55 protein-coding genes, 1 rRNA gene and 1 riboswitch (1 of these 57 only partly in view) are annotated in these 55,737 nt (G+C 60.8%); of the genes, 23 read left to right on the top strand and 33 right to left on the bottom strand.

The genetic code is table 11. From position 1 onward, the window contains the following. The 4 genes in view from cbiB to cobO are tightly spaced (each overlapping or abutting the next) and all read right to left on the bottom strand, a layout consistent with a single transcriptional unit that may run on beyond the window. Positions 1-177: the beginning of an adenosylcobinamide-phosphate synthase CbiB gene (cbiB, locus tag C6382_RS19225; RefSeq protein WP_107025935.1), read on the bottom strand. The gene continues 732 nt to the left of window position 1, outside the view; 177 of the gene's 909 nt are visible here — the first part of the coding sequence; it begins with the start codon at positions 175-177; its stop codon lies off the left edge, out of view. After that, entirely contained in the window at positions 177-824 is a 648-nt protein-coding gene (gene bluB / locus C6382_RS19220; protein WP_107025934.1) for a 5,6-dimethylbenzimidazole synthase, read from the bottom strand. The genes cbiB and bluB overlap by 1 nt, the downstream gene beginning before the upstream one ends. Continuing rightward, complete coding sequence (locus C6382_RS19215) at positions 821-2,116, bottom strand: cobyrinate a,c-diamide synthase (protein WP_107025933.1); 1,296 nt, start codon at positions 2,114-2,116, stop codon at positions 821-823. Before C6382_RS19215 ends, bluB begins: the two co-directional genes overlap by 4 nt. Beyond that, positions 2,113-2,724: a cob(I)yrinic acid a,c-diamide adenosyltransferase gene (cobO, locus tag C6382_RS19210; RefSeq protein WP_107025932.1), complete on the bottom strand. Its 612-nt coding sequence runs from the start codon at positions 2,722-2,724 to the stop codon at positions 2,113-2,115. Before cobO ends, C6382_RS19215 begins: the two co-directional genes overlap by 4 nt. A 164-nt stretch (positions 2,725-2,888) precedes the next feature. Next, positions 2,889-3,114: riboswitch (cobalamin riboswitch) on the bottom strand. Positions 3,115-3,262: 148 nt separating this feature from the next. Between cobO and C6382_RS19205 the strand changes: the two genes are divergently transcribed. Continuing rightward, positions 3,263-3,841, top strand: a complete 579-nt coding sequence (locus C6382_RS19205) for a hypothetical protein (protein WP_107025931.1) — start codon at positions 3,263-3,265, stop codon at positions 3,839-3,841. 56 nt (positions 3,842-3,897) lie between these two features. Here C6382_RS19205 and C6382_RS19200 read toward each other — a convergent pair whose 3' ends face one another. From C6382_RS19200 to C6382_RS19175, 6 genes are all read right to left on the bottom strand, one after another. Next, positions 3,898-4,545: an O-methyltransferase gene (locus tag C6382_RS19200; RefSeq protein ID WP_107025930.1), complete on the bottom strand. Its 648-nt coding sequence runs from the start codon at positions 4,543-4,545 to the stop codon at positions 3,898-3,900. 16 nt (positions 4,546-4,561) lie between these two features. Then, complete coding sequence (locus C6382_RS19195; protein ID WP_107025929.1) at positions 4,562-5,095, bottom strand: C40 family peptidase; 534 nt, start codon at positions 5,093-5,095, stop codon at positions 4,562-4,564. A 134-nt stretch (positions 5,096-5,229) separates the two neighbouring features. After that, positions 5,230-5,862: a C40 family peptidase gene (locus tag C6382_RS19190; protein WP_107025928.1), complete on the bottom strand. Its 633-nt coding sequence runs from the start codon at positions 5,860-5,862 to the stop codon at positions 5,230-5,232. A 115-nt stretch (positions 5,863-5,977) separates the two neighbouring features. Then, the gene (hda, locus tag C6382_RS19185) at positions 5,978-6,682 is read right to left on the bottom strand and encodes a DnaA regulatory inactivator Hda (RefSeq protein WP_038608127.1); all 705 of its coding nucleotides are present in this window, start codon (positions 6,680-6,682) and stop codon (positions 5,978-5,980) included. A gap of 157 nt (positions 6,683-6,839) precedes the next feature. Beyond that, positions 6,840-7,913, bottom strand: coding sequence for an AI-2E family transporter (locus C6382_RS19180; RefSeq protein ID WP_107025927.1), 1,074 nt, complete (start codon positions 7,911-7,913; stop codon positions 6,840-6,842). Between the two features lie 27 nt (positions 7,914-7,940). Beyond that, positions 7,941-8,990 carry a DUF2066 domain-containing protein gene (locus tag C6382_RS19175; protein WP_107025926.1) on the bottom strand — a complete coding sequence of 350 codons (1,050 nt, stop codon included), beginning with the start codon at positions 8,988-8,990 and terminating at the stop codon, positions 7,941-7,943. A gap of 345 nt (positions 8,991-9,335) precedes the next feature. Here C6382_RS19175 and purM point away from each other — a divergent pair, with 345 nt between their 5' ends. The 3 genes from purM to C6382_RS19160 are packed head-to-tail and all read left to right on the top strand — an operon-like array spanning position 9,336 to position 11,766. Beyond that, a complete protein-coding gene (gene purM, locus C6382_RS19170; protein ID WP_107025925.1) occupies positions 9,336-10,394 on the top strand; it encodes a phosphoribosylformylglycinamidine cyclo-ligase in 1,059 nt (352 codons plus the stop codon). Continuing rightward, complete coding sequence (purN, locus tag C6382_RS19165; protein WP_107025924.1) at positions 10,394-11,047, top strand: phosphoribosylglycinamide formyltransferase; 654 nt, start codon at positions 10,394-10,396, stop codon at positions 11,045-11,047. The genes purM and purN overlap by 1 nt, the downstream gene beginning before the upstream one ends. An 8-nt stretch (positions 11,048-11,055) precedes the next feature. Then, positions 11,056-11,766: a DUF3108 domain-containing protein gene (locus tag C6382_RS19160; RefSeq protein WP_107025923.1), complete on the top strand. Its 711-nt coding sequence runs from the start codon at positions 11,056-11,058 to the stop codon at positions 11,764-11,766. Positions 11,767-11,953: 187 nt separating this feature from the next. Here the strand turns inward: C6382_RS19160 and C6382_RS19155 are convergent, their stop codons facing one another. The 7 genes from C6382_RS19155 to C6382_RS19125 all read right to left on the bottom strand — a co-directional run bounded on the left by C6382_RS19155 (position 11,954) and on the right by C6382_RS19125 (position 20,135). Continuing rightward, positions 11,954-12,493 carry a DUF2058 domain-containing protein gene (locus tag C6382_RS19155; protein WP_107025922.1) on the bottom strand — a complete coding sequence of 180 codons (540 nt, stop codon included), beginning with the start codon at positions 12,491-12,493 and terminating at the stop codon, positions 11,954-11,956. Between the two features lie 25 nt (positions 12,494-12,518). Beyond that, a complete protein-coding gene (gene mazG / locus C6382_RS19150) occupies positions 12,519-13,349 on the bottom strand; it encodes a nucleoside triphosphate pyrophosphohydrolase (RefSeq protein ID WP_107025921.1) in 831 nt (276 codons plus the stop codon). Between the two features lie 23 nt (positions 13,350-13,372). After that, complete coding sequence (gene relA, locus C6382_RS19145) at positions 13,373-15,613, bottom strand: GTP diphosphokinase (protein WP_038608100.1); 2,241 nt, start codon at positions 15,611-15,613, stop codon at positions 13,373-13,375. Positions 15,614-15,712: 99 nt separating this feature from the next. Then, positions 15,713-17,071 (bottom strand): 23S rRNA (uracil(1939)-C(5))-methyltransferase RlmD, encoded by a 1,359-nt coding sequence (gene rlmD / locus C6382_RS19140; RefSeq protein WP_107025920.1) that lies wholly within the window; start codon positions 17,069-17,071, stop codon positions 15,713-15,715. Further along, positions 17,071-17,973 (bottom strand): cysteine synthase CysM, encoded by a 903-nt coding sequence (gene cysM, locus C6382_RS19135; RefSeq protein WP_038608094.1) that lies wholly within the window; start codon positions 17,971-17,973, stop codon positions 17,071-17,073. Before cysM ends, rlmD begins: the two co-directional genes overlap by 1 nt. A 94-nt stretch (positions 17,974-18,067) precedes the next feature. Further along, positions 18,068-19,447 (bottom strand): sensor histidine kinase, encoded by a 1,380-nt coding sequence (locus C6382_RS19130; protein WP_256589146.1) that lies wholly within the window; start codon positions 19,445-19,447, stop codon positions 18,068-18,070. Further along, positions 19,419-20,135 (bottom strand): response regulator transcription factor, encoded by a 717-nt coding sequence (locus C6382_RS19125; RefSeq protein ID WP_107025919.1) that lies wholly within the window; start codon positions 20,133-20,135, stop codon positions 19,419-19,421. Before C6382_RS19125 ends, C6382_RS19130 begins: the two co-directional genes overlap by 29 nt. Positions 20,136-20,352: 217 nt before the next feature. On the opposite strand from C6382_RS19125, the gene C6382_RS19120 reads away from it, so the two are divergent. The 4 genes from C6382_RS19120 to C6382_RS19105 all read left to right on the top strand — a co-directional run bounded on the left by C6382_RS19120 (position 20,353) and on the right by C6382_RS19105 (position 25,027). Beyond that, positions 20,353-23,103: a response regulator gene (locus tag C6382_RS19120; RefSeq protein ID WP_107025918.1), complete on the top strand. Its 2,751-nt coding sequence runs from the start codon at positions 20,353-20,355 to the stop codon at positions 23,101-23,103. A 64-nt stretch (positions 23,104-23,167) separates the two neighbouring features. Further along, positions 23,168-24,157, top strand: coding sequence for a 2-hydroxyacid dehydrogenase (locus tag C6382_RS19115; RefSeq protein ID WP_107025917.1), 990 nt, complete (start codon positions 23,168-23,170; stop codon positions 24,155-24,157). A gap of 31 nt (positions 24,158-24,188) precedes the next feature. Next, positions 24,189-24,626 carry a hypothetical protein gene (locus C6382_RS19110; protein ID WP_107025916.1) on the top strand — a complete coding sequence of 146 codons (438 nt, stop codon included), beginning with the start codon at positions 24,189-24,191 and terminating at the stop codon, positions 24,624-24,626. Then, positions 24,623-25,027 (top strand): META domain-containing protein, encoded by a 405-nt coding sequence (locus C6382_RS19105; RefSeq protein ID WP_371919634.1) that lies wholly within the window; start codon positions 24,623-24,625, stop codon positions 25,025-25,027. Before C6382_RS19110 ends, C6382_RS19105 begins: the two co-directional genes overlap by 4 nt. 52 nt (positions 25,028-25,079) lie before the next feature. Here C6382_RS19105 and C6382_RS19100 read toward each other — a convergent pair whose 3' ends face one another. After that, the gene (locus C6382_RS19100) at positions 25,080-25,544 is read right to left on the bottom strand and encodes a TlpA disulfide reductase family protein (protein WP_107025914.1); all 465 of its coding nucleotides are present in this window, start codon (positions 25,542-25,544) and stop codon (positions 25,080-25,082) included. Between the two features lie 86 nt (positions 25,545-25,630). Here C6382_RS19100 and arsC point away from each other — a divergent pair, with 86 nt between their 5' ends. The 3 genes from arsC to C6382_RS19085 are packed head-to-tail and all read left to right on the top strand — an operon-like array spanning position 25,631 to position 26,989. Next, positions 25,631-25,984, top strand: coding sequence for an arsenate reductase (glutaredoxin) (gene arsC, locus C6382_RS19095; protein WP_107025913.1), 354 nt, complete (start codon positions 25,631-25,633; stop codon positions 25,982-25,984). Continuing rightward, positions 25,981-26,586, top strand: a complete 606-nt coding sequence (gene wrbA, locus C6382_RS19090; RefSeq protein ID WP_038608072.1) for an NAD(P)H:quinone oxidoreductase — start codon at positions 25,981-25,983, stop codon at positions 26,584-26,586. Before arsC ends, wrbA begins: the two co-directional genes overlap by 4 nt. Further along, positions 26,579-26,989, top strand: coding sequence for a DUF2069 domain-containing protein (locus C6382_RS19085; RefSeq protein ID WP_038608069.1), 411 nt, complete (start codon positions 26,579-26,581; stop codon positions 26,987-26,989). Before wrbA ends, C6382_RS19085 begins: the two co-directional genes overlap by 8 nt. A 77-nt stretch (positions 26,990-27,066) precedes the next feature. Here the strand turns inward: C6382_RS19085 and C6382_RS19080 are convergent, their stop codons facing one another. Continuing rightward, positions 27,067-27,738 (bottom strand): DNA-3-methyladenine glycosylase I, encoded by a 672-nt coding sequence (locus tag C6382_RS19080; RefSeq protein WP_107025912.1) that lies wholly within the window; start codon positions 27,736-27,738, stop codon positions 27,067-27,069. Between the two features lie 5 nt (positions 27,739-27,743). Then, positions 27,744-28,568: a tRNA 2-thiocytidine(32) synthetase TtcA gene (ttcA, locus tag C6382_RS19075; protein WP_107025911.1), complete on the bottom strand. Its 825-nt coding sequence runs from the start codon at positions 28,566-28,568 to the stop codon at positions 27,744-27,746. A 271-nt stretch (positions 28,569-28,839) separates the two neighbouring features. Between ttcA and C6382_RS19070 the strand changes: the two genes are divergently transcribed. Together C6382_RS19070 and C6382_RS19065 are read left to right on the top strand one after the other, a co-directional pair. After that, the gene (locus C6382_RS19070) at positions 28,840-29,439 is read left to right on the top strand and encodes a Yip1 family protein (protein WP_045187434.1); all 600 of its coding nucleotides are present in this window, start codon (positions 28,840-28,842) and stop codon (positions 29,437-29,439) included. 138 nt (positions 29,440-29,577) lie between these two features. After that, complete coding sequence (locus tag C6382_RS19065) at positions 29,578-30,072, top strand: SprT family zinc-dependent metalloprotease (protein WP_107025910.1); 495 nt, start codon at positions 29,578-29,580, stop codon at positions 30,070-30,072. Between the two features lie 117 nt (positions 30,073-30,189). Here C6382_RS19065 and C6382_RS19060 read toward each other — a convergent pair whose 3' ends face one another. The 4 genes from C6382_RS19060 to C6382_RS19045 form a co-directional block, all read right to left on the bottom strand. Then, positions 30,190-31,512 carry a dicarboxylate/amino acid:cation symporter gene (locus C6382_RS19060; RefSeq protein WP_107025909.1) on the bottom strand — a complete coding sequence of 441 codons (1,323 nt, stop codon included), beginning with the start codon at positions 31,510-31,512 and terminating at the stop codon, positions 30,190-30,192. Positions 31,513-31,801: 289 nt separating this feature from the next. After that, the gene (locus C6382_RS19055; RefSeq protein ID WP_107025908.1) at positions 31,802-33,148 is read right to left on the bottom strand and encodes an ATP-binding protein; all 1,347 of its coding nucleotides are present in this window, start codon (positions 33,146-33,148) and stop codon (positions 31,802-31,804) included. Next, the gene (locus tag C6382_RS19050) at positions 33,145-33,822 is read right to left on the bottom strand and encodes a response regulator (RefSeq protein ID WP_038608052.1); all 678 of its coding nucleotides are present in this window, start codon (positions 33,820-33,822) and stop codon (positions 33,145-33,147) included. The genes C6382_RS19055 and C6382_RS19050 overlap by 4 nt, the downstream gene beginning before the upstream one ends. Before the next feature lie 116 nt (positions 33,823-33,938). Then, positions 33,939-34,541 carry an outer membrane beta-barrel protein gene (locus C6382_RS19045; protein WP_107025907.1) on the bottom strand — a complete coding sequence of 201 codons (603 nt, stop codon included), beginning with the start codon at positions 34,539-34,541 and terminating at the stop codon, positions 33,939-33,941. A 157-nt stretch (positions 34,542-34,698) separates the two neighbouring features. Here C6382_RS19045 and C6382_RS19040 point away from each other — a divergent pair, with 157 nt between their 5' ends. Continuing rightward, positions 34,699-35,400 (top strand): 4'-phosphopantetheinyl transferase, encoded by a 702-nt coding sequence (locus C6382_RS19040; RefSeq protein ID WP_107025906.1) that lies wholly within the window; start codon positions 34,699-34,701, stop codon positions 35,398-35,400. A gap of 3 nt (positions 35,401-35,403) precedes the next feature. On the opposite strand, the gene fhuF is transcribed toward C6382_RS19040, so the two are convergent. From fhuF to C6382_RS19025, 3 genes are read right to left on the bottom strand one after another with little or no spacing between them, the layout of a single operon-like run. Then, positions 35,404-35,952, bottom strand: a complete 549-nt coding sequence (gene fhuF, locus C6382_RS19035) for a siderophore-iron reductase FhuF (protein WP_107025905.1) — start codon at positions 35,950-35,952, stop codon at positions 35,404-35,406. Then, entirely contained in the window at positions 35,949-37,565 is a 1,617-nt protein-coding gene (locus C6382_RS19030; protein WP_107025904.1) for an ATP-binding protein, read from the bottom strand. Before C6382_RS19030 ends, fhuF begins: the two co-directional genes overlap by 4 nt. Then, positions 37,562-38,287, bottom strand: a complete 726-nt coding sequence (locus C6382_RS19025) for a response regulator transcription factor (protein ID WP_107025903.1) — start codon at positions 38,285-38,287, stop codon at positions 37,562-37,564. Before C6382_RS19025 ends, C6382_RS19030 begins: the two co-directional genes overlap by 4 nt. Positions 38,288-39,067: 780 nt before the next feature. Between C6382_RS19025 and C6382_RS19020 the strand changes: the two genes are divergently transcribed. The 3 genes from C6382_RS19020 to C6382_RS19010 all read left to right on the top strand — a co-directional run bounded on the left by C6382_RS19020 (position 39,068) and on the right by C6382_RS19010 (position 44,314). After that, positions 39,068-41,950 carry a ribonucleoside-diphosphate reductase subunit alpha gene (locus C6382_RS19020; RefSeq protein ID WP_107025902.1) on the top strand — a complete coding sequence of 961 codons (2,883 nt, stop codon included), beginning with the start codon at positions 39,068-39,070 and terminating at the stop codon, positions 41,948-41,950. Positions 41,951-42,173: 223 nt separating this feature from the next. Then, entirely contained in the window at positions 42,174-43,421 is a 1,248-nt protein-coding gene (locus C6382_RS19015) for a ribonucleotide-diphosphate reductase subunit beta (RefSeq protein WP_107025901.1), read from the top strand. A 431-nt stretch (positions 43,422-43,852) separates the two neighbouring features. Continuing rightward, positions 43,853-44,314 carry a hypothetical protein gene (locus C6382_RS19010; RefSeq protein ID WP_107025900.1) on the top strand — a complete coding sequence of 154 codons (462 nt, stop codon included), beginning with the start codon at positions 43,853-43,855 and terminating at the stop codon, positions 44,312-44,314. A gap of 184 nt (positions 44,315-44,498) precedes the next feature. Here C6382_RS19010 and C6382_RS19005 read toward each other — a convergent pair whose 3' ends face one another. Further along, a complete protein-coding gene (locus C6382_RS19005; RefSeq protein ID WP_107025899.1) occupies positions 44,499-45,056 on the bottom strand; it encodes a TetR/AcrR family transcriptional regulator in 558 nt (185 codons plus the stop codon). Positions 45,057-45,162: 106 nt separating this feature from the next. Between C6382_RS19005 and C6382_RS19000 the strand changes: the two genes are divergently transcribed. From C6382_RS19000 to C6382_RS18975, 6 genes are all read left to right on the top strand, one after another. Continuing rightward, on the top strand, positions 45,163-45,663 hold the full coding sequence (locus C6382_RS19000) for an HPP family protein (RefSeq protein WP_107025898.1): 501 nt from the start codon (positions 45,163-45,165) through the stop codon (positions 45,661-45,663). Between the two features lie 476 nt (positions 45,664-46,139). Beyond that, positions 46,140-46,679 (top strand): Bro-N domain-containing protein, encoded by a 540-nt coding sequence (locus tag C6382_RS18995; RefSeq protein WP_107025897.1) that lies wholly within the window; start codon positions 46,140-46,142, stop codon positions 46,677-46,679. Between the two features lie 109 nt (positions 46,680-46,788). After that, positions 46,789-47,391, top strand: a complete 603-nt coding sequence (locus tag C6382_RS18990) for an antitoxin Xre/MbcA/ParS toxin-binding domain-containing protein (RefSeq protein ID WP_256589144.1) — start codon at positions 46,789-46,791, stop codon at positions 47,389-47,391. Then, positions 47,391-47,888 carry an RES family NAD+ phosphorylase gene (locus C6382_RS18985; protein ID WP_107025896.1) on the top strand — a complete coding sequence of 166 codons (498 nt, stop codon included), beginning with the start codon at positions 47,391-47,393 and terminating at the stop codon, positions 47,886-47,888. Before C6382_RS18990 ends, C6382_RS18985 begins: the two co-directional genes overlap by 1 nt. A gap of 166 nt (positions 47,889-48,054) precedes the next feature. Further along, complete coding sequence (locus C6382_RS18980; RefSeq protein ID WP_107025895.1) at positions 48,055-49,809, top strand: SulP family inorganic anion transporter; 1,755 nt, start codon at positions 48,055-48,057, stop codon at positions 49,807-49,809. A 97-nt stretch (positions 49,810-49,906) separates the two neighbouring features. Then, positions 49,907-50,221, top strand: a complete 315-nt coding sequence (locus tag C6382_RS18975) for a hypothetical protein (protein WP_107025993.1) — start codon at positions 49,907-49,909, stop codon at positions 50,219-50,221. Between the two features lie 37 nt (positions 50,222-50,258). Here the strand turns inward: C6382_RS18975 and C6382_RS18970 are convergent, their stop codons facing one another. The 5 genes from C6382_RS18970 to rrf all read right to left on the bottom strand — a co-directional run. Next, the gene (locus tag C6382_RS18970) at positions 50,259-51,275 is read right to left on the bottom strand and encodes an asparaginase (protein ID WP_107025894.1); all 1,017 of its coding nucleotides are present in this window, start codon (positions 51,273-51,275) and stop codon (positions 50,259-50,261) included. Further along, on the bottom strand, positions 51,272-52,468 hold the full coding sequence (locus C6382_RS18965; RefSeq protein WP_107025893.1) for a hypothetical protein: 1,197 nt from the start codon (positions 52,466-52,468) through the stop codon (positions 51,272-51,274). The genes C6382_RS18970 and C6382_RS18965 overlap by 4 nt, the downstream gene beginning before the upstream one ends. A 9-nt stretch (positions 52,469-52,477) precedes the next feature. Then, complete coding sequence (locus C6382_RS18960; protein WP_107025892.1) at positions 52,478-53,374, bottom strand: nitrilase family protein; 897 nt, start codon at positions 53,372-53,374, stop codon at positions 52,478-52,480. Positions 53,375-53,522: 148 nt separating this feature from the next. Further along, positions 53,523-55,454 (bottom strand): FAD-dependent oxidoreductase, encoded by a 1,932-nt coding sequence (locus C6382_RS18955; RefSeq protein WP_107025891.1) that lies wholly within the window; start codon positions 55,452-55,454, stop codon positions 53,523-53,525. Between the two features lie 180 nt (positions 55,455-55,634). After that, positions 55,635-55,737: ribosomal RNA gene (gene rrf, locus C6382_RS18950) — 5S ribosomal RNA — on the bottom strand; the annotation flags it as partial.

Raw genomic sequence — 55,737 nt, 5'->3', positions numbered from 1 at the left:
CACCGCCAGAAACCAGGCCGTCACACCATGGCTGCGCCAGCCACGGCCAGCGGCGTTGAAACGCTGCTCCAGGCGCCCGGCCAAGCGGCCAAAGGCGACCAGTGGATGGCGACGCTGGGGCTCACCCAACAGCGCATCCAGCGCCACCCCGGCAACGGTCAGTAACGCCACGCTCATCAAGACTCTCCCCACTGGTTTTCGAACAGCATGTCACTCAAGGGTCGCGCCGTGGTCCAGCCTTCGAGGACCAGCATCGGCGCCGGATAGAACGCCTGGACCGGGCCCAGGCAGAGAATCGCCAGCGGCTTGGCACCGGCCGGCATCCCCAGCAACTGCGCCAGCGCCAGGGGCTCGAACAATGATACCCACCCCATTCCCAGGCCTTCGGCACGTGCGGCCAGCCAGAGGTTCTGGATCGCGCATGACAATGAGGCGAGGTCCATCTCCGGCAAGGTGCGACGGCCAAAAATGTGCTTGTCGCGGTCATCCATCAACGCCGCCACCAAGACTTCAGCGCAATCGCTGATGCCTTCAACCTTGAGCTTCATGAAGTCGTCGGAGCGCTCACCCAGTGCCTCAGCGGTACGCACGCGTTCAGCTTCCACCAAGCTCTGGATGCGCTGGCGCAGGTCGCGGTCAGTGATGCGGATAAAACGCCACGGCTGCATCAGGCCGACGCTGGGCGCCTGGTGCGCCGCTTCGAGCAGACGTGCTAGCAGCTGCGGCGCTACCTCGCCCTTGATGAAGTGACGCATGTCGCGGCGCTCGCCGATGACTCGGTAAACCGCGGCGCGCTCGGCGTCCGTGAAAGCCTGGTCGCTCATGGTGCCAACAGCGCCGCCGCCGCGTGCGGGTTGGAGGCAAAGTAGAAATGCACATAGGACGCCGTCAGCCGCCCACAACGATAGACCGCTTCGGCGCCACGGCCACCATTGGGGCTGTGCCCGCGGGCAATCGGCTCAAGCGAGGTGGTGGTCAGCGAATGGTGATAGGTATGGCCGTGCAAGGTGCCTTCCGGCAGTTCCACTGCCTGCAGGGCCAGGGCTGCCAGGCGCTTTTGCATCACTGCTTCGCCTTCCAGCAAACCCAGCAACTCGGCACGCTCACCCGCGACATCGGTCAGGGCCTCAAGCAGATAGAGCATGCCGCCGCATTCGGCGAGCAGAGGCTTGCCGGCCTGGTGATGGCTGCGGATCGCGGTGAGCATCTCGGTGTTGGCAGCCAACGCCAGGTGGTGCAGTTCCGGGTAGCCGCCCGGCAGGTAGAGACTGTCCGCCTGTGGCAGCGCTCGCTCATGCAGCGGCGAAAAGAATCTCAGCTCGGCGCCCATGGCCTGCAGCAGGTCAAGGTTGGCGCCGTAGGTGAAGGCGAAGGCTTCATCCCGAGCCACAGCGATGGTCACGCCGTCGAGCAAGGGCTCGATGACTTGCGGAGTCGGCGCTGCGAACGCCACTGCAGGCGGCAAGGACGACTCACAACTGGCCCCGAGGGCTGCGGCTGCAGCGTCCAGGCGAACATCCAGATCATTGAGTTCACTAGCCTGGACCAACCCCAGGTGGCGGCTCGGCAATTCAATCCCGGTCTCCCGCGACAGGCCGCCGTACCAGCGCAGCCCTTCGGTTAGACTGCCTTCAAGCAACTGGGCGTGGCGCAGGGTACCGACACGGTTGGCCAGCACCCCGGCAAACGGCAAGTCGGGCTGATAACGCGCCAGGCCCAGGGCCAGGGCGCCGAAAGTCTGGGCCATGGCGGTGCCGTCGATCACCGCCAGCACCGGCACATTGAAATGGCGGGCAAGGTCGGCGCTCGACGGTGTACCGTCGAACAGGCCCATGACCCCTTCGATCAGGATAAGATCGGCGTCCCCTGCCGCTTCCCAGAGCAATCGCCGACTTTCCTGCTCGCCGACCATCCACAGGTCCAGCTGGTACACCGGTGCACCGCTGGCCCGTTCGAGAATCATCGGGTCCAGGAAGTCCGGGCCGCACTTGAACACCCGCACCTTACGCCCGAGATTGCGGTGCAGCCGTGCCAGGGCGGCGGTCACCGTAGTCTTGCCCTGGCCCGAGGCCGGGGCGGCAATCAGTACCGCCGGGCAGTGGCGCGTGTCACTCATAGCTCAACGCCCTTCTGGGCGCGGATACCGGCCTGGAAAGCGTGCTTGATCATGCCCATCTCGGTGACGGTGTCGGCCAGTTCGATCATTTCATCCTTGGCGCCACGACCGGTGACGATCACGTGCTGCATCGGCGGACGCGCCTGCAGGTCGCTGAGCACCTGTTCCAGGTCAAGGTAACCATGTTTGAGGGCGATATTCAGCTCGTCGAGCACCACGAAGGTGATCGCCGGGTCCTGCAGCAACTGGCGCGAAACCGCCCAGGCCGCTTCGGCTGCGGCGATGTCACGCTGGCGGTCCTGGGTTTCCCAGGTGAAGCCCTCGCCCATCACGTGATAGTGCACCTGCTCGGGGAAACGCCGGAAGAACAGCTCTTCGCCCGTGCTGTTGCGGCCCTTGATGAACTGCACCACGCCGCATTGCATACCATGGCCCATGGCTCGGGCGAGCATGCCGAAGGCCGAGCTGCTCTTGCCCTTGCCGTTACCACTGAGTACCAGCAGCAGGCCGCATTCGTTAGGGGCGTTGGCAATACGCTCGTCGATCACCGCCTTCTTGCGCTGCATACGGGCCAGGTGGCGTTCGTCACGCTCGGTGGATTCAGTCATCGAAGTCTCCGCAAACCACTGTCAGCCACTCTGCAACGCGCCTGGCAGCACAGAGCTGCACAGGGTTCGCGGCAAAGAGATGGCAACAGATCAATGGATAAGGCAGACGGAAAAACGCGCAGGGCTGCGGCACAGGCCGAAGAAACCGCGCATCACCCTCCGTGATGCCGTTGGCTGTTGCAGGCCGGTCTCCGGGCTTGTGAGCGGGGCCATGAACACCCAGGGTCGCGCGCCTTCCCGGGTGCGATCACCCAGTGGCCATGCGCGGCCTTGACTCACCTACCGTTGCGGGGGCAGCGCCGGACTCGCACGCCGTTGCGTGCCCACCGGCTTCCCTGTTTCACCCTGCCAGGCCACAGCCCACAGAGCACCTGAAACAAGTCGCGAAGGTTAGAGGGTTGCACCCGGAGCGTCAATGAAAGGCGCAGCACTGGCCTGGATCAATGGCGTCTTTGTCATCTTGTGTAACCCTGACATCAGTGATATCAAATAGCCATAATTTGGCTGTCTCGATTACAACGATAAAGGAGAGAGCGGCATGCAAGGCCTGATCATCAATAACCCGCGCCTGGAATTCCTGCGCCCGGCACTGGAGCGCTGGGTCGACTGTATCGACCGCCTCAACCAGACCCTGGGCGACAGCGAAGCCGCGTACTGGCATGGCGCCCAAGCCAACCTGAGCCTGCTCTCGGCCGCCGCCTGGCAAGCGGAACTGGTGACCCTGCAACATCACCAGAGCCAGAAGCAGCGCGACGAAGGTGAGCGTGAAGGCCGCTGCGACCTGTACATCGCCAATCGTGAAGAAGCCGCGTACCTGCAAGCCAGCCAGCGCTGGCCACACATCGCCCGCCTGGACCTGAACAACGCCCTGCAGGAAACCGTGCTTGCTGCCCGCCAGGTTGCCGCCCCCAGCCAGCTAAAAGTCGCCGCGCTGTTCGCCAGCCCCTGGAAAGCCGGGCAACATGCCAGCCCGGAAGAACTCCAGGACCTGGTTGACGACCTGCAAAAGCATACCGTCTGTGCGATTGCCTGGTATTTCCCCTATGCCTACCGCAAGCTGCACAACGAGGCCGGTCAGTATCATCCTGGGGTCGCACTGCTGCTCAAGCAGGCATGATCAATCGCCGGGCAAGCCTGCGAGAGCGGGCTTGCCCCGCGATCAGACCGGTAACCTCAACGCTTACGACAGAGCGTCAAACCATCCCCTATGGGCAACATCGACAGGTCCACCCGCGGATCATCCTTGAGCCCCAGGTTCAGCGCCTGTATCGCCCGCGTATCCACACTGTCAGGCTGCTCCTGCAACACCCGACCGCTCCACAGGGTGTTGTCGAACAGCACCAGCCCACCCGGGCGGAGCAAGCGCAGGGCCTCTTCCAGATAACGGGGGTAGTTGGCCTTGTCGGCATCGATGAAGATCAAGTCGTAACACGCTGATGGCAAAGTCGCCAGCGTCTGCAAAGCGGGCGCCAGGCGCAGCTCGATACGCTCCGCTATCCCGGCCTCCTGCCAGTAACGCCAGGCGATGGCGTTGTAGCTACCCGGCAGATCGCAGCACAACAACTGCCCCTGCTCCATGGCCTGGGCCATGCACAGTGCGCTGTATCCGGTGAAAGTACCGACCTCGATCACCCGCTGCGCGCCGATCAAGCGCACCAGCAGCGCGAGCAACTGCCCTTGTTCCGGCGCCACCTGCCAACGCGCCTCGGGCAGGGCCTGGGTTTCGCAGCGCAAACGAGCCAGCAACGGCGTCTCGCGAAGAGAAACCGCTTGCAGGTAGTGGTAGAGGGCATCGTCGAGGTAGAGCGTTTGCGCAGTCATCGCCTACCTCGCAAGGTCAGGGGTTACGCGCCAGATGGGTCGGTACCAGGACCCGCTTGGCATTGAGGTAGGTTTTGTTCCAATAGCTGTTGGACAGGTAGTCCAGACGCACGGTTCCACCCGCAGACGGGGCGTGCACGAAGCGGCCCTCACCAACATAGATACCGGCGTGGCTGACCTGCGAGCCGCCATTGGTGGCAAAGAACACCAGATCCCCGGATTGCAAGGCCCCACGGTCGATACTGGGGGCGCGCACGCCGATCATTTCACGGGTGGTGCGCGGCAGGGCAATACCGGCGGCATCGCGATAGACGTAACCGATCAAGCCACTGCAATCAAAACCCGCGTCCGGCGTGTTGCCGCCCCAACGATACGGTGTACCGACCAGGCCCAAAGCACGGAACAACACATCTTCGGCGACTGGCGAAAAATACACTTGCGGCGCCATGACAACTGGCTCGACCACCTTGGCTGGGGTCGGGGCATGGCTGGAGCAGGCACCAAGCAGTGCCAGCAGGGAAAGTAGAGCGAAACGCGCCTTCATCGCCATGGTCAGAACATCCTGTCTGAAGCCGTCCGGCGGTGGGCCGGAAAATAGTTGAGAATTTAGATTAGACGCTTTCTGTAAACACGCACGGCGACGCGCTTTTCAGCTACGTCGCCGTGATACCGCAAGGCCGATGATCAGTTGCGCGAGAGGGTGGTCGCGGTCGGAGCCATGGCCAATGCGCGCTTGGCTTCGATAAAGGTCTTGCTCCAGTAGCGATCACCGAGCTTGTCGATGCGTACGCCACCGCTGCGGCGGCTGCTGGAGTGAATGAACTGATCGTCGCCCAGGTAGATCCCGGCGTGACTGACACGGCCGCGACCATTGGTGCTGAAGAACAGCAGGTCACCCGGCTTGAGGTTGTTACGGGCAACCAGCGGGGCTTTTACGTTGATCATTTCGCGGGTGGAGCGCGGCAGGTTGAGGCCGGCCTCTTCGCGGAACAGGTAACCAATGAAACCGCTGCAGTCAAAGCCGGTGTTCTCCGAGGTACCGCCGAAACGGTAACGGGTACCGATCAGCGCCATACCGCGTTCGAGAATGTTGTCGGCCAGGGCTGGCAACTGGTACGGCTTGCTGCTGGCGAAATCCCGAAGTTCTTCTTCGCTGGTCAGCTCTTCCTCGAACACCGATGAGGCGGAGGACTTGCTCGAAACCTGAGCGGAAAGCGGTTGTTGAGCCTGCTGCTGCGAAACAGGGCTATGCGCCGCGCAGCCAAAAAGCAGGGTCACAAGTGCGAGGGGCACGAGGGGTGCGAAGCGATTCAGCATGGGCACGACCGTGTCTTGGATTTAAAGAAGCCGAGACTATGCCTTCTATCGCATCGATTTGCAAATTCAATCGAAAAAAATGTGACTTTTACGTGCCGAGGCTCTAGCCCCTGCCTTACCAGCCTAAAGTTTCTTTCAAAAACGGGATGGTAAGCTTGCGCTGAGCCTGCAACGAAGCTTGATCGAGGCGCTCGAGGAGGTCGAACAAGGCACTCATGCTACGCGTGCCACGGGTCAGGATGAAGTGCCCGACCTCGTCGGACAGTTGCAGGCCGCGACGCGAGGCACGCAGTTGCAAGGCGCGCAGCTTGTCTTCGTCAGACAGGGCACGCATCTGGAAGATCAGCGCCAGGGTCAGGCGCGACTTGAGGTCTGCCAGCTTGATCGGCAGTTCCCGCGGCGAACTGGATGCTGCCAGCAACAAGCGTCGACCGCTGTCACGCAGGCGGTTGAACAGGTGGAACATGGCCTCTTCCCACTCCGGCTTGCCGGCAATTACATGCAAGTCGTCGAGGCAGACCAGTTCGTACTGCTCCAGGTTGTCCAGGAGTTCGACACCGCGGTCGAGCAGTTGCGCCAGCGGCAGGTAAACGGCGGGTTCACCCAATTGCTCGAATCGCAGGCAGGCGGCTTGCAGCAGGTGGGTACGCCCAACGCCCTGCTTGCCCCAGAGATAGATCAGGCTTTCGGTCCAGCCGGCGTCGGCTTCGCAGAGTCGCTCGACGTAGCCCAATGCGGCGGCGTTGGCACCCGGGTAGTAGTTGATGAAGGTGGCGTCATCACGCAGACGCACACCCAAGGGCAACTGGATCGGTTTCATGCTGGCTGGGCAGTCCCGAAGAACCACAAGGGGCCTTTTGTGAAAAGTGTGCAAAGTCTATACCCGTGGCGTCAGTCGCACAATCAGTGCGGACCACAAGTAAAATCAAAGGCTTGCATCAACGCCTGGCAAGCGGTGCAAGCCTTTGGCCATCAAGCTAGAGATCCGGGTCGATCTCACCGCCATAAATACCCGACTCTTTATACAGGTCATGGACGTGACGCAGCAGCACCATGATCACCGCCGCCACCGGCAGGGCCAGCAGAACGCCGGTGAATCCGAACAGCTCACCGCCGGCGAGAATGGCGAAAATCACCGCCACCGGGTGCAGACCAATGCGGTCGCCTACCAGCAGTGGCGTCAGGACCATGCCCTCCAGTGCCTGGCCGACCATGAACACTGCGGCGATCGCAAGCAACGGATAAGGATCACCACCAAACTGGAACAACCCGGCAATCATCGCTGCGCCGATACCAATAATGAAGCCCATGTACGGCACGATGGCCGCCAGACCTGCCAGCAAACCAATCAACAAGCCGAGCTCAAGGCCGACCAGCATCAGGCCAGAGGCATAGATCACCCCCAGCGACAGCATCACCAGCAACTGGCCACGGACAAAAGCGCCGAGCACTTCATGGCACTCGCCGGCCAGCGCCAGCACCCGCTCCTCGCGCTGGCGCGGCAGCAGGTTGCGGATCTTGGCCATCATCAGGTCCCAGTCGCGCAGCAGGTAGAAGCTCACTACCGGGATCAGTACCAGGTTGGCCAACCAGCCCAGCAGGGCCAGCCCTGAAGCGGTGGCCTGGGACAGGATGACCCCGACAATGTCGGTGGTCTGGCCCATATGACTGCTGATGGCAGCCTTGATCTTGTCGAACTTCCAGAAGCCATCGGCCAGGCCAAGGCGTGTCTGTACCAAGGACAAGGCGTCATGCTGCAACCAGTCAAGCATCTGCGGCGCCAGTTCGTAGAGGCGCACCAGCTGCTTGGCCAACATCGGTACCAGCACCAGGAGCAGCAGGGTCAGCAACAGGGTAAACAAGGTGAACACCAGCACCACGCCCCAGGTGCGGGACAACCCGGCACGCTCCAGACGATCAACCAGCGGGTCGGCCAGGTAGGCCAGCAGGATGCCCACCAGAAACGGCGACAGAATCGGCTGCAGCCAGTACAGCAAAGCGGCGCACAGCAAGGTTACGCCGAGCCATACCCAGCGACGCATATCAATCATGAACGGCTCCAGGCCAGAGGTCAGAGATTACCAACGAAAACGCAGACCATTGAACGGTTTTGCAGCAACGGCCTGAGTCGCACCCGGGTTGGCCGGATCAATTGCCGGTTGCGGTACCGGTGTTTCGGCTGGCAGCTCCTGCAGCTTGGCCAGGCCCAGTTGGGCACGTAGCTGATCGCTGTTGCCAGTGACCTGATAGATAAGGGTATCGCCTTCAACCTGTTTCAGGCGCGCGCCATAGGGCTCCAGCACCCGGCCCAGCTCGGCATAACGTGCCAGGTTCATGCCCTGGACCTGCACCTGCATTTCACTGCTGGCACCGGGGCGAGTCACGAAGCGCGGCGCCAGGCGGTTGCTGACTGCCAGCATCACGGCGTCGGCCAGCGCTGCCTGGTCGCCAGCTTCAACCTTGCCCTGCTCGCGCTGCTCACCCAACCACAGGCGCCAGGTGCCCTGCCACTTGCCATCGGCTTCGCTGGCATGCACCGCCAGCAGGGCGTCGGCGCCATAACGTTCGGAAGCCTCGCGCAGCGGCGCAGGGTCTGCGCCCTCAAGATTTTTCGTGGTGGCCACCAACTGCTCATTGAGGTCGGCCAGCGGCAGGCGCAATGGCAGGCCACGGTGCCGGGCGGCACGGCGCAATGGCGCGGCACTGTTCTGGCCGTCGCCGACCAGGTTTGAGCCTTCGGTACTGTCATTCAACCACCAGCCGAGGATCGAAGGCCGGTTGTTGCCCCACAGCGCCAGCCCCGCCTGAAGCAAGGTGCGCTCTGTGCTGCCCGGATCGAAGTCGATCAGCACGGTTTCCGGTGGTCCGGCCTCGAAGCCGAACTGACTGATGATCTGTTGCGGGTCCTTGCGCAGTCCGGCCAGGGCCGGGCTCTGCGCCGCCTTGGGGTCGCCGGTCAGGCGCTGCACGAGGGTTTCAAGGGCTTTGCCGGTGGCCTGGGTGCGGGCTTCGGCGCCCTGGCCGTTGACCGGTTCGCGAACCTGATAGAGGCCGGAAAGGGTTTCGGCCTGAGCCGACAGCCCCAGCAAGGCAAGACAGCCAACGGCCAGGTAATTACGCAAACGCATGGAGGATTCCTGTCCTGGTAATAAAGAGGCGATGCTTATAGATAGATGTCGGTATGACCGCAGCACCCGGCAAAACATTCAGCCAGCGCGGTCAATTTCATATCAAAGCCTTTGCTATACCTTATACAGCCTGCGCTCTGGCAACCAGTGAGACACGGTTAAAGGCTATTTTTTTAGCCGATCTGGGCTCTACCCGTCGGCCTGAGGATGGCCGCTACCGGGCAACCCTGATAAAATCGCGCGCCTTCGCAGACCGGTGACGGTCAGGCAGCCGGATTACCCTCCGCTTTGCCTGGCAGGTCACGGTCGATTCCCCTGAATCCCTCCCCCCTAAAGGCCTGGATCATGAGCAAGCAACCCTCCCTGAGCTACAAGGACGCCGGTGTAGACATCGACGCCGGCGAAGCATTGGTCGAACGCATCAAAGGCGTTGCCAAGCGCACGGCGCGCCCGGAAGTCATGGGCGGCCTGGGCGGTTTTGGCGCCCTCTGTGAAATCCCGGCCGGCTACAAACAACCGGTTCTGGTCTCCGGCACCGACGGCGTCGGCACCAAGCTGCGCCTGGCGCTGAACCTGAACAAGCATGACAGCATCGGCCAGGACCTGGTCGCCATGTGCGTCAACGACCTGGTGGTGTGCGGCGCCGAGCCGCTGTTCTTCCTCGACTACTACGCCACCGGCAAGCTCAACGTTGACGTTGCCGCCACCGTAGTTACCGGTATCGGTGCTGGCTGCGAACTGGCTGGCTGCTCCCTGGTCGGCGGTGAAACCGCTGAAATGCCTGGCATGTATGAAGGTGAAGACTACGACCTGGCCGGCTTCTGCGTTGGCGTCGTGGAAAAAGCCGAGATCATTGACGGCTCCAAGGTTGCCACTGGCGACGCGCTGATCGCCCTGCCGTCTTCCGGTCCGCACTCCAACGGCTACTCGCTGATCCGCAAGATCATCGAAGTGTCCGGTGCCGACATCGAAAGCACCCAGCTCGACGGCAAGCCGCTGACCGAACTGCTGATGGCGCCGACCCGCATCTACGTCAAACCGCTACTCAAGCTGATCAAGGACACCGGCGCGGTCAAGGCCATGGCCCACATCACCGGTGGCGGCCTGCTCGACAACATCCCGCGCGTCCTGCCAAAAGGCGCCCAGGCGGTGGTTGATGTCGCCAGCTGGAACCGTCCGGCAGTCTTCGACTGGCTGCAACAGCAAGGCAACGTTGACGAACACGAAATGCACCGCGTGCTGAACTGCGGCGTCGGCATGGTCATCTGCGTGGCCCAGGACCAGGTCGAGATCGCCCTGAACAACCTGCGTGACTCCGGCGAGCAACCATGGGTCATCGGCCAGATCGGCGTTGCCGCCGAAGGCGCTGCCCAGGTCGAGCTGAAGAACGTCAAGGCGCACTGATGCCAAGCACGTCTTGTGATGTCGTGGTGCTGCTGTCCGGCACCGGCAGTAATCTGCAAGCCTTGATCGACAGCGTCCGCACCGGCGATAGCCCGGTGCGGATCCGCGCGGTCATCTCCAACCGCGCCGATGCCTATGGCCTGCAGCGCGCCCGTGATGCCGGCATCGACACCGCTGTGCTCGACCACAAAGCCTTCGAAGGCCGCGAGGCGTTCGACGCGGCACTGGTCGAGCTGATCGATGGATACCAGCCACAGCTGGTGGTACTGGCCGGTTTCATGCGCATCCTCAGTGCCGGCTTCGTCCGTCACTATCAAGGTCGCCTGCTCAACATCCACCCGTCGCTGCTGCCCAAATACAAGGGCCTGCATACCCATCAACGCGCTCTCGAAGCGGGTGACAAGGAGCATGGCTGCAGCGTGCACTTCGTGACCGAGGAACTCGACGGCGGACCACTGGTCGTACAGGCTGTAATACCGGTAGAGTTGGATGACACGCCAGAGGTTCTGGCGCAACGGGTTCACAGCCAGGAACACCGGATTTACCCGCTGGCGGTGCGCTGGTTCGCCGAAGGTCGTTTGCGCCTCGGTGAGCACGGTGCTCTACTGGATGGCCAGCCCCTGGCGGCCAGCGGCCACTTGATTCGACCCTAGGAGATACTATGCGTCGCGCCCTGCTCTTCGCTCTTGCCGTGCTCGCACTGCCGCTTCAGGCAGCGGATCTGAAACCTTTCTCGGCAAGCTACACCGCCGACTGGAAGCAGCTGCCCATGAGCGGCACCGCCGAGCGCAGCCTGGAAAAGAATGCCAACGGCACCTGGAGCCTGAACTTCAAGGCATCGATGATGATCGCCAGCCTGACCGAGCAAAGCACCCTGCGCCTGGACAAGGACACCCTGCTGCCACAGACCTACCACTTCGAACGTGGCGGCCTGGGCAAGGCCAAGAAAGTCGACCTGGACTTCGACTGGAGCAGCAAGAAGATCACCGGCAGTGACCGTGGCGACCCGGTCAACCTGCCCCTCAACCGTGGCGTGCTGGACAAATCCACCTATCAACTGGCCTTGCAGCACGATGTCGCGGCCGGCAAGAAGAGCGTGAGCTACCAGGTGGTTGATGGCGACGAGATCGATACCTATGACTTCCGCGTCCTGGGCACCGAAAAAGTCACCACCAAGACCGGCCAGGTCGATGCCATCAAGGTCGAGCGTGTACGCGACCCGAGCCAGAGCAAGCGCATCACCGAGCTGTGGTTCGCCAAGGACTGGGATTACCTGCTGGTACAACTGCGCCAGGTCGAGACTGACGGCAAGGAGTACGTGATCGTACTGCAGGGTGGTTCGGTCGACGGCAAGGCGGTCAAGGGCAACTGATTGCCTGACTGCTGGTTACACCCGAAACCCCGCCAAGTGCGTAATGCTGTTCACTTAGGTGGGAGCGAGCTTGCCTCGCGATGCGATTTGCCTGACAAAACGCAATCGCGGGGCAAGCCCGCTCCCACCGGGCTTGTCCCGCGTCCCTTAAGTGAACAGCATTACGCCGAAGCGGGGTTTGTCGTTATTACCACATCAAATCGTCAGGGATCACGTAGGCGGCGTACGGATCATCGGCATCCGGCGCTTCAACCTGGGTATTGAGCAAGACGATGCGCTTGGGATCGCGCTCCTGGATCTTCAGCGCCGCTTCACGCGGGATCACTTCATAACCGCCGCCATGGGCGACGATCGCCAGCGAACCGCTACTCAGCTTGCTGCGCATCAGGGCGTTGACCGACAGGCGCTTGACCTTCTTGTCGTCGACGAAGTTGTAGTAGTCCTCAGTGGTCAGCTTGGGCAGGCGCGAGACCTCGATCAATTGCTTGACCTGGGCGGCACGAGCCTTCTGCTCGGCTTTCTCCTGCTGCTGGCGGTTGAGCTCCTGGTCGCGCTTGGCTTTTTCCGCCATGGCTTCCTTGGCCAGCCGCTGCTGACTATCGTCGACTTCGACCTGACCTTTGTGTTCCAGGCGCTTTTGTTTCTTCTGTTCTTTACTGACCTGCTTGACCTGCTTCTGGTTGACCAGACCGGCTTTGAGCAATTGGTCGCGAAGGGAAAGGCTCATTGTTCACTCACTTATGTGCTTCAGCTCAGCCGCAGCTGGGCAGGTTCTTTTCCTGACGTTTGGCTTCGCCCCACAGCGCATCCATGTCTTCCAGGGTGCAATCTTCAATCGGACGCCCACTCTCGCGCAATGCCTGCTCGATAAAACGGAAACGTCGTTCAAACTTCTGGTTGGCGCCGCGCAAGGCGTTTTCCGGGTCGACCTTCAGATGCCGGGCCAGGTTGACTGCGGCAAACAGCAGATCGCCCACTTCCTCAGCCAGCGCAGCACTGTCATTGTCGGCCATGGCCTGGAGCACTTCGTCGAGCTCCTCGCGCACCTTGTCCAGTACCGGCAAGGCATCCGGCCAATCGAATCCGACCTTGGCCGTGCGCTTTTGCAGCTTGGCGGCCCGCGACAAGGCGGGCAAGGCAGCTGGCACGTCATCGAGCAACGACAGCTGTTCGGGCACGCCCTTCTCAGCCCGCTCCTGGGCTTTGATTTCTTCCCAGCGCTGCTTGACCTGGGCCTCGTCGAGCTTTGGCGTATCCAGCGGTGCGTACAGCTCCCCGGTGGGGAACACGTGCGGGTGGCGGCGGATCAGCTTGCGGGTAATGCTGTCGACCACCCCGGCAAACTCGAAACGGCCTTCTTCGCGAGCCAGCTGGCTGTAATAGACGACCTGAAACAACAAGTCGCCCAATTCGCCTTGCAAGTGCTCAAAGTCGCTGCGCTCGATGGCGTCAGCCACTTCGTAGGCCTCTTCGAGGGTGTAGGGGATGATCGTCGCGTAGGTCTGCTTGAGGTCCCACGGGCAGCCGTACTGCGGGTCGCGCAGGCGGGCCATGAGGTGGAGCAGGTCGTCCAGGGTATACATCTCAGGTCTCTGCAATGGCTATCTCAAGGGGTACGGTTACGCCGCGTCTCGATGATGTTCGGCAGCTGCGAAATCCGCCCGAGCAGGCGCCCAAGGGCGTCCAGGCCAGGAATCTCGATAGTCAGCGACATCAGCGCGGTGTTGTCTTCCTTGTTCGAGCGGGTGTTGACCGCCAGCACGTTGATCCGTTCGTTGAGCAGCACCTGGGAGACGTCACGCAGCAAGCCCGGACGGTCGTAGGCACGAATGATGATATCCACCGGATAGGTCTGTACCGGCACCGGCCCCCAGCTGACCTGGATGATCCGCTCCGGCTCGCGCCCGGCCAGCTGCAGCACCGAGGCGCAATCCTGACGGTGAATGGTCACCCCACGCCCCACGGTGATGTAGCCGACAATCGCATCGCCCGGCAACGGCTGGCAGCAGCCGGCCATTTGCGTAAGCAGGTTGCCGACGCCCTGGATCTGGATATCGCCACGCTTGCCCGGCTTGTAACCGGTCGCTTTGCGCGGTACCAGCTCGACGTGTTCGCTGCGCTCAGGCTCGACCAGTTGTTGTGCAGCGTTGACCAGATGCGCCAGACGCAAGTCGCCCGCCCCCAGGGAGGCGAACATGTCCTCGGCGGCCCTGAGATTGGCTTTTTCAGCCAGCCGTTCAAAGTCCACCTGGGGCAGCCCCAGCCGGTTGAGCTCGCGCTCCAGCAGGGTCTTGCCAGCCGCGACGTTCTGATCGCGTGCCTGCAGCTTGAACCAGTGAACAATCTTGGCCCGCGCCCGCGAAGTGGTGACATAGCCCAGGTTCGAGTTCAGCCAGTCACGACTCGGGTTACCGTGCTTGCTGGTGATGATCTCGACCTGTTCACCGGTCTGCAGGCTGTAGTTGAGCGGCACGATCCGCCCGTTGATCTTCGCACCGCGGCAGTTGTGACCGATTTCGGTATGCACGCGGTAGGCGAAATCCAGCGGTGTGGCGCCTTTGGGCAGGTCAATGGCATGGCCGTCGGGGGTGAAGACATACACCCGGTCGGGCTCGATATCGACACGCAGCTGTTCGGCCAGGCCACCGATATCACCCAGCTCTTCGTGCCATTCCAGCACCTGGCGCAACCAGGAGATCTTCTCCTCGTAATGGTTGGAGCTGGACTTGACGTCGGTGCCCTTGTAGCGCCAGTGCGCGCAGACGCCGAGTTCGGCCTCCTCATGCATGGCGTGGGTGCGGATCTGCACCTCAAGGACCTTGCCTTCAGGGCCGATCACCGCCGTGTGCAAGGAGCGATAGCCGTTTTCCTTGGGGTTGGCGATGTAGTCGTCGAATTCTTTCGGGATGTGCCGCCACAAAGTGTGGACGATCCCCAGCGCGGTATAGCAATCGCGCATCTCCGGAACCAGCACGCGCACCGCGCGCACGTCATAGATCTGGCTGAATTCCAGGCCTTTGCGCTGCATTTTGCGCCAGATCGAATAGATGTGCTTGGCCCGGCCGCTGATGTCGGCCTTGACCCCGGTGGCCAGCAGCTCGTTCTGCAGCTGGTTCATCACATCGCTGATAAAGCGTTCACGGTCCAGACGCCGCTCATGCAGCAGCTTGGCGATCTGCTTGTATTGGTCCGGCTCCAGGTAGCGGAAGGACAGGTCTTCCAGCTCCCATTTGATATGGCCGATACCCAGGCGATGTGCCAGCGGGGCGTAGATATCAAAGACCTCGCGGGCAACGCGGTTGCGTTTCTCGTCGTCGGCACCTTTGACCGCGCGGATTGCGCAGGTGCGCTCGGCCAGCTTGATCAGCGCCACACGCACGTCATCAACCATGGCCACGAGCATTTTGCGCAGGTTCTCGACCTGTGCCTGAGATCCTAGCACCAGCGACTGACGAGGGCTGAGACTGGCGCTGATGGCGGCCATGCGCAGCACACCGTCGATCAGCTTGGAGACCACCGGGCCAAAGCGCTGACCGACTTCGGCCAGGGTCACCTTGCCTTCACGTACGGCACGGTAGATCACCGCTGCGACCAGCGAATCCTGGTCGAGCTTGAGGTCGGCGAGGATTTCGGCGATTTCCAGACCGGCCTGGAAACTCGAGGTCCCGTCGGCCCAGGAATGCTTGGCCGGGTTGCCCTTTTTCTCGATCTCCTGGGCGAACTCGCAAGCCTCTTTAAGGGCTTCACGGTCCAGCGCCAGGTCGACGCTCACCACATGATCCAGCCATGCTTCGAGATTGATACTGCCGTCGGTGTTGACCGGCTGGTGCACTCTCACCTGTACCATCTTTGATTACCTTTCCCTACAGCGCATTCGCGATGCGCTTGATATCTCTGGTGCTGCCCCTGCCGGACCCAAGGTGCAGCGCCCAACGCGCCAGCCCCGCTAGCCCGCTTCGAATAACGCCATGGCTTCGACATGCGCCGTCTGAGGAAACATGTCGAGAATCCCGGCACATTTTAACCGGTAACCCTGCCTGACCAGCTCCAGCGTGTCACGGGCCAGGGTTGCCGGGTTGCACGATACATACACCAGACGTTTTGCCCCAAGGTCTGCGATTTTTCGCACCACCTCGTAGGCACCGTCCCGCGGTGGATCCAAGAGTACCGCAGAAAAGCCTCCAGCGGCCCAGCCGGAGGCAGTCAAAGGCTGCGATAAATCGGCCTGAAAAAACTGCGCGTTATGCAAATTGTTGCTTCGTGCATTGGCCGCTGCCCGCTCGACCATTGCCTGTACACCTTCCACCGCCACCACTTCACGCGCCTGACGGGCCAGCGGCAGGGCGAAATTGCCCAGACCGCAGAACAGGTCAAGCACGCGTTCATCGGCTTGTGGCGCCAGCCAGGCCAGCGCCTGTTCGATCATCGCCGTGTTGACCTCGGCGTTGACCTGGACGAAATCCCCGGGCCGGTAGGCCAGCTCCAGATTCCACGGTGTCAGGGTAAAACCGAGGCTCTGACCAGTGTCGACTGGATAAGGTTCACCCTCGCCTTGCAACCATAGCTGCACACCGGCCTCCTTGCAGAACGACTGCATGCGAGCGAGGTCGCCTTCCGCCAACGGCGCGGTATGACGTAACAACAAAGCCAGTGCCGTGCCGCTGAACAGCTCGACATGGCCTACCACCTGCGGTTTGCTCAAGCTCTGCAGGAGCATCGGCAGGTGCCGCATGATCGACTGCAAGGGTTGTACCAGTACCGGGCAATCATCGATGGCGACGATGTCCTGACTGGCTTCGGCGCGGAAACCGACGTCGAGCTTCTTCGCTTTGTTATCCCAGCGCACCGCCACCCGCGCCCGGCGCCGGTAAGCAAATTCAGGTCCGCTCAAAGGGGCTGCCCAGTGCTCGGGCGCCACACCGGCAACCCGCTGCAGTTGCTCGGCCAGCAAGCGCTGTTTGAGGGCCAGTTGATCGGTATGGGGCAGGTGTTGCAGGTTGCAACCGCCGCAGCGTTCGAAATGCTTGCAAGGTGCCTGACGACGCTCCGGGCTGGCGCTGAAAACCCGCTCCAGACGCGCTTCAACGACCTTGCCGTGTGCATTGAGCACCCGCGCCTCGACCTCTTCCTCGGCCAGCGCGCCACTGACAAACCAGGTACGCCCTTCAATAAAGGCAATACCGCGGCCATCCCCCGCCAAACGCTCGATACGCAGACGCTGCTTTTTGCCGGTGGGAATCTGCGGCGCACGGCTGCCGCCGGCCGGCTGGAAGCGCAGGCCGCTGTTGCGTTTACTTTTGGACATCAGTTCGCCGCGTCGAAAATGCCGGTCGACAGGTAACGGTCGCCACGGTCACAAATGATTGCCACGATCACGGCGTTTTCCAGTTCACGAGACAGACGCAACATGGCCGCCACTGCACCACCAGAGGACACACCGCAGAAAATGCCCTCTTCGCGGGCCAGTCGGCGGGTTGTTTCTTCGGCTTCGCTCTGGGCCATGTCGACCACGCGATCGACGCGGTCAGCCTGGTAGATCTTCGGCAGGTACTCTTCGGGCCAGCGCCGGATACCCGGAATCGCCGAGCCTTCCATCGGCTGCAAACCGACGATCTGCACCGCCGGGTTTTGCTCCTTGAGATAACGCGAGCACCCCATGATGGTGCCAGTGGTGCCCATGGAGCTGACAAAATGGGTGATGGTGCCCTGGGTCTGGCGCCAGATCTCCGGGCCGGTGCTGACATAGTGGGCTTCGGGATTGTCACCGTTGCCGAACTGATCGAGCACCAGGCCACGGCCATCGGCTTGCAGACGGTCGGCGAGGTCGCGAGCACCCTCCATGCCCTCTTCCTTGCTGACCAGAATCAGCTCGGCGCCATAGGCGGTCATTGCCGCTTTGCGTTCGGCGCTGGAGTTGTCGGGCATGATCAGGATCATCTTGTAACCCTTGATCGCCGCCGCCATGGCCAAGGCAATCCCGGTGTTGCCTGAGGTCGCTTCGATCAGGGTGTCGCCCGGTTTGATCTGCCCGCGCAATTCGGCACGGGTGATCATTGACAGCGCCGGCCGGTCCTTGACCGAACCTGCCGGGTTATTGCCTTCAAGCTTGAGCAGGAGGGTGTTGCTGGTTTCACCGGCAATCCGCTGCAGGCGGACCAGAGGCGTGTTGCCGACGCAATCGGCGATGGTTGGGTACTGCAAGGTCATGGCGTAGTTCGCAATCCAGACTGCGGGGAGGCCTATCATACCGGCAAACGAGCCGTGTCCATATCACGCAATGTGTAGGTGTTATACCGGCCAGTTATAACCCGGTGGGAGCGGGTAACAGAATATTCAGCCGCAACCCCTGCCCGGTGTTCTGCGCCCACAGGCGTCCGCCCTGGCGCACGATGGCATTGCGGGCGATGCTCAGGCCGAGGCCGAAACCACCATCCCCCGGACGTGAGCCGTCCAGCCGGGTAAACGGCGCGAAGATCCGCTCAAGCTCGGCTTGCGCCACGCCGCCACCTTGATCCTCCAGCCACAACAGCCAGTGATCGCCCTGACGACAGCCGTCCAGACGAATCACGCCGCTGGCCGGCGAATGACGGATGGCGTTGCGCAGAATGTTCTCCAGCGCCTGAGCCACGCTGTTCAGGTTGCCCTGGATCCAGCAGGAGGCGTCCAGCGCGCAATGCAGTTGTGTCGACGGCCAGGTGCTTTCAAAACAGGCATCTTCGGCAAGCATGTCCCACAGTGCCTGGACCTGGATCGGCTCCTTGCTCGGCGGCGCCCGCTCGGTGTCGAGCCAGGCCAGCTGCAAGGCATCCTCGACCAGACGTTGCATGCAGTCGATTTCGCGCCCCAGACGTTCGCGCAGCTGGCCGGCGTCAGCGTCCCCTTCGCAGGCTACGCGCAAACGGCTCAGAGGCGTGCGCAACTCATGGGACAGGTCACGCAGCAACTGTTGCTGCAAGGCCACGGTACCTTGCAGTCGTTCAGCCATGTCATCGAAAGCTCGCCCCAGTTCGCCCAGCTCATCATGGCGGCTGGTGGTGCTGCTGGCGACCCGCGCCGACAGCTGATCCGCCCGCCAGGCATTGGCCTGCTCGCGCAGCTGGATCAGCGGCATGATCAACATGCGGTACAGCCCGATGCACAGCAACAAGGTGAACAGCCCCGGGATCACACCGTTGGTCATGAACTGCCAGAACAGGCGGTAGCGACCAGGCATCAGGCGCTCTGGCAACTCAATCACCAGCAGCCCCTGCTCCGGGTGCTCGACAAACGGTACGCGCATCCAGGGCAAGCCAATCACCCGGCGACTGACCGGCCAGTCGATGCCGCGCAGGAAAGTGATCTTGCGACTTTGCTCAGGTGTCAGAGGCGTGCTGCTCAGCGACTGCAAGTCGGGCCCCAGCACATTCACCCAAGTACCTTCGTTGCTGGCCATGCTGGCCAGCCAGGCATCGACTCCGGCCTGCCCGCCCTGCGCCCAGGCACGTTCAGCCTGTGCGGCATAGTCGGTCAAGGTGATTCGGGCCTGATCGGAGAGATAGGCGTTCTGGGTTTCCATGTGCCGGCCCCAGCTCCAGCTCAGGCCGATCATCAACAGACAGAAACCGACCAGCAGGATCGCTAGCTTCCAGAACAATGAGTGACGATTGGGCACCTCAGCTGACCTCAGCGGCACTGAGCACATACCCCTTGCCCCACACCGTGCGCAGTTCACGCTCCTGGTAACCGATGGTCTTGAGCTTGCGCCGGATCTGACTGACATGCATGTCCAGGCTGCGGTCATGACGGGCATAGCCACGCTGCAGAACCTGCTGATAAAGGAAGGCCTTGCTCAGCACTTCTTCATGGCTGCGGTGCAAAATATCGAGCAGACGGTACTCGCTCAGGGTCAGCCCTGCCCAGCACCCGCCACAGCAGACATCGCAGGCCTGCTCGTCGAACTGCAGGGTACCGACCTGCTGCACAGGCGCTTCCTGGCGGCGGCGTTCCAGTGCCACACGGCGCAGGATCGCCTCGATACGAACCTTCAACTCGGCCATGCTGAACGGTTTGGGCAGGTAGTCATCGGCACCACGCTGAAAACCACTGATGCGATCAGCCTCGGCGCCCAGGGCAGACATCATGATCACCGGCGTCGAGCTGCTTTCACGCAGCTTCGCCAGCACATCCAGGCCGTTCAGCCCCGGTAGCAGGATGTCCATCAGGACCACATCGAAACGCGACCCGCGCGCAGCCTCCAAGCCATCGCGACCATTCTTGCACCAGGTGACCTTGAAGCCGCCACGTTGCAGTTCTTCGTGCAGGTGGGCGCCCAGGACCGGGTCGTCCTCGATGGCAAGCAGGGTGGATTCGCTAATAGCTACGGGATTCATTGACGGGTGCTAGTAATTCTCAGTCGCGTGATTATTGAGTAATTGCCTGGCGCAGGCAACCCGCAACTGCTCGCCACTGCGGCCCCAAGAATTCCGCCTACGTCAAAAGTAGATACAAATGAGTGCATTGCGCGAGAAGGCGCGGTACTTTTCCGACTTGGTCCGTCGGCTAGCACCGACGGCGGCTTACAGCACATGCCAGGCACAGGAGAGTTTCGTGCTGAATCGACTGGGAATCCGCAGCCGCGTGTTGCTGCTGGCTTTGTTGCCCGCCGGCTTGATGGCGTTAGTGCTGGGCAGCTATTTCACTTGGCTGCAGCAGAGCGAACTGCAAACCCAATTGCTGCAGCGCGGCAAGATGGTTGCCGAGCACCTGGCGCCCCTGGTGGCACCAACCCTGGTCCGTCACGACCCGGCCCAACTGGAGCGCATCGCCGCCCAAGCCCTGGAACAGGCGGATGTACGTGCCGTAGCGTTTCTCGGCCCGGATCGTGACAACCTTGCCCATGCCGGCCCGAGCATGCTCAACCAGGCACCTGCCGGCGGCGGTACCGCATTGCTCCAGCGTACCGGTAGCGACGCCACCCGTTACCTGCTACCGGTGTTCGGCCACCATCGCGACCTGACAGGCGAGCGCATCCCCGGCGAAGCCGACCGACTGCTGGGCTGGGTGGACATCGAGTTGTCCCACGATGGCACCCTGTTGCGCGGCTACCGCAGCCTGTTCACCAGCCTGCTGCTGATATTCTGCGGCCTGGTCGCCACTGCGCTGCTGGCCTTGCGCATGAGTCGCACGATCAATGACCCCATCGGCCAGATCAAGCACGCCGTGACCCAACTCAAGGACGGCAACCTGGAAGAGCGCCTGCCGGTCATGGGCAGTTATGAGATGGATGAGCTGGCTGCCGGTATCAACCGCATGGCCGAAACCCTGCACAACGCCCATGAAGAGTTACAGCACAGCATCGACCAAGCGACCGAAGACGTACGCCAGAACCTGGAAACCATCGAGATCCAGAACATCGAACTGGATATGGCGCGCAAGGAGGCCCTGGAGGCCAGCCGGATCAAGTCCGAGTTCCTCGCCAACATGAGCCACGAGATCCGTACGCCACTCAATGGCATTCTCGGCTTTACCCACCTATTGCAAAAAAGCGAGCTGACCCCGCGCCAGCTCGATTACCTCGGCACCATCGAAAAGTCCGCCAGCAGCCTGCTCGGGATCATTAACGAGATCCTCGACTTCTCCAAGATCGAGGCCGGCAAGCTGGTGCTCGACAGCATTCCGTTCAACCTGCGCGACCTGATCCAGGACACCCTGACCATCCTCGCCCCCGCCGCCCATGCCAAGCAGCTGGAGCTGGTCAGCCTGGTCTATCGCGACACACCGCTGTCGCTGGTCGGCGACCCGCTGCGCCTAAAGCAGATCCTTACCAACCTGGTCAGCAATGCCATCAAATTCACCCGTGAAGGCACCATCGTTACCCGGGCCATGCTCGAAGAAGAGCATGAGGACAGCGTTCAACTGCGAATTTGCGTGCAGGACACCGGCATCGGCCTGTCGAACCAGGATGTCCGGGCACTGTTTCAGGCCTTCAGCCAGGCTGACAACTCGTTATCGCGCCAACCAGGCGGTACCGGGCTGGGACTGGTGATTTCCAAGCGGCTGATCGAGCAGATGGGTGGTGAAATCGGGGTCGACAGCACCCCGGGCGAAGGCTCGCAGTTCTGGGTCAGCCTGCGCCTGCCCAAGGCCCGTGACGACGCTGAGGACCTGCCGCTGCAATCCTTGGTGGAGCGCCGGGTGGCGATCGTCGACGCCCATGAACTGGCGCGCCAGGCGCTGGAGCATCAACTGGAAGATTGCGGCCTGCGCGTCAGCACCTTCAATTCGATCGATCCGTTGCTGCATGCGGTGGCTGCGGCGCGCATGGCAGGAGAACCGTTCACCCTGGCCGTCATGGGGGTTAACCTCGATAGCGTTTCGCCGGAACGCCTGGGCCAGTACATTCAGCAATTGCAACGCCTGGACTGCCAGGCGCTGGTGTTGTGCCCGACCACCGAACAGGCGCTATACCACCCTTACCTGCCCAACGCCCATAGCCAGTTGCAAGCCAAACCGGCCTGCACGCGCAAGTTGCGCCGGGCCTTGCTGGAGCTGGTTCAACCCCGGCGCAGCAGCGAGGCCAAGGTCAGTAGCGACCGGCCGTTACCCAAAGTGCTGTGTGTCGACGACAACCCCGCCAACCTGTTGCTGGTGCAGACTTTGCTCGATGACATGGGTGCCGACGTATTGGCCGTCGACAGTGGCTATGCCGCCGTCCAGGCCGTGCAAAATGAGCATTTCGACCTGGTGCTGATGGACGTGCAGATGCCAGGCATGGACGGTCGCGAGTGCACCGAACAGATCCGCCAGTGGGAAACCAGCCAGGGCGGCGCGCCGCTGCCGATCGTCGCCCTCACCGCCCATGCCATGGCCAATGAAAAGCGCGCCCTGTTGCACAGCGGTATGGACGATTACCTGACCAAACCGATCAGCGAGCGCCAGCTGGCCCAGGTGGTGCTCAAGTGGACCGGCCTGAACCTGAGTGCGCCGCACAACGAACGTGCGCCGCAACGCATGGCCGAAAGCAGCGAACTCAAGGTCCTTGATCCGGAAGAAGGCTTGCGCCTGGCGGCGGGCAAACCTGACCTGGCCGCCGACATGCTGGCCATGCTCCTGGCATCGCTGGAGGCCGACCGCGAGGCGATTCGCGCCGCCCGCGAGGCTGCCGACCGCAACGGTATGATCGAGCGCGTGCATCGCCTCAATGGCGCTTCACGCTACTGTGGCGTACCGCAGTTGCGCGCCGCCTGCCAGCGCAGTGAAACCCTGCTCAAACAGAATGACCCTGAAGCGCCGCGAGCCCTGGACGAACTGGACCGGGCCATCATCCGCCTCAGCGCCCAGGCGCGCCTGAGCGCCTGACCTGAAGCAAGGTGATGGGCAGCCGCCGCGGTTAAACTCCCCGCAATCGACTCAGGAAGATCCCATGCGCGTACTGTTTTTCAGCAGCCAAACCTACGATCAGGACAGCTTCAGCAACACCCCGGCGAGCCACGGGCTGGAACTGCACTTCCAGGCGGCACGCCTGAGCGAAGGCACCGCCCCTCTGGCCAGCGGCCATGAAGTGGTCTGCGCCTTCATCAACGACGACCTCAGTGCCCCGGTGCTCAAGCGCCTTGCCGCAGGCGGTACGCGCCTGATCGCCCTGCGCTCGGCCGGCTACAACCATGTTGACCTGACGGCGGCAAAACAGTTGGGCCTAGCCGTGGTGCGCGTACCGGCCTATTCGCCACATGCCGTGGCCGAACACGCGGTGGCGCTGATCCTGGCCCTGAACCGCCGCCTGCACCGGGCTTATAACCGTACCCGCGAAGGCAACTTCAGCCTGCACGGGCTGACCGGCTTTGACCTTCACGGCAAAACCGTCGGGGTGGTCGGCACCGGCCAGATCGGCACCGCCTTCGCCCGCATCATGGCCGGCTTCGGCTGCCAACTGCTGGCTTACGACCCGCATCCCAATCCCGAGCTGCTGGCCCTGGGTGCCCGATACCTGGAACTGCCAGCGCTGCTACGCCAGGCCCAGATCATCAGCCTGCACTGCCCGTTGACCGAACAGACCCGCCACTTGATCAACTCACAGAGCCTGGCGCAGTTGCAGCCGGGCGCCATGCTGATCAATACCGGTCGCGGCGCCCTGATCGACACCCCGGCGCTGATCGAGGCCCTGAAAGATGGCCAATTGGGTTATCTGGGCCTGGATGTCTACGAAGAAGAAGCCCAGCTGTTCTTCGAAGACCGCTCCGACCTGCCGCTGCAGGATGACGTACTGGCCCGCCTGCTGACCTTCCCCAACGTTATCGTCACCGCCCACCAGGCCTTCCTCACCCATGAGGCGCTGGCGGCCATTGCCGCGACGACGCTGGACAACATTACCCGCTGGGCGGCAGGCAATCCGCAAAACTTGGTCGAGGGTTGATGCTAGGATACGCGGCAGATTTGGAGGACCCATGGTCGAACACGATTTCCGCTACAACCTGTTTAACCCGCAACACACCCTGATCGAATGCCGCGCCCTGGTGCCAGGCCGCTATCAAGTGACCGGCAACGGCGGCTCGATCCAGAAGCAGGATGTCCTGCTGGTGACCCTCAAGGGCAGCAAGGATTTGTCCATGCGCCTGACCGTGGAAACCGTACGCCACCTGATCAACCCGACCGGTCAATGGGTCGCGGTGGCCAGCGGCCCGGTGTTCGGTGAGCTGGCGATCCACACCTGGGAAGTCAATTGCGACAGCTGCCAGGCCAACCTGAGCTTCGAGTTCGCGGTGGACGCCAAACTGGGCAAGAAAGCCCTGCAGCCTGCCGCTACCGCGCGCATTGCCGAGCTTGGCTGGAGCAGCCGTGGCGACAAGCACCTGTGCCCGAAATGCAAGGAGGCGGCCCAGTGAAAACCCTGTTGCTCTCAGCCCTGATCGGCTCGGCCCTGCTGGGTTGTGCCGCCGAGCCGATGAAGCTGGAACAGGAGCGCAGCTACCTGCTGGAATGGATCGGTGAGCGTCCATTGATGGACTACAGCCACCTGACCCTGACCCTGGCAGCCGACGGCCGCGCCTATGGCAATGGCGGTTGCAACCACTGGTTTGCGCCTTACCAGCTCGACGGCGACAAACTCACCTTCGGTAAAGTCGGCAGCACCCGCAAATTGTGCGCGCCGGCTTTGATGGAGCAGGAAAAGCGTTTTCTCCAGGCTCTGGAAACGGTCCAGCGCTGGGATATCTCGCCAATCGAGCAGGTACGCTTCTGGCCTGCCGAGGGCAAGCCGCTGCGTTTCTGGCCTGAAGAAGGCTGAACGGCATCGCGGTGCGACGACTCGACTTGCACCGCGATGAATCCCCCTCAGATCAAGCGCCCTTGAGCGCCTTGATCTTCGCGTTCAAACCCTCAAGCGTCTGCTCCCCCATCAACTGCTCACGCACCTTGCCCTTGTCATCGATGATGTAAGTCACCGGCAAGGCTTCACTGCGCGGAAGCTCGTAGCGCTCGGCCGGGTCCTCGGCCAGCACGGTGAAACCGATACCCAACGCCTCACTGGCTTGTTTCAGCTCTTCACCTTGCAGGCCATCGAAATTCACGCCTAGCACCTTCACCCCTTGTGCCTGCCATTGCTTGGCCGCGGCATTGAGTTCCGGGATTTCGGTCCGGCACGGGCCGCACCATTCGGCCCAGTAGTTGAGCACCAGCCAGTGCCCGTCGATCTGCTCGGCTTTCACGGTCTGGCCGTTCTGGTCCAGGCCATAATCTGCACCGCAACCGCCGAGCAACAGGCTCGCGGTGATGGCCAGTGCTGCTGCCAAACGCCTTGTCATGGGTCAATCCTTCTCGAAGATTCAAGCAAAATGCAAAGTCGCTGCGGTTAGAATAGCTGCCACACCCTGCTGGATGCGACCCGAACATGACTGACCTGACCCTCTATCACAATCCACGCTGCTCCAAATCCCGCAGCGCGCTGGAACTGCTCGAAGCCCGTGGCCTGGCGCCGACCGTGGTGCGTTACCTGGAAACCCCGCCAGATGCCGCTACCCTCAGCGCCCTGCTCGGCAAGCTGGGCATCGGTGCGCGCCAACTGCTGCGCAGCGGTGAAGACGAATACAAAGACCTCAACCTGGCCGACCCGGCCCTGAGCGATGCACAACTGATCGACGCCATGGTCAAGCACCCGAAGCTGATCGAGCGCCCGATTCTGGTGGTCGGTGAAAAAGCCGTGATCGGTCGCCCGCCAGAGAAGGTGCTGGAGATCCTGCCGTGAGCGCGCCTTACATCCTGATCCTGTTCTACAGCCGTCACGGCTCGACCAGCGAAATGGCCCGGCAGATTGCCCGCGGTGTCGAGATGGCCGGCCTGGAAGCTCGGATCCGCACGGTCCCGGCGATTTCCACCGAGTGCGAAGCGGTGGCCCCGGATATCCCGGAAACCGGTGCGCTGTACGCCACCCTGGACGATCTGCGCCATTGCTCGGGCCTGGCCCTGGGCAGCCCGACGCGTTTCGGCAACATGGCCGCGCCGCTCAAGTACTTCATCGATGGCACCAGCAGCCTGTGGCTCAGCGGTGGCCTGGTGGGCAAACCGGCTGCAGCCTTCACCTCCACCGCCAGTCTGCATGGCGGCCAGGAGTCGACCCTGCTGTCGATGCTGCTGCCGTTGATGCACCACGGCATGCTGATCATGGGCCTGCCCTACAGCGAGTCGGCGCTGCTGGAAACCCGCGGTGGCGGCACGCCCTATGGCGCCAGCCATCACGCCGGGGCTGACGGCAAGCGCGACCTGGATGCCGACGAAATCGCCCTGTGCCGCGCCCTGGGGCAACGCCTGGCGACCACCGCCAAACTGCTGGAGAACGGCCGTGGCTAAAAAGCCCAAGGTGCTGCCTTCGATCGACTGGCTGACGCCGCGCCTGCGCCTGGCCCGGGCATTGAGCCTGGCGAGCTTTTTCGGCCTGATTGCGCTGCTGACAATCAACAACCTGCTGTTCGCCGACCTGCATGGCGCTCGCACCGGAGTGATCCTCGCGGTCGAGCTGGTGCCGCTGGCGCTGTTGCTGCCGGGAATGTTGCTGGGCAACGCACGCGCGCATGCCTGGACCTGCTTCGTGGTCAATCTGTACTTCATCAAAGGGGTACTGGCCGCGTTCGACCCGGCACGGGCGCTGTTCGGCTGGCTGGAAGTGGCGATCAGCCTGGCGCTGTTCGTCAGTGCCTTGCTGTATGTGCGCTGGCGCTTTCAGTATGACCGGCGGTTGGCCGGGGAAGGCTGATACTCATCGCGGGGCAAGCCCGCTCCCACAGGGCTGGTGATGGCTTCTGTGGGAGCGGGCTTGCCCCGCGATGTACCTCAATGATTGACCGTGTGCGCCAGCATCACCGACAGCTGGCACAGCGGCCGGCCGCTTTCGGCATGCCACTGGTTGAACGCCGCCTGCACCAGCGCCAGGTCGCGCTGGCTGGTCGGCGGCTTGTCGATGATGTCCTGGGCGATCAGCGCCGCACTCATGTCATCGGTGGGGATGAAGGTGTCCTTGCCGACCATGCGCAGGAAGCGCGGCGCCGACAACCCGCCCAACTGGTTGCCATGCTTGGCCAGGTACTTCCACAGGCCAACGATATCGGTCACCGGCCAGTCAGCGATCAGGGCCCCGAAGCTACCCTGCTCCTTTTCAACATCGAGGATCATCTGCGCATTGCGCGGCACACTCTTGAGCTTGCCCAGGTGACGGATGATCCGCGTGTCCTGCATCAGCCGCTCGAGGTGCTCGGCGCCCATCAGCACGACCTTGTGCGGGTCGAAGCCGAAGAACACCTCCTCAAAGGCCGGCCACTTGGCATCCACCAGACTGTGCTTGAGCCCAGCGCGAAAAACCCGCAAGGCCAGGGTCGACAGGTAACGGTCGGTGCTGATCGCGCGCAACTGTTCGGCGGTTTTCGCCTGGGGCAGGTGCGCTTCCAGCGCTGCGACAGAGCCGAAGCGGTTCAGGCAGTACTCATGCAGCCATTGATAGTCGCGCATGCCGGTCAGATGTTCAGCACATCGAGAAAACGTGGCGGTGCAGTGTCGTCGATCTTGAGATTAACGAAGTCGAACAGGTTGCGGTCGGCCAGCTGCGACGGCACCACGTTCTGCAGGCCGCGGAAGATGCTCTCGGTACGGCCCGGGGTTTTACGTTCCCACTCCACCAGCATGTCCTTGACCACCTGACGCTGCAGGTTTTCCTGCGAGCCGCAGAGGTTGCACGGAATGATCGGGAACGCTTTCAGGTCCGAGTAGGCCTGGATGTCCTTCTCGCTGCAGTAGGCCAGCGGGCGGATCACCACATTACGGCCATCATCGGCGCGCAACTTCGGCGGCATGGCCTTGAGGGTGCCGTTGAAGAACATGTTGAGAAAGAAGGTCTCGACGATGTCGTCGCGGTGGTGTCCCAGGGCCATCTTGGTCGCGCCGATTTCGTCGGCGAAGGTGTACAGGGTGCCGCGACGCAGGCGCGAGCACAGCGAGCAGGTGGTCTTGCCTTCCGGGACCAGCTCTTTGACCACCGAGTAGGTGTCTTTCTCGACGATGTGGTACTCGACGCCCAGGCTCTTGAGGTAGGCCGGCAGCACGTGCTCAGGGAAGCCTGGTTGCTTCTGGTCCATGTTCACCGCGACGATCTCGAACTTGATCGGCGCCACTTTCTGCAGGTACAGCAGAACATCGAGCATGGTGTAGCTGTCTTTGCCGCCGGACAGGCAGACCATGACCTTGTCACCGTCTTCGATCATGTTGAAGTCGGTGATGGCTTCGCCAGCGAGACGACGCAGGCGTTTTTGCAGTTTGTTCTGGTTGACCGAAAGGGTGCCCATAGCGCTTGGAATCCGCGAGGTGTGACAAAAGCGGCATATTTTACGCACAAACCGCCGCCAGGCGTAGGCCAATCCGATAAAGACTGCAAGGTGATTAGCCGCCACGCTGACAGCGCGATTTGCTCTAAAAAGCCGGCTTTAAGCAGCTAACTCCTTCCTATACTGCGACATAAGGCCACAGCAAAGGTGACCTCGATCCACTGGCCCCTATCACTTGGGGTCGCAAGCGCTCCTCTGGGGGGCGATGGCAACAACGGAAGGAGTGACTGGCATGATCCATCACGTTCTGGGGCTGTTTACCCATCCTGACCAAGAATGGAAAGAAATCCGTGGCGAGGAAGAAAGCATCAGCCACATGTACCTGACCCATACCCTGATACTGGCGGCGATCCCTGCCGTCTCAGCGTTTATCGGCACAACCCAGGTCGGCTGGGTGATCGGCGATCGCGCCCCGGTCATGCTGACCCAGGAAAGCGCGCTCTGGATGACCATCATGTCGTACCTGGCCATGCTCGCCGGGGTCGCGGTGATGGGCGCGTTCATTCACTGGATGGCGCGTACCTACGACGCCAACCCGAGCATGGCCCGCTGCATCGCGTTTGCCACCTACACCGCTACGCCGCTGTTCGTTGGCGGCCTGGCGGCGCTGTACCCCCACCTGTGGCTGGGGATGATCGTCGGCACGGCAGCCGTGTGCTACACGGTCTATCTGCTCTATGTCGGCCTGCCGACCTTCATGAACATACCTTCGGATGAAGGCTTCCTGTTCTCGAGTTCGGTACTGGCGGTCGGCCTGGTGGTGCTGGTAGCCATCATGGCCTTCACCGTGATTGTCTGGGGACTAGGCGTGGGGCCTGTCTATACCAACTAGAGTCATCCATAAGAAACAGCAACATAGGTGCAGTAACCTTCAGGCCGCCGCAAGGCGGCCTGAAGCTGTGTGCAGACAGGTGGCTCGGCAGCGCTGCAGTGGTTGCGGCATAATTGTCGGCCAGGAGTGTTTCCCGATATGCCCGAGCTGCTCAAATCCCGCGTCGAAACCTGTTATCAGCAAGCCGAAAGCTTTTTCAAACGCCCCTTCACTCGCCCCGAAGTCAGCTTCAAGCTGCGTGGGCAGAAGGCCGGTGTCGCCCACCTGCATGAAAACCTGCTGCGCTTCAACCTGCAGCTGTATCGCGAAAACAGCAAAGACTTCCTCAAACAGACGGTAGCCCATGAGGTCGCTCATCTGGTGGCCCACCAACTGTTTGGCGACCGCATCCAGCCGCATGGCGAGGAGTGGCAGCTGATCATGCGCGGGGTTTATGAACTGCCGCCTAACCGTTGCCATAACTATGAAGTCAAACGCCGTACGGTAACCCGCTATATCTATCGCTGCCCGTGTGCCGGCAGCGACTTCCCGTTCTCGGCCCAGCGCCACAGCCTGGTGCGCCAGGGGCGGCGGTATCTGTGTCGGCGCTGCCGGCATACCTTGGTGTATAGCGGCGAGACGCGGGTGGAGTAGTAAGAGCATCGCGGGGCAAGCCGGCGCCCACAGACATCCTCTGTGGGAACGGACTTGCCCCGCGAAATACACAAAAAAACCCATCCGAAGATGGGTTTTTCATGGGTTGCCTGTAACTTAGCGAGCAGGACCTTCAGCCACACCCAGATCATCCATCGGGCGGGTATCGATCAGCGGCGCACCACCGGAAGCCAGCTCGGCCTGCAGTTTGTCTTCGTCCAGCTCATTGACCCACTTGGCAACTACCACGGTCGCCACAGCGTTACCGATCAGGTTGGTCAGGGCGCGGGCTTCGGACATGAAGCGGTCGATCCCGAGGATCAGCGCCAGGCCGGCAACCGGCAGATGGCCAACGGCGGACAGGGTCGCAGCCAGAACGATGAAGCCCGAACCGGTCACGCCGGCAGCACCTTTGGAGGCAACCAGCAGCACCAGCAGCAAAGTGATCTGGTGGGTAATGTCCATGGTGGTGTCGGTAGCCTGGGCAATGAACACCGCGGCCATGGTCAGGTAGATCGAAGTACCGTCGAGGTTGAACGAGTAGCCGGTCGGGATCACCAGGCCTACGACGGATTTTTTCGCGCCCAGGCGCTCCATCTTGGCCAGCATGCGTGGCAGGGCCGACTCCGAAGACGAGGTACCCAGCACGATCATCAGCTCTTCACGGATGTAGCGAATCAGCTTGAGGACGCTGAAACCGTGAGCGCGGGCGATACCCCCCAGGACCACGACGATGAACAGCACACAGGTGACATAGAAGCAGGCCATCAGGTAGCCCAGCTGCACCAGCGAACCCACGCCGTACTGGCCGATGGTGAAGGCCATGGCACCGAAGGCACCGACCGGCGCCAGCTTCATGATCATGTTGATGATGTTGAACATGACATGGGCGAAACGGTCGATCAGGTCCAGCAGCGGCTTGCCGTAGGCACCCAGGCGATGCAGGGCGAAACCGAAGATCACCGAGAACATCAGCACTTGCAGGATATCGCCGTTGGCGAAGGCGCCGACTACGGTGTTAGGGATGATGTTGAGCAGGAAGCCGACCGTGGTCTGCTGCGCGCCGGCGGCGGCATAAGCGGCCACGCTGCTGGCGTTCAGGGTGCTGACGTCGATATGCATGCCGGCGCCAGGCTTGACCACGTTAACCACCACCAGGCCAATGATCAGGGCGATGGTCGAGACGATTTCGAAATAGAGCAGCGCGTAGCCACCGGTCTTGCCCACCGACTTCATGCTTTGCATGCCAGCGATACCGCTGACCACAGTGCAGAAGATGATCGGGGCAATGACCATTTTGATCAGTTTGACGAACCCGTCACCCAGCGGTTTCAGGGCAACGCCGGTCTCAGGGTAGAAGTGGCCCAGCAGGATACCGATGGTGATCGCTACTAACACCTGGATATACAGCGATTTGTACAGTGGCTGACGCGTCGTCATGGCTAATTCCTCAAGGGTATCGCGCTCATCCTTCCCAGGATGCGAGCGGTACCTAAAGCGCGAACCCTCCTGCACTGGAGGGATTTGTTGTGTCGAGCTGCCTGGCAGAACTCTGTCAGGTCAGTAGCAAGCCCGATGCCAAAATGCGCTTTATCGGTGCAAGCCCCGTGTTTACTGGGGTTCGTCGCACAAAGAGGCGGCAAAAATGCCGAGCGGACTGGCGGATTTCCGCCCGACATCTTTTGCAAAAGGATAACGATGGCGGTAATCCGCCCGCAGGGACAGGAACTCAGTCCAGATTGAAGCGAATGCGAAATGCCGCGCCGCCCAGCGCTGAATCATCGAGGGTCAGGCTGGCGTCGTAGCTTTCGATGATGTCCTTGACCACCGCCAGCCCGATGCCCTGCCCCGGATTCTGGCGATCAAGGCGCTCGCCACGCTGCAGAATGCGTTCGCGCTGATCGGGGGGGACGCCCGGGCCGTCATCCTCAATACACAGCTCGACCGCTGATGGCCCGCTGCGCAGGCTGATACGCACCTGACTCAGGCACAGACGGTAGGCGTTCTCCAGGAGGTTGCCGAGCAGTTCGAGCAAGGCGCCCTGCTCCATGGGCACTACCGCGTGTTCAGGGATGTCCAGACTGATCTTGACCTGCTTGTCGCGGTAAACCTTGGCCAGGGTGCTGCACAGGCTTTCAAGCAACGGCTGCACGGCCACCTGGTGACGCACCAGACCACTCTTGCGCAGGCTGGCGCGCTGCAGCTGGTAGTCGATCTGCTGGCTCATGCGTTCGATCTGGCTTTGCAGAATCCGCGCCTGCTCACGGTCTTCACGGCGCTGACCCATGCTTTCACTGACGCCCTGCAGCACCGCCAACGGGGTTTTCAGGCTATGGGCCAGGTCCCCCAGCGAATCACGGTAGCGTTGTCGCTGCTCGCGTTCACTGCGTAGCAGGCGGTTCAGCGAACCGGTCAGGCGCAGCAGTTCACGGGGATGTTCTGCACTGAGCCCGTCACGGGCACCGGACTCGACATCATCCAGCTCGTGGCTCAACTGACGCAGCGAGCGCAGCCCCCAGGTCAGGCCGGCCCAAAGCAGCATCAGCAAGGCCAGTAACGCCGCGCCAAAGCCCAAGTACAGGCGTTCGCGCAGGCCGTCGAGGGTATGTTGGTATTCGCGTACTGGCTGCAGAGCGACAATACTGAAGGCCGCCGTCTTGCCGCCGAGCAGCTTGACCTCAACGTCATAGACGAAAAATTCCTCGCCATCGGCCTGGCGAATCCGCGCGAACTCGTTGCCACGCCCGTCATAGCGCGGGGTGTAGTTGATGTTTTCATCGGCGGTCGCCCGCGATCGCCAGACCAGATTGCCCTGGCGATCGTAGATGTAACCGAGCAGACGGCTGTCGGGCAGGTTGTATTTTTCGTCAGGCAGCAGCGCCGGCATCTGCAACTGGTCGTGCTCGATGCGCGCAGCGGAAATCAAGGTGGTGACGTCCGAGGCCAGGCGCTTTTCGATCGACTCCTGCAAGGCCAGGCTGAAGGCCTTCTGCAAGGCCGGCAGCAGGCCGAGCATGAACAGCAGGGCCAGCAGCGCCGCTGCCAGCATCAGGCGCAGGCGTAACGAGCGAATCATCGGCAGCGCTCGGTGAACAGATAGCCCAAGCCACGCACGGTATCGATCGGCTTGAAGCCATTGTTGCCTTCAAGTTTGCGCCGCAAGCGACCGACCAGCACCTCGATCACATTCGGATCACGCTCGTCGTCATCGGGGTAGAGCTGCTCCATCAGGCGATCCTTGGCCACCACCTGCTGATGATGGCGCATCAGGTACTCAAGGATGCGGTATTCATAGGCGGTCAGCGCCAGCGGCTGATCATCGAGGGTGGCCTGCTTGCGGTTGAGGTCCAGCAGCAACGGGCCCGCCGCGATGGTCGACTGGACAAACCCGCTGGAACGACGCAACAGGGCATTGAGGCGGGCTTCCAGCTCTTCGAACTGGAACGGTTTGACCACATAGTCGTCAGCCCCGGCCGCCAGGCCTTCGACCTTGTCCTGCCAATTACCACGCGCGGTGAGGATCAGGATCGGGAAACTCTTGCCCTGGGAGCGCAATTGCCGGATCAGGTCCAGGCCGCTCATGCCTGGCAGGCCCAGGTCGATCACCGCCAGGTCATGGTTGAACTGCTCGGCCTGATACAAAGCTTCCTCAGCGTTGGGCACCGCTTCAACCACATGCCCGCTCTCGGTCAAGCGACTGTGCAAGTGATGACGCAACAGGGCTTCATCCTCTACCACCAGCAGTTTCATAGGTTCCTCTCTACCCATGCCAGAGATCTTCACTCCGGCGAAACACCAAGCCTGTGCAGAATAACAGCGAACCGGCCATGCACCTGCAGGCCGGCTCGAACATCTTCATCGCAGGGTCAGAAGGCGTAGTTGGCCGACAGGTAAGTTTGCGCGCTGCTGTCCAGGCGCAGGGTACCGAGTTTCGGACCGCCATGCTCGGCCAGCTCAGTGCTGGCATTGCTGCGCAGGTAACGGTAGCCCAGTTCGACCGAGGCGTTGTCGGTAACCTGTTGCAGCAGGCCGGCTTGCAGGCCGATGGCATAACCGGTGTCGGTGTCGCGGCTGTAACCGGACGACTCCTGGCTGAGCTTGGTCAGGCCGGCGCTGGCACCACCGAACAGCTTGGTGCTGTTGCCCAGCGGGTAGAACATGTCGTAACTGCCCAGCAGGTTTTCCTGACGCATTTTCAGGCCGCTATGGTCGTTGGATACATTGTCATAGGTGAGGTAGTAACGGCGCTGGTCGTTCATCTGGCCGACACGTACGCCCCAGGTACTGTCTTTACTGATGATGCCATCGGTGTTCAGGTGATCGGTGTTGCTGCTCAGCAAGCCGGATTTTTTGATCTTGTCGCTGGTCTGGCCATAGGTGACACCGGCGAAGGTCGTGTCGGCGGCCTGGACTGCAGCACTGGCGCCGAAAAAGGCTACGGCGAGGAACAGGGTATTGAGCGCTTTCATAAGGTTTTACTCCTGGCTGATGTGCCGTTTGGGTGTTGAAGCCAGAGTAAGCAAAACCTCCTGAACGACCGCTGAACCCTGCCTGAACCTGGGCTGAACAGCTGGCAGGAACAGCTGTCAGTGGAAAGCCCCCCACAGCCACGGCACAATAGCGCCCATGAACCGACTCCCTTCCTGCTGCGCGCCGCTGCTGCACCATTGGCCCCTGCCCCGCCCGGCCCCCGGTGCGGTACTGGTCAGTTGCCCCTTCGATCCGGCGCTGCTGAGCAGCGACGACTTCACCCGCGCCGGCATCGAGCAAACGCCGAGCCTGCAACGCTCAGTGGCCAAGCGTCAGGCCGAGTACCTGGCCGGAAGGGTATGCGCGCGAGCGGCCTTGCTGCGCCTGGATGGGCGCGAGTATGTACCTGGTACCCACGAGGACCGCTCACCGATCTGGCCCGCCGGCATCAGTGGCTCGATCACCCACGGCAAAGGCTGGGCGGCGGCGGTAGTAGCGCGCAGCAGCGATTGCCAGGGGCTGGGGCTGGACCAGGAGAGTTTGCTCAGTGACGAACGCGCCGAACGCCTGGCCCGGGAGATCCTCACCGAGGGCGAACTGCGCAGGATGGATAGCAGTCGGACGGGCTTGACCGTCACCCTGACCTTTTCCCTCAAGGAAAGCCTGTTCAAGGCCCTCTACCCTATCGTCCGGCAGCGTTTCTACTTTGAGCACGCCGAAGTGCTGGCCTGGTCAGCCGATGGCCATGCCCGCCTGCGCCTGCTGACCGACCTGTCGGCGCAGTGGCATAAAGGAAAGGAACTTGAAGGACAGTTCAGCCTGCAGGATGAGCAGTTGCTGAGCCTGGTCAGCGTCTGAGCTTCAAGCCAGTAACGGACAGTGCTCGCAGTGCCCGACCCAGTCGACCTTGTAACTCAGGCAGCACGTGCGTCGGCAACGCCTGCCCAGCACATCCACACTGACAGCGGCATACAGCGGGCTGTCAGGCGAAGTGAGCAAACCGCCTAAACCGCTGCCATCACCCTCGGCGCGTTGCAGCGCTTGATCCAGGCAATCCCCGGCATTGCCCCAGAGTACCCCCGGCGCCACAGCGCCCAGCGCTGCCAGGCGCAACACCAGCGGTTGCAGGTGGTGTTCCAGTATCGCCTCCAGCCCAGCGCACTGTCCGCCCTGCCCTGCCAGTGCGCATGGCAGGCCGCGGGCATCCAGAGCCACCTCGGCTGCAGCAAACACCGGCAACACCGAACCGCCAAGCAGCGTCTGCCAGACCATTGCAAAGTAGTACTTGGACCACTGCGACACCAGCACCGGGCGCTGCGCGGGCATCAGCTCGGGGCCATACAGCTCAAGCAGCAAGGACTCGAAGCGTGTCGGCTCCAGTACCTGCTCAAGCGATAGCAAGACACTCACTGCGCCCCCTGAGTGCGCGGCCAGTTCAGGCTGAAACAGGCGCCGCCCAAGTGCTCGCTGTGTCCGACCGAGGCCCGGCCGTTATGCCAGTAGATGATCCGGCGCACAATCGACAAACCCAGGCCATGACCACCCGAAGCGCGGGTGCGACTGTCATCGAGTCGGGTGAAGGGGGTGAAAATTCGATCCCAGACATCTTCCGGTATGCCCGGGCCGTCATCTTCAACATCGATCCGGCAGCGCTGCACACCCAACTGATAGCTGATGCTGACCTTTGATTCGGCATGGCGCATCGCATTGCTCACCAGGTTCTGCACGGCCCGGTGCAAATAGCGCGGCTCGGCCTCGACCCAGGGTCCCTGTGCATCCGGGCCTTGCCCTGCACCCTGACACGCCCCGCGCACGACCCTGACGTCACTGCGCAGAGGAGAAAGCTCAGTGATCACCTGATCCAGCAAGGCATCCAGGTTGACCCGCTGAAAATGCAGAGCCGGTGCGCCCTGCTCAAGGCGGGCGTAAGTGAGCATTTCGTCGACCAGCTTGTCCAGGTCCTGGATATCGCCGTCCATGCCACTCAGATACTTGTCCCGAGCCTGGTCATCACGCGCGCTGGCAAGCATCTCCAGACCGAAGCGCAGCCGCGCCACCGGGGTACGCAATTCGTGGGAAACCGCGCGCACCAGCTCACGCTGAATGGTCAACGAACGCTGCAGGTGTTCAGCCATGCCATTGAAAGCCGCGGCCAGGCGTCCGACCGAGTCGGCATCATCGGCGACCACGCGGGTTTCCAGGCTGCCCTGAGCAATGCGCGTAGCGGCGGTTTCAAGATCGGACAAGCGCCGCTCCAGCTGACGCACCAGCAAATAGACGATCAGGCCAATCAGGCACAGCCCGAGCACGGCGATCAGTGCCAGCAGTTGTGGCGGGTAGGGATTCATCTGGTACAGCGGACCGATCTCCAGCGCCCAGGGGGTGCCGGCCATCCCGGACACCACGCGGATCGAGTCACCATCCTTGCCCAGGGTCATCACCGTGTCACCTTCATCGACACGGCGGCGCTGGTCCACGTCCATGTCGGTCTGCTCCAGACGCCGCAGGCTCAAGTCGAAACCAAAGCCCTTGCTTTGCTTGAGCTCGGCCAAGCGCCGCGGCTGCTCGCCAATCGGGTAGCGCACCAGCTCATCAGCCAGCAGGTAAATCGTCGCCCGCGCCAGTTGCTCGCTGATTTGCTCCACCTCGCCCGTCAGCAGTAGAGGCTCAGTACCGATCTGGCGCATGACCTTGGCCGCATGCGGGCCGGTCTTCTCCACCAGCACCTGACCACGCTGCAGCTGGCTGCGCTGGCCACCGTCGATGCCAGCCTGCGCCAGGGTTTGCAGTTTCAGCGGGATGCCCAGCAAGCGCTCCCAGATCAGCAGTGTGCGTTTGCGCTCAACCTCACCCAGCGGCACCAGATTGTCGGCCATCAGGGTGAACGTACCGTGGGCCAGGCGCTCGCGGTACTGGCTGGCACGCACCTCGTTGAGCAGGTGCACACTGAGCACCCCGAGCACAGCCACCAGCACCAGAGCGGCGAGCATGCCGCCATAGATGCGCAAAAAAATCGAGTTCATCGCGCCTGGACCATGGCCTCGGCCGCCTCGCGCACAAATAAATAGCCTTTACTGCGGATGGTCTTGATCATCCGCGGGTGCTCGGGGTCATCACCGATTCGCGGGCGAATCCTGGAAATACGTACGTCAATTGAGCGGTCCTGGCCGTCATACCCCACCCCGCGCAACGAGGTGAAGATTTCCTCACGGGACAAGATACGTCCAGCGTTACTGACCAACAGCCAGAGCAAGTCGAATTCAGCGCTGGTCAACTCGATGCCTTCATCCCGCAGCCAGGCTTCACGCAGGCTGTTGTCCACCCGCAGTGGCCCGAACTGCAGGCATTGCGCAGGCTCAGTTTCAGCAACCGGCTCACTGCGCCGCAACAAGGCATTGATACGCGCCAGCAACAGGCGTGGGCGCACCGGTTTGCACACATAGTCATCGGCGCCCAGGTCCAGGCCCTGAACCTGGTCAAGGTCATCACTGCGCGCGGTGAGCATGAGGATCGGGCCGGCAAACTGCTGGCGAACCTTGCGGCAGATGCTCAAGCCGTCTTCGCCGGGCAGCATCAGGTCGAGAACCACCAGGTCCGGCTGCTCGGCAATGATCCGCGCCGCCGCCTTGGCCCCATCACCTTCGACCTCGACGGCAAAACCGTTGGCCTGCAGGTACTCTCGGGTCAGATCGGCCAAACGCTGGTCATCCTCGACGATCAACACCTGACTGCGCTGCTGCTCCACGGCTCACCTCGACGGCTTGTTGTTATTAAAGAGTGCCCTGGGAACGGCTTCACCAAAAGGCAACATCGGCCCCGGATACTACGTCGGGCACCGACGCCTGCCAACCGTCACCACAAGCGGCAAAAAACCACGGGGCGGATGGCTCGGAAGGCTATCGGATCTGTGGTAGGGTGCGCGCCCGAAAATATCCGCCTGGATAACCGCAGTCAGTGAAAAAAAGGGTGACGGACGGTCATCTGGCGCGAAGACGCGGCCTACAAGGCGTTAGCCAAAATCACTCACAAACTACTCACAAGTTATCCACAGGGCACGACCTTGCAATACCCCCAAGACCGCATTATCTTGTATCCCTATCGAAACAAAACACTACATCTTGGGGTTTGACGCAAATCCCAAGCACAAGTCAAGCAAAGAACTCAAGCCCTCAGGCAGTGGTTTTTTTGCTTGAACTTTAGAAGCATTCAGCAGCCAAACCGCTCCTGCGCAGGCTTCCGTTGCAAACCCTTGGAGGGTGTTGTTTCGGGTACGAGTGTTGCTAGCCATAGGCACACCGTACAGCAACAGTTTTGAGTCGTGGATTCAGAACCTTTGACTTCGGCCAGGGAGCGGCAAGAAATTGCCCCTTATTCCTGAACTGTCCCGAAGTGAGTATGCCCGACCTGCTCGGCATGCCGGAGCGTCGTGTTCCCGCGTGTCATCAGCGTCGGTTGTTGAGCTTTCGGACGGAACGGCGGGCGCCCACAAAGCGCCTAAACAAACTTAGAGAACGTGGAGACACCCATGCAAACCGACACAACTCGCGAGAACCCGCTGGCCAAGGCGCCGCAGGCCGCTGATTCGAACCAGGATCTGGCTGCTACCGCCCCAGGCCAACTGCGTGTGATCAAGCGCAATGGCACTGTCGTCGCCTACACCGACGACAAGATCACCGTGGCCATCACCAAGGCGTTCCTCGCAGTTGAAGGCGGCACCGCCGCTGCCTCGTCGCGCATCCACGACACCGTTGCCCGCCTGACCGAACAGGTTACCGCGACCTTCAAGCGTCGCATGCCATCGGGCGGCACCATCCACATCGAAGAAATCCAGGACCAGGTCGAACTGGCCCTGATGCGTGCCGGCGAGCAAAAAGTTGCCCGCGACTACGTGATCTACCGCGACCAGCGCGCCAAAGAGCGTGCTACCCGTGTTCACGCCGAAGACGCCGCCGTGCAGCCGCACCCGAGCATCCGCATTACCCTGGCCGATGGCAGCCTCGCGCCACTGGACATGAACCGCCTGAACACCATCATCACCGAGGCCTGCGAAGGCCTGGCCGAAGTCGATGGCGAGCTGATCCAGCGCGAAACCCTGAAAAACCTCTACGACGGTGTGGCCCTCACCGACGTCAACACCGCCCTGGTGATGACCGCCCGTACCCTGGTCGAGCGCGAGCCGAACTATTCGTTCGTCACCGCCCGCCTGCTGATGGACACCCTGCGTGCCGAAGGCCTGGGCTTCCTCGGCGTGGCCGAAAGCGCCACCCACCACGAAATGGCCGAACTGTACGCCAAGGCCCTGCCGGCCTACGTGGCCAAGGGCGTCGAGTTCGAACTGCTCAACCCTGCCCTGGCCGACTTCGACCTGGAAAAACTGGGCAAGGCGATCAACCACGAGCGCGACCAGCAATTCACCTACCTGGGCCTGCAGACCCTGTACGACCGTTACTTCATCCACAAGGATGGCGTGCGTTTCGAACTGCCTCAGGTGTTCTTCATGCGCGTGGCCATGGGCCTGGCGCTGGAAGAGAAAAACAAAGAAGCCCGTGCGATCGAGTTCTACAACCTGTTGTCGTCGTTCGACTACATGGCTTCGACCCCGACCCTGTTCAACGCCGGTACCCTGCGTCCACAGCTGTCGAGCTGCTACCTGACCACCGTGCCGGACGATCTGTCGGGCATCTACCACGCGATCCACGACAACGCCATGCTGTCGAAATTCGCCGGTGGCCTGGGCAACGACTGGACCCCTGTGCGTGCACTGGGCTCCTACATCAAGGGCACCAACGGTAAATCCCAGGGCGTCGTACCCTTCCTGAAAGTGGTCAACGACACCGCCGTTGCCGTTAACCAGGGCGGCAAGCGCAAAGGCGCCGTGTGTGCCTACCTGGAAACCTGGCACCTGGACATCGAAGAATTCATCGAACTGCGCAAGAACACCGGTGATGACCGTCGTCGTACCCACGACATGAACACCGCCAACTGGATCCCTGACCTGTTCATGAAGCGCGTCTTCGATGACGGCAAGTGGACCCTGTTCTCGCCGAACGAAGTACCGGATCTGCACGACCTGACCGGCAAGGCCTTCGAAGAGCGCTACGAGTACTACGAAGCCCTGACCGAGTACAACAAGATCAAGGTGTTCAAGACCATCCAGGCCAAAGACCTGTGGCGCAAGATGCTCTCGATGCTGTTCGAGACCGGCCACCCATGGTTGACCTTCAAGGATCCGTGCAACCTGCGTTCGCCGCAGCAGCACGTCGGCGTGGTCCACAGCTCGAACCTGTGCACCGAGATCACCCTGAACACCAACAAAGACGAGATCGCGGTCTGCAACCTGGGCTCGATCAACCTGCCGAACCACATCAATGACGGCAAGCTGGACACCGCCAAGCTGCAACGCACCGTGAACACCGCCGTGCGCATGCTCGACAACGTGATCGACATCAACTACTACTCGGTGCCGCAAGCGCGTAACTCGAACCTCAAGCACCGTCCGGTCGGTCTGGGCATCATGGGCTTCCAGGACGCACTGTACCTGCAGCACATTGCCTACGGTTCCGACGCTGCCGTCGAGTTCGCCGACAAGTCGATGGAAGCGGTCAGCTACTTCGCCATCCAGGCTTCCTGTGACCTGGCCGACGAGCGTGGCGCCTACGAGACCTTCCAGGGCTCGCTGTGGTCCAAAGGCATCCTGCCGCTGGATTCGCAACAGATCCTGATCGAAGCCCGTGGCCAGAAGTACATCGACGTCGACCTCAACGAAACCCTGGACTGGGCACCGGTACGTGCTCGCGTACAAAATGGTATTCGTAACTCGAACATCATGGCCATCGCGCCGACCGCGACCATCGCCAACATCACTGGCGTATCGCAGTCGATCGAACCGACCTACCAGAACCTGTACGTGAAATCGAACCTCTCGGGCGAATTCACCGTGATCAACCCGTACCTGGTTCGCGACCTCAAGGCCCGCGGCCTGTGGGACTCGGTCATGATCAACGACCTCAAGTACTATGACGGTTCGGTACAACAGATCGAGCGCATCCCGCAGGAACTCAAAGACCTGTACGCCACCGCGTTCGAAGTGGAAACCAAGTGGATCGTCGACGCCGCCAGCCGCCGTCAGAAGTGGATCGACCAGGCCCAGTCGCTGAACCTGTACATCGCTGGCGCTTCGGGCAAGAAACTCGACGTGACCTACCGCATGGCCTGGTACCGTGGTCTGAAAACCACCTACTACCTCCGTGCCCTGGCTGCGACCAGCACCGAGAAGTCGACCATCAACACCGGCAAGCTCAACGCCGTTTCCAGCGGTGGCGACAGCGCCCCGATCCAGGCTGCGGGCCCAGCGCCAGTGCCTAAGGCTTGCGCGATCGACGAGCCGGATTGCGAAGCCTGCCAATAAGTTCTGAAAGCACTGTGGGAGCGGGCTTGCTCCGCGACAGGGGCACACCCCGCCCCTCCCACAGCATCAGACAAAAAGGTCAGGGACACCCCTGACCTCCTCCGAGGAGCCCCGCTCCCGGAAGCATTCCAAGTTTTTGCGTGCACCGCAGTACCCAACCGCAAGCACCGCAACCAAGATCCACCGGCCATACTGAATATGGCCCTCAAGCAGGAGACCCACCATGCTGAGCTGGGACGAATTCGACAAAGACGACGGCGAAGAAGCCGCCAAAGGCGCCACCGCCACTCAAGCCGCTGCCGCAGGCATCGACAAGCTGGATAACGCTGGCGGTGTTGCCGCCCTGGAAGCCCGTGCGGTAACCGCCGATGACTCCGAAGCGGTCAAGCGTGCCAAGGCTGCCCTGGACCAACTCGACATCGCCGAAGGCCTGGCTGAGCTGGAAGGTTCCGCTGCCCGTGTCGCCGTTGACGAAAAGCGCATGATCAACTGCCGCGCCGACCTCAACCAGCTGGTGCCATTCAAATACGACTGGGCCTGGCAGAAGTACCTGGACGGTTGCGCCAACCACTGGATGCCGCAAGAGGTCAACATGACCGCGGACATCGCCCTGTGGAAAAACCCGGAAGGCCTGACCGACGACGAGCGTCGTATCGTCATGCGCAACCTGGGCTTCTTCTCCACCGCCGACTCCCTGGTTGCCAACAACCTGGCCCTGGCCGTGTACCGCCTGATCACCAACCCGGAGTGCCGCCAGTACATCCTGCGCCAGGCCTTCGAAGAGGCGATCCACACCCACGCCTACCAGTACTGCATCGAATCGCTGGGCATGGATGAAGGCGAGATCTTCAACATGTACCACGAGATCCCGTCGGTCGCGAAGAAAGCCGCCTGGGGCCTGAGCTACACCCGCGCGATCTCCGATCCGGAATTCAACACCGGCACCGTCGAGACCGACAAAGAGCTGCTGCGCAACCTGATCGCCTACTACTGCGTTCTGGAAGGCATCTTCTTCTACTGCGGCTTCACCCAGATCCTGTCCATGGGTCGCCGCAACAAGATGACCGGCGTTGCCGAGCAGTTCCAGTACATCCTGCGTGACGAATCCATGCACCTGAACTTCGGTATCGACGTGATCAACCAGATCAAGATCGAAAACCCGCACCTGTGGGACGCCGAAATGAAGGAAGAAGCCTCGCAGATGATTTTGCAGGGCACCCAGCTGGAAATCGAATACGCCCGCGACACCATGCCACGCGGCGTACTGGGCATGAATGCGGCGATGATGGAGGACTACCTCAAGTTCATCGCCAACCGTCGCCTGTCGCAGATCGGTTTGAAGGAAGAGTACCCAGGGACTACCAACCCGTTCCCATGGATGAGCGAGATCATGGACTTGAAGAAGGAGAAGAACTTCTTTGAGACGCGGGTTATTGAGTATCAGACGGGTGGGGCGTTGAGCTGGGATTGATTTTCCGCTCGGGTTCGAAGAAAGGCTGCCGAAAGGCGGCCTTTTTTGTGTGCGTTGGATTTGGAAATCAGGTGCTTGAGGTGGCGGAACACTTCATCCGTTTCTGGTAAAAACGATGCTTACCATCGGCAGCTATCGGCCCTAACCGGCCAGTCATGATAGGTAGAAGTTAGCCGGAAAGGGCCGTCCGATTAAATAAATCTGTGTCTTTACTTAGCCGCAGGAATTCTGGCCAGGAACCATCTATGATTATTTAGCTCAATAAATTTAGGACTTTCCTCCATGGTAAATAAAATTCTTTGCACACTGAACTCCAGAGCTGGAGGAGCTGCTCTAGCTGAAATATTATCGACTAAATTTGGTTTTAGAAGCACCATAAGGCGTGTGTCTAGTGATGGCTGGACGGCTCGGCGCGCGCTGGAGAGAATGCCATGATTGACGACGAAAAAGCTGACATGCAAAACGACTTTCAAAACGAACGTCAGTATCTTGAGGGATTGTTAGCAACCCGTGTGAATTGGTTCTTGATTTTTATGTCGTTTTATTTTGTAGCTGCGTTCAATCTCGACGATGGGCAACAACGTGCCATTGCTCTTGCCTTCGGCGGCATGTTCTCTCTCGCAATTTCGCTTTCTGTCCTTCGTACTATGTCGCTCGTTGAAGATGTGCTTATTCAATTTCGCAAGCAGCACAAAGAACATCCGTACACGGTAGCATTTGAACATCTTAGCGAGAAACCCGTTATTAAAGTGAGCGCGAACAAATACATTGCTGCGCTGCCATTAATTGCTACAGCTGCTTTCATCGTCTTGGCTTTATTTTCTTGCTCTGCCCCCCAGTCGAAAACACCATCCGACACTCCTGCTGCTTCACAGCTGAAGGGGCGAATCTGAGCTCGGGCGTTAAATGTCGTATGTACCCTTGCAGTGATACTTACGACTTCGCGAAGCCGACTCTGGCTCGCCAACTTTACTGGCGAGTAAAAATGTCCGCTCCTGGCCGTCAGATGCCCTTCGCGAAAGACACTATCGGCCAAAAGCGGTCGTCCTAGATAGGTCCGTTTCGTCCATTTACAGGCTACTTCTCGAATTCCCTGCCTGTCAGCATCAACGCCATGTCGCGTGCCGAATCAAGGACATCCGTTGAGGGGCCATTAACCTGGCACGTAACGATCAACCCTTCGCCGATTAAGAACAACTGCCTCGCGACCAAGAATGGCTGCTTAAGCTTTGCGGCGGTACAGATATCTTCCAGATAAGCGAGAACCTGTTGCTTATGCTGCTTCGCCAAAATGTGCGGCTGATCGGTCTGTCCGCTGTACTCGGCTGAAGCATTGATAAAGGCACAACCATGAAAGTCTGACTCCTGAACCCATGCAGCGATGAATTCGATATATGCCAGTGGCCGCAGCGGATCGGAAACCGTTTCCACCGCTTCTCTCATTTTTCTCATGAACTCGGTATCTCGACGCTGTAAGGCTGCCTCGACAAGGTGTTCTTTGCTCGGAAAATGGCGATACAGCGTCTTTTTGGTTACCCCAGCTTCTTGGCTTAGCTGTTCCACCCCGGAGGCGTGATAACCCTGGCGATAAAATAGTCGTAGAGCGGACTCAGTGATGGTGTCGGATGTGCTCATTTCCTTGGGCCTCATACAGGTAGGTACGCAGTGTATACCGATCGGTTGACATACAGGTATACCGATCGGTATCTTCTGGTGCCTGCCCTGTTTCGGAGTTACTTCTGTGCCAATCGCTCCCCTGCTCAAATCCAGTTCACCACCAGCACCTTCTCTGCGTTTCACGTTGATGTCATTCATCGGCGCAGTCATCACCATCGGCGCAACCGGTTGGCTCAGTTATATTTCCGGAGTGCCTTGGCTGATGGCCTCCTTTGGTGCAAGTTGCGTACTTGCTTTCGGGGTGCCGGAGTCGCCGCTAGCCCAGCCGCGCAGCATTATCGGCGGGCACGTGGTGTCAACCCTGGTAGGGCTTTTGGTTCTGGGCTTCCTTGGGAATTCATGGTGGGCAGGTGCACTGGCCGTGGGACTGGCATTGGCAGCCATGCAACAAACACGCACCCTGCATGCCCCAGCAGGGGCTAATCCGTTGGTTGTGCTCGCTGCAAGTGCCCCTGTCAGCTTTCTGGTCACGCCGGTTTTGACGGGTTCAATTGTGATCATCGCGGTAGCCTGGTGTCTGAACAACATACGTAGTCGGGGCAGCTATCCCAAGTATTGGGTATAAGTAAGCCCAACCCGTTGGGGCATTGACTCCGGCTCCGCTGAATCTTCTTCCCGCCAGCGCATATTTAACGTCGACAAGAGAAATATGCGTTGGTCGCATCTCAACATCTCCCAATTTCAGAAATGGCCTACACCGCAACAATTGACCCGGTTTTCTAACACCCTTACCGTACTGCTTGGCGCCTAAGAAACGCCCGTACAGCGGCTAGCCCGCTCCCGACAGATGCGGCATTTTTGTGCCTGTGGTTTACTGCTGCGCGCAAAAATCACTCTGTAATGTCGGGAGTGGGCTAATACAAGACCTGAAAGGGAAATACGTCCGGCCCTCTGTACGGGGTTTCTTAGCTCCCGACACCCAGCCCTCAGAAGCTGATATCGCACAGAGGTTATGGAAATGCCTACCGACGCCCCCGCTCGCAGGCCTTTCGCAGACGCGGCTCGCCTGAACATTCTTCACCGCTCCATCGGAGGTCAGCCATGACTGATCTCTATGAACCAATACTGTTCACCCGCCACAACCGCCCCCTCCACACCCTCTGGCTCGAGTCCCAGGCCTGGTTCTGCGCCCACGAACTCGGCCGACTTACAGGCCGCTTCTACGACGGACACTGCATCCGCAAGCTCGACCCAGACCAGCATCGCAGCGTGCAACTACTTCGATACGGCCAATACCAGGCGACCACCATGGTCAGCGAGTCCGGGGCCTATACCCTGCTCGCCCACCATCACATTCCGGAAAACCGCCACCTACGGCATTGGCTGACCCATGAGGTGGTGGCGGTGTTGCGTGACGGGCAGGAGTCGGAGATGGCGGACCTGCCGCGCCTGGGGCGGATGTGCTGGCCGGGTGGGCATACGGCCAGCCTGTTGTACTGGCAGAGTGAGCCGTGGGTGCGCTTGCGCGATGTGCCCGCGGTGATGGCGGCGGAAGCGCCTAGGGTGTCGCCAGTGAAGCGCAAGCTGAGTTGGCGGGCGTGTGCGCAGCGGGCGTTGCGGCTGCATGGGCTGGGGGATTGAATTGGCGACCCGTCAGCAACTGACGCCACACACTGACGCAAATCTTTTCTCACGCCACTGCCAACTGGCAGTACACTCAATGCCATATGTCCAGAGTGGAGCGCCGATCATGTCTGCTACCGCGGAAAACACAGAAGCCAGGAAGTCGCCGAAAAAGCCTGGCAAAGCAAAAGCTGCCGATACCGGGTCAGTGATCACAACGGGCACTGAAGCGTCAGCCCGTCAGCTGAACGAAACACCCGCGCAAAAAGCCTACGGTACTGCCCGTGTGTCAGCATCGAGCGCTACCGGCATGCCGATTATCGATCTGCTGCTGCCCGACACCGACACCGACGACCGCATGGAGGTGTTCAAGGCCACACAAAGTGGCTTTCCGCTCAGCTCCGTCATCCAGCTGGTCGAGTCGGTTGAAACCTTCAAGCGCCACAACGTGCTGGCGAAGATCGTCGGCCTGTCCGAGCGCACCCTCGCCCGCCGGATGAAGAACAAGGATGAAGCCCTGAGCCCTGAACAAAGTGCCAGGGCGCTGTATTACGCCGAGGTGCTGGAGAAAGCGCAGGAGGTGTTCGGCACCCGCGCGCTTGCCGAAGCGTGGATGACCCGGCCGGCGCTCGGGCTGGACGGCGAGTCGCCGATCGACCTGCTGTCCAATCCGGTCGGCTATGAGCTGGTCAGCGATTTCCTGAATCGACTGGATTACGGGGTCTACTGATGGTGACCGATCCTCTGGCCCATGACCTGCATTTCTGGCGTCTCGACCATTCCAGGCACGCGCCTTCGTGGAACAGTGGCATTGGCGCAGAGGCGTGTGGCGGACGCTGGAATCCCAAAGGGTTTCAGGTAGTCTATGCCAGCCTTGATGCTGCTACGGCCATTCTTGAAGTGGCGGTGCATAAAGGCTTCCAGACGCTCGACTGCGTTGCGCACACGCTGACAGCGGCACGGGTGCTGGACACCGCCAAGGTGTACAAGGTCGAGCGAAAGGATGTACCCAACCTGAACTGGCTGACCCCGGGCACCCCCAGCCGTAGCCAGCAAGCCTTTGGTGCCCGGCTGTTGGAACAGCATCCCTTGGTGCTGATTCCTTCCTGTGTGGCACCCCATAGCTGGAACCTGTTGATGAACCCGCTGCTGGCTGCTGGCCTTTACGAGGTTGTCCTGCAGGAGCGCTTTGCATTGGATGGACGGCTCAATCCCCCTCTGCAATAAGGTTAAAGCCGGGACTTTATCGAGGCAGGTAATGGCCGGGGCAGATGCAGGTGATTCAGTTGCAGTTGATCTGCAGCAGCCAAGTTTTTCGGCGCAACCACAATAGTAAGCCATGCTTAAAAAGCTCCAGCCAAGGAGCCCTATCGACGCCAACGGATAGCACTGCATGAACGAAAGGCCACTCACCCCGTCTACTCCCCTTTCGCGCACTGGCGCTACTCAGAACGGCTGGCAGCGCTGGTTGCCCGGCCTGCAGGTGCTGCGCGCGTACCAAATGGGCGATCTGCCCAAAGACCTGCTCGCCGGCCTGGTGCTGACCACCATGCTGGTGCCGGTAGGCATCGCCTACGCTGAAGCCTCGGGTGTGCCGGGGATCTACGGGCTGTACGCGACCATCGTACCGCTGCTGGCCTATGCACTGTTCGGACCTAGCCGCATTCTGGTACTCGGGCCCGACTCGGCACTGGCGGCCATCATCCTGGCGGTGGTGCTGCCATTGTCCGGCGGCGATCCCATGCGCGCTATCAGCCTGGCCAGTGCAATGGCGCTGGTGTCCGGGTTGGTGTGTATTGGCGCCGGTCTGCTGCGCCTGGGTTTTGTCACTGAGCTGTTGTCCAAGCCCATTCGCTACGGCTACATGAATGGTATCGCCTTTACGGTACTGATCAGCCAGACGCCTAAACTGTTCGGCATTTCCGTTGAGAGCAGCGGCCCTATGCGGGATGTGCTGGCGCTCGGTCAGGCGCTGCTGGCCGGCCAGGCCAATTGGGCGGGCTTTGCCGTAGGTGGCGCAACCCTGGCGCTGATTCTTGTGCTCACGCGTTACAAACGCGTGCCCGGCATCCTCATCGCCGTGGTCGCCGCGACGCTGGTGGTGGGCACTCTAGGCCTCGATACCAGTCACGATGTGAAAGTACTGGGCTCGATGCCACAAGGGTTACCCGCCTTCACTGTGCCCTGGCTGCAAGCCGCAGACCTGATCACCGTGCTGATCGGTGGCTTCGCCGTTGCCCTGGTGTCGTTCGCCGACACCAGCGTGCTGTCGCGCACCTATGCGGCCAAGACCCGCACGCCGGTGGACCCCAATCAGGAAATGGTCGGTCTGGGGGTCGCCAACCTGGCAACAGGATTGTTCCAGGGTTTTCCCATCAGTAGCAGCTCTTCTCGCACGCCGGTTGCCGAAGCGGCGGGATCGCGCACGCAACTCACCGGTGTGTTCGGCGCCATCGGTGTGGCGCTGTTGCTGCTTTTCGCACCGAACCTGTTGCAACACCTGCCTAATAGCGCCCTTGCGGCCGTGGTGATTGCTGCCGCCATTGGCCTGTTCGAGATCAAGGACCTGAAGCGGATCTACCGTATCCAGCGCTGGGAATGCTGGCTGTCGATTACCTGCTTTATCGGTGTGGTCGTGCTCGGTGCGGTCCCTGGCATCGGGCTGGCGGTTGTCATCGCCGTGATCGAGTTTCTCTGGGATGGCTGGCGTCCACACTACACGGTACTCGGTCGCGTTGACGGGATCCGCGGCTATCACGATATCTCGCGCTACTCCAACGCTCGCCTGGTGCCAGGGCTGGTACTGTTTCGCTGGGATGCGCCGCTGTTCTTCGCCAATGCCGAGCTGTTTCAGAAATGCGTGCTGGAGGCCATCGCTAAATCTCCGACCGAGGCGCGCCGGGTTGTAGTAGCCGCAGAGCCGGTTACCAGTGTGGACGTTACTTCGGCGGATATGCTGGTGGAATTGGAGCAGTTACTGCGTGCGGCAAACATTGAGCTGCGCTTCGCCGAAATGAAAGACCCGGTCAAGGACAAGCTCCAGCGCCTGGAGGTGTTGAAGCATATTGGCAGCGACATCTTTCAGCCTACGGTCGGGGCCGCCGTAGATGCCTATCTTGAGGAGCATGACGTGGACTGGACGCCTTAGTGGCCACAGTCGATGAAGGTTAGCGCCGCATCCCGTGCCAACCTGTGCGAAAATGCCCGCGCTTTTGTTCATACGTGTGGAGATGTACGGTTTGGTAATGCATTACTCAACGAGCGGCGACGCAGTCGCTTGCGGTCGCACTGGCAACAACCTCAGCCTCACTGCTGATGCCGACAAGGTCGATTGCAAATCCTGTCAGCGGTCCCTGGTCAAAGCTGAAGCGGTGCCAGCCAAGAAAGCCACCCCTTCTCTGGCTGAACTGCGCAAGCAGCGCCTGGCGAGCCAAGCGCCTCAAGCGAGCCAGGTGCAAGCCACCACGTTCTGCTTCAAGGCCAACTGGCGTGTGCGCCTGGCCGCTCAGCCTGATCGCTGCCGCCTGCCGCGCGGCATGGCGCCTCAGGCGTTCGTGTAAGCCTGTGCGGGAGCCTGGGCCAGGCTCCCGCGCACTTTCAGCTGTGCAGTGGACGCGCCAGGCCTTGCACGTCCAGATGACGCTCTAGTTCAGCCTCCCTGCCACAACCTATCAACACCCAGAGCAGTACCCGGCATTTACGTGGGCACAAGAAGCCTGCCATCCGCGCCCCTCTGCGCTGCAGGTCCATTTCCCCGCCGTTGAATCCGTATGTACATGAGGCTGTAGTGCCAGCACCGGTTCGGGTTGCGACGACAACGGGTAGCCATTGGCTGATCTGGCCCAGGCAACGTGCCCATTCCTGGGACACATGCCCGGCACCGAAGCCGGCAATCACCAGACCTTCGTAGCCCAATCGTGCGACTTCCTCCAGCAGCAAGGTGTCCGCTGACAGGCTGGCTTCGAGCAACGCCACGCGATGATCCAGACGTTGGGGTGCAGGAAGGACACAGCGCCGCCTCGGTGGTTTCAGGTAGCACACACGTCCTTCTATCAGCAGCCCTTCAGGACCGAAATGTGAGGACGTGAACGCCTGCATTGCCAGGCTGTCGGCTTTACGCACATGTACCGCAGCATGAACCTGATCATTAATGACCACCAGTACGCCTCGCCCACGGCTTTCTGCAGCCAATGCCACCTGCACCGAAGCCAGCAGATTGGCGGGACCATCCGCACCGGCCTGGTTGGCCGAACGCATGGCCCCCGTGAGCACCAAAGGCGCGTCATGCGGCCAAAGCAGGTCGAGAAAATAGGCCACCTCCTCCAGGGTATCGGTACCCTGCGTCAGCACCACACCTTGAGCCCCCTTCTTTACCTGGGCGTCGGCCCACTGCAGGACGTCGAGCAACTGAGTGAAGGTCAGTGATGCACTGGGTAGCAATTGCAGGGTTTCGGCGCTGATGAGGGCCAAGCCTTCAAGCTGTGGCAAGCCCGCCAACAGCGCTTCGCTGCTCAAGCTCGGGGTTACCCCCTCGCCCGCTGTTTCGACCTGCATGCTGACAGTGCCACCCAGGCTACCAATCGCCAGCAGTGGTAGGCATTTGGCTGCGCTCATGGGGTTGCTCCGGTGATCAATCGAGTGAAGGGGATGATAGCCAGGGTACAGACCGCCATAGACAAGACATTGCCAATGTAGCCATGCATATGACTTGGCAAGCGCCGGCTGATGGCGTGGGCCAGGGGCGGCGCCATTAGCGCCCCCAAGGTGGCGCTGAGGACGATGACTTGCCAACTGCCGCCCAGAGTGAGCACAGCGGCGGGCACCACAGAAACAATCGGTATATAGGTGGGATACCAACCCAGACGCCGCCATTGATGGCGCCAGAACAGCACGCCGATGAACGAAGCCAGGGCCTGCCCGGCAATCATCTCGATGAGCAACTGTGAGCCATAGGCAGGGCCGCTGGGCGAAATGGCGTAGGCCAGCAGTACCCCCAGCAGTAAGCCAAGACTGGCCAGCTCGTTGCCAAAGAATGGCGCCTCGCTGAAATCTGCCAGCACTCGACGAAACGTCCAGAGCACACCATAGTCAGGCTTGGTCGCCAGCACAGTCGCTGTTGGTAGCGACTCGGCAGCAGACGTTGATTGCATCAGTATCGGGTGACGTCGACACAGCATGAATGCCAGCACACTCGCGATCGCCATGCCGCCAACATTGCCGATGACCACGGGTAGCTGCAATGGATAACACAGGTAGTTGACCAATAGCAGACTGGCCGGGGTTACCAGCAGTGCGCCCAGAAGCGCACCATTGATGGCGACCTTCCAGCCCGCGCCGAACAACAGCACCATAGCCGCCGGTAGCGAGACGAAAGCGACGAAGGTCGGCTGCCAGGTCCCAGTGCTAAGTGTCCAGCCCCACAAGGCGTGGCTGAACAGCAGACCGAGCAGGGAGCTGATCACCAGCCACGGCCACAGGCCGGTTCCATAGCTGATGGCAAATCCCTGCCAGCGCTTGCCATTACGGCTGGCCCAATGCGCAAGCGCCGCACCGGCGAGCAAGCCCAGTGCCGGCAACTCATGCTTGTAGAAGGCCACTTCGCTGATATCGCCGACAATCCAGCGCAGACGCGCCATGGGCTCATCCAGGTGACCGAGCATGTGCGCATAATCCGGCCAGCGTTGCAGCCAGCCCTCTGCCCGGCCACTGATCACCTCGATACCGACACTGGTGAAAAGCGATATTCCCAGGCACATCAGGAACAGTGGAATGAAAGTGCTACGAGGTCGCTCAATAAAGTTGTCCATATCAGCCCCTCAGCGCGGCAGAGCCGGATGCAAGTCATACCCGAGCATCGAGCCGTAGACATCGACGCGCCGGTCACGGGGCAAGTCGTTGAGGTTGTTCCAGATCGGCGCGCTACGGGCAGTGCTGAGGTCAAGGTCGGCAACGATAATGCACTCGTTCTCAGCACCGGCCACTTCACCGATTGGCCAGCCGTTGGTACCGGCAATCAGCGAGCAACCGAGAAATCGCCCACCGCGTTCGCTGCCGATGCGATTAGCCGCTGCGATATGTATGTTGTTGACGTGAGCGGCGGTCATGGTCAGGTAGGACGCCATGCACTTGCCGCTGGCATCGAACAGCGGTGGTGGCGTCCAGACCCAATTGTTCAGGCTGCAAATGATATCGGCTCCCTGCAGGGCCAACAGGCGCGGCACTTCCGGGAACCAGATATCCCAACAGATCATCAAGCCGATGCGGCCGATGGGCGTTTCGAACACTGGAAAACCCAGGTTGCCCGGGGTGAACCAGAGCTTTTCCTGGTTCCACAAGTGCGCCTTGCGGTAATGGCCGAGCCGTCCCTGCGGACCAAAGAGCACTGCGCTGTCATAGAGCTTCAATCCATCACGCTCGGCGAAACCGGCCACCAGGTAGATCTGATGCTCTCGGGCAAAAGCCGACCAGCGATTCAGGCTCGGCCCATCGGCAAGAGGCTCGGCGTGTTCGTAGGCTTCTGCACGGGTGTGGAAGGTGTAGCCGGTGTTGGCCAGCTCCGGCAACACGATCAAGTTGGCGCCCTGAGCGACGGCCTGCTCAGCGAGCTTAAGTCCCCTGCAGAGGTTGTCTTCACAGTGCTGTTGTCCGACCTGAGGGTCGAACTGTATTACCGCAACACGCGCAGGGCTAATGGGGGCAGTGTGCACAGACATGGCGACGTCCTTCTTTTTGTTATGAGAGGGACGCCAGTTAAGCGGAGAGCACGTTAGGTAAAACAGTCAGATAGTTCCGAAGACTTGGCAGGAAGGTGCTCAAGCGGCGGAAAGGGCAATCGAGGTACTTGCCCTTTTCAACCTTTTTTCAGACCTTAACTTGGTAGTGCGGATAGTCGTCCATGGAGAACCCTCCGTTGAACGCAGCACCCGTTTTCCTACAGATATTGATCACCGAATCTACAGCCGTCCTAAAGCATGGTTCGGTCCAGCCCGCGTCGACAGAGAACGATTCGCCGACCAGGTAGAGACCTGAATGCTCACTCAGATCGCGGTTGTATTTCATCAGGCTGATTGCCTCGTAATAAGTACCCGCCCGGTAGAGTTTGGCGCAGCCCAAGGCATTTCTATCGGTCACCCAGCGTTGAACCCGGGCGTTATCAGTGTCTACATAAGGCGAAATTGGCTGTTCTATGTTTGTGCAGCGCAACAGTATCCGGTCCAGCTCTTTGACGCACTTCTTTGCCAGCTCAGCATCACTGAACGAAGCAAGCTTGGTCGCATCGTCCTCCCAGGTGTAGCTGAGCAAGATGCAGTCGTAGGCATAACTTTCGTTGTATCGGTAGGCGTATACATCATGTACGAAACTGTCGGTAACCAGAATTTGCGGGATGCGCCGATTCTTACGCAGAAAGCTCTTTTTCAGCGGCGCATAGACTTTGCAGCTGGTCTCCCAATGGGCTGTTTTGTAGGCGTTGATGATGCTGCTCGGCAGCATTGCCGAAGTGAAATCTCCCAGATGGACGTTGGTTTCAATCAACCAAGACGGCAGGGTGACGATCACAGAGTCAAAATCCGCGCTCAATGGCGTGGTTTTGTCCGGGTTGCTGACATTCCACTGATATTGAACCCGAACCTTTCCATCAGGTAGTTTGCTCAAAGCAGAAACGGCAGAGTCGGTGAGTAGGCCATCGTTGTGCTGCAGTAGATGGCTATAGAGTGACTTTCCAAGCTCGCCGATTTCCATGAACAACAGGCACTCGTCCAACGCAGCGAGCCCCAGGTAGCTGGGTGTCGCGAATCTCAGACCTTTGCTGTCATGTACAGCATCGCCCAGATAAGGGGCTTGAAGTGGGTTGCCTTGCTCGTCAACTCGCCCATGGACCAGTTGCAGATGGCTGCTGAACCCGAAGATCGCAGTGCGCAGTGGGTAGAGACAGCACACATCGTAGAAGGCGCCCCAGCTGCCATCACCAATGCCAATAGCGTAAAAAATCGCCGATTCCTCAGGACTCATACCCAATCCGCCAAAATCGCCTGGGGCATCAGCATCCCAACTGTCAAGCGCTGGAAGGCGAACCAGATCGCGAAATGACAACGTGTGATAGTGAGCCACGATGGCCGCCCACTGCGCTTCCCAGCGCTGCGAGCCATATACAGTTGCTACGTGCTCCGTCATCCGTGCAGCAAACCTGTGCCATTTGGCATAGACCTGCTGCAGGACCGTGGAAGGAGGCAGGGTAGTGCCGTCAGGGTTGTTCCATATCAGCATCCTCGGCTCGCCCTCCCCCTCCAGCTCACCTTCCTGCAAGTAAATGCCGGTGGAAGCGACCCAGGGCGTGCCTGGATTGGGAAAGTCCGAAATGCGCAGATCGAACAGCTTGGCGTAATAGGCCATGAGTGAGCAGCCATCTTTGGGGGCTTCACCCGTTCGATTAAAGAATGGCATGCGCATCGCGCCCATTTCGAAAGGCGTCGATGCAGGAGAAGAATGAGGATTGTTCACTACGGTCAGGTGGCGACCACCGACACGCTGAGATTGCTCGATCACGGTGATTTGAGTGAAACCGCAACGTAGCAACTCGCGGGCAGCGGTCAGGCCGGTGACACCTGCACCCACAATACAGATGCGATGGTCTGTGAGGCTGGAATTGGCGATACCACCCGCTTGCTCAACCAGTTTGCGGTAGTCGAAGCAGAGATCTGGAGGATTGGGGAAACGTGCAGCCCAGGTGCTGGAAGGACTTGCCTGCGTGGTGGCTACATTAGCGGGATGGTTGTAGCTGGAGCCGATAGTCATGTTCGAATTCTCCGGGAAGGTTTGGAGGTTCGAGCTTGGCAAGAGGGGCGTAGGGGGTGGCACTACATAGTTAGTGGCAACAAACTCGCTCCCTCAAAGCCTTGATCAGAGAACGGTCTGTGGGAGACTAAAAAGACAAAACCCCTACCTGCATACGCAGATAGGGGTTTCGGAATTTAATCTTGACGATGACCTACTCTCACATGGGGAAACCCCACACTACCATCGGCGATGCATCGTTTCACTGCTGAGTTCGGGATGGGATCAGGTGGTTCCAATGCTC

Origin of the sequence: Pseudomonas sp. BBP2017 (genome assembly GCF_003024385.1) — a bacterium.
Classification (GTDB): domain Bacteria; phylum Pseudomonadota; class Gammaproteobacteria; order Pseudomonadales; family Pseudomonadaceae; genus Aquipseudomonas.
Note: the sequence above shows the minus strand (reverse complement) of the source record. Positions and strands in the feature narration are given on the sequence as shown.

What these genes read in the sequence shown, in the direction of transcription:
- C6382_RS19030 (WP_107025904.1), bottom strand. Translation starts at nt 37,565, where the DNA reads ATGAACTCGATTTTTTTGCGCATCTATGGCGGCATGCTCGCCGCTCTG.
- C6382_RS18970 (WP_107025894.1), bottom strand. Translation starts at nt 51,275, where the DNA reads ATGAGCGCAGCCAAATGCCTACCACTGCTGGCGATTGGTAGCCTGGGT.
- hda (WP_038608127.1), bottom strand. Translation starts at nt 6,682, where the DNA reads ATGAAACCGATCCAGTTGCCCTTGGGTGTGCGTCTGCGTGATGACGCC.
- rlmD (WP_107025920.1), bottom strand. Translation starts at nt 17,071, where the DNA reads ATGTCCAAAAGTAAACGCAACAGCGGCCTGCGCTTCCAGCCGGCCGGC.
- bluB (WP_107025934.1), bottom strand. Translation starts at nt 824, where the DNA reads ATGAGCGACCAGGCTTTCACGGACGCCGAGCGCGCCGCGGTTTACCGA.
- C6382_RS19065 (WP_107025910.1), top strand. Translation starts at nt 29,578, where the DNA reads ATGCCCGAGCTGCTCAAATCCCGCGTCGAAACCTGTTATCAGCAAGCC.
- C6382_RS19070 (WP_045187434.1), top strand. Translation starts at nt 28,840, where the DNA reads ATGATCCATCACGTTCTGGGGCTGTTTACCCATCCTGACCAAGAATGG.
- arsC (WP_107025913.1), top strand. Translation starts at nt 25,631, where the DNA reads ATGACTGACCTGACCCTCTATCACAATCCACGCTGCTCCAAATCCCGC.
- C6382_RS19180 (WP_107025927.1), bottom strand. Translation starts at nt 7,913, where the DNA reads ATGATTGATATGCGTCGCTGGGTATGGCTCGGCGTAACCTTGCTGTGC.
- C6382_RS18975 (WP_107025993.1), top strand. Translation starts at nt 49,907, where the DNA reads ATGCATTACTCAACGAGCGGCGACGCAGTCGCTTGCGGTCGCACTGGC.
- C6382_RS19215 (WP_107025933.1), bottom strand. Translation starts at nt 2,116, where the DNA reads ATGAGTGACACGCGCCACTGCCCGGCGGTACTGATTGCCGCCCCGGCC.
- purM (WP_107025925.1), top strand. Translation starts at nt 9,336, where the DNA reads ATGAGCAAGCAACCCTCCCTGAGCTACAAGGACGCCGGTGTAGACATC.
- C6382_RS19125 (WP_107025919.1), bottom strand. Translation starts at nt 20,135, where the DNA reads ATGAATCCCGTAGCTATTAGCGAATCCACCCTGCTTGCCATCGAGGAC.
- cobO (WP_107025932.1), bottom strand. Translation starts at nt 2,724, where the DNA reads ATGACTGAATCCACCGAGCGTGACGAACGCCACCTGGCCCGTATGCAG.
- C6382_RS19020 (WP_107025902.1), top strand. Translation starts at nt 39,068, where the DNA reads ATGCAAACCGACACAACTCGCGAGAACCCGCTGGCCAAGGCGCCGCAG.
- C6382_RS19045 (WP_107025907.1), bottom strand. Translation starts at nt 34,541, where the DNA reads ATGAAAGCGCTCAATACCCTGTTCCTCGCCGTAGCCTTTTTCGGCGCC.
- C6382_RS18980 (WP_107025895.1), top strand. Translation starts at nt 48,055, where the DNA reads ATGAACGAAAGGCCACTCACCCCGTCTACTCCCCTTTCGCGCACTGGC.
- C6382_RS19015 (WP_107025901.1), top strand. Translation starts at nt 42,174, where the DNA reads ATGCTGAGCTGGGACGAATTCGACAAAGACGACGGCGAAGAAGCCGCC.
- C6382_RS19080 (WP_107025912.1), bottom strand. Translation starts at nt 27,738, where the DNA reads ATGCGCGACTATCAATGGCTGCATGAGTACTGCCTGAACCGCTTCGGC.
- C6382_RS18960 (WP_107025892.1), bottom strand. Translation starts at nt 53,374, where the DNA reads ATGTCTGTGCACACTGCCCCCATTAGCCCTGCGCGTGTTGCGGTAATA.
- C6382_RS19200 (WP_107025930.1), bottom strand. Translation starts at nt 4,545, where the DNA reads ATGACTGCGCAAACGCTCTACCTCGACGATGCCCTCTACCACTACCTG.
- C6382_RS18965 (WP_107025893.1), bottom strand. Translation starts at nt 52,468, where the DNA reads ATGGACAACTTTATTGAGCGACCTCGTAGCACTTTCATTCCACTGTTC.
- C6382_RS19010 (WP_107025900.1), top strand. Translation starts at nt 43,853, where the DNA reads ATGATTGACGACGAAAAAGCTGACATGCAAAACGACTTTCAAAACGAA.
- ttcA (WP_107025911.1), bottom strand. Translation starts at nt 28,568, where the DNA reads ATGGGCACCCTTTCGGTCAACCAGAACAAACTGCAAAAACGCCTGCGT.
- C6382_RS19040 (WP_107025906.1), top strand. Translation starts at nt 34,699, where the DNA reads ATGAACCGACTCCCTTCCTGCTGCGCGCCGCTGCTGCACCATTGGCCC.
- C6382_RS19100 (WP_107025914.1), bottom strand. Translation starts at nt 25,544, where the DNA reads ATGACAAGGCGTTTGGCAGCAGCACTGGCCATCACCGCGAGCCTGTTG.
- C6382_RS19190 (WP_107025928.1), bottom strand. Translation starts at nt 5,862, where the DNA reads ATGCTGAATCGCTTCGCACCCCTCGTGCCCCTCGCACTTGTGACCCTG.
- C6382_RS19205 (WP_107025931.1), top strand. Translation starts at nt 3,263, where the DNA reads ATGCAAGGCCTGATCATCAATAACCCGCGCCTGGAATTCCTGCGCCCG.
- C6382_RS18985 (WP_107025896.1), top strand. Translation starts at nt 47,391, where the DNA reads ATGGTGACCGATCCTCTGGCCCATGACCTGCATTTCTGGCGTCTCGAC.
- C6382_RS19130 (WP_256589146.1), bottom strand. Translation starts at nt 19,447, where the DNA reads ATGTGCTCAGTGCCGCTGAGGTCAGCTGAGGTGCCCAATCGTCACTCA.
- mazG (WP_107025921.1), bottom strand. Translation starts at nt 13,349, where the DNA reads ATGTATACCCTGGACGACCTGCTCCACCTCATGGCCCGCCTGCGCGAC.
- C6382_RS18990 (WP_256589144.1), top strand. Translation starts at nt 46,789, where the DNA reads ATGTCTGCTACCGCGGAAAACACAGAAGCCAGGAAGTCGCCGAAAAAG.
- purN (WP_107025924.1), top strand. Translation starts at nt 10,394, where the DNA reads ATGCCAAGCACGTCTTGTGATGTCGTGGTGCTGCTGTCCGGCACCGGC.
- cysM (WP_038608094.1), bottom strand. Translation starts at nt 17,973, where the DNA reads ATGACCTTGCAGTACCCAACCATCGCCGATTGCGTCGGCAACACGCCT.
- C6382_RS19160 (WP_107025923.1), top strand. Translation starts at nt 11,056, where the DNA reads ATGCGTCGCGCCCTGCTCTTCGCTCTTGCCGTGCTCGCACTGCCGCTT.
- C6382_RS19195 (WP_107025929.1), bottom strand. Translation starts at nt 5,095, where the DNA reads ATGGCGATGAAGGCGCGTTTCGCTCTACTTTCCCTGCTGGCACTGCTT.
- C6382_RS19055 (WP_107025908.1), bottom strand. Translation starts at nt 33,148, where the DNA reads ATGATTCGCTCGTTACGCCTGCGCCTGATGCTGGCAGCGGCGCTGCTG.
- C6382_RS19060 (WP_107025909.1), bottom strand. Translation starts at nt 31,512, where the DNA reads ATGACGACGCGTCAGCCACTGTACAAATCGCTGTATATCCAGGTGTTA.
- C6382_RS19110 (WP_107025916.1), top strand. Translation starts at nt 24,189, where the DNA reads ATGGTCGAACACGATTTCCGCTACAACCTGTTTAACCCGCAACACACC.
- C6382_RS19115 (WP_107025917.1), top strand. Translation starts at nt 23,168, where the DNA reads ATGCGCGTACTGTTTTTCAGCAGCCAAACCTACGATCAGGACAGCTTC.
- C6382_RS19175 (WP_107025926.1), bottom strand. Translation starts at nt 8,990, where the DNA reads ATGCGTTTGCGTAATTACCTGGCCGTTGGCTGTCTTGCCTTGCTGGGG.
- relA (WP_038608100.1), bottom strand. Translation starts at nt 15,613, where the DNA reads ATGGTACAGGTGAGAGTGCACCAGCCGGTCAACACCGACGGCAGTATC.
- C6382_RS18995 (WP_107025897.1), top strand. Translation starts at nt 46,140, where the DNA reads ATGACTGATCTCTATGAACCAATACTGTTCACCCGCCACAACCGCCCC.
- C6382_RS19005 (WP_107025899.1), bottom strand. Translation starts at nt 45,056, where the DNA reads ATGAGCACATCCGACACCATCACTGAGTCCGCTCTACGACTATTTTAT.
- C6382_RS18955 (WP_107025891.1), bottom strand. Translation starts at nt 55,454, where the DNA reads ATGACTATCGGCTCCAGCTACAACCATCCCGCTAATGTAGCCACCACG.
- C6382_RS19155 (WP_107025922.1), bottom strand. Translation starts at nt 12,493, where the DNA reads ATGAGCCTTTCCCTTCGCGACCAATTGCTCAAAGCCGGTCTGGTCAAC.
- C6382_RS19050 (WP_038608052.1), bottom strand. Translation starts at nt 33,822, where the DNA reads ATGAAACTGCTGGTGGTAGAGGATGAAGCCCTGTTGCGTCATCACTTG.